58 protein-coding genes (1 of these 58 running past the window's edge) are annotated in these 54,281 nt (G+C 66.7%); 36 read left to right on the top strand and 22 right to left on the bottom strand.

All coding sequences use genetic code 11. From position 1 onward, the window contains the following. Nucleotides 1-802 carry the 3' portion of an ABC transporter substrate-binding protein gene (locus tag NU688_RS14050; RefSeq protein ID WP_257861281.1) on the top strand. The gene continues 170 nt to the left of window position 1, outside the view, so 802 of the gene's 972 nt are visible here — the last part of the coding sequence; its start codon lies off the left edge, out of view; the stop codon is at nt 800-802. Between the two features lie 6 nt (nt 803-808). On the opposite strand, the gene NU688_RS14045 is transcribed toward NU688_RS14050, so the two are convergent. Next, nucleotides 809-1,813 carry a helix-turn-helix transcriptional regulator gene (locus tag NU688_RS14045; RefSeq protein WP_308340305.1) on the bottom strand — a complete coding sequence of 335 codons (1,005 nt, stop codon included), beginning with the start codon at nt 1,811-1,813 and terminating at the stop codon, nt 809-811. 246 nt (nt 1,814-2,059) lie between these two features. Here NU688_RS14045 and NU688_RS14040 point away from each other — a divergent pair, with 246 nt between their 5' ends. After that, complete coding sequence (locus NU688_RS14040; RefSeq protein WP_257861278.1) at nt 2,060-2,527, top strand: response regulator transcription factor; 468 nt, start codon at nt 2,060-2,062, stop codon at nt 2,525-2,527. A gap of 15 nt (nt 2,528-2,542) precedes the next feature. Here NU688_RS14040 and NU688_RS14035 read toward each other — a convergent pair whose 3' ends face one another. Then, nucleotides 2,543-4,024 carry a PLP-dependent aminotransferase family protein gene (locus tag NU688_RS14035; protein ID WP_257861276.1) on the bottom strand — a complete coding sequence of 494 codons (1,482 nt, stop codon included), beginning with the start codon at nt 4,022-4,024 and terminating at the stop codon, nt 2,543-2,545. 129 nt (nt 4,025-4,153) lie between these two features. On the opposite strand from NU688_RS14035, the gene NU688_RS14030 reads away from it, so the two are divergent. Beyond that, a complete protein-coding gene (locus NU688_RS14030) occupies nt 4,154-4,873 on the top strand; it encodes a GNAT family N-acetyltransferase (RefSeq protein ID WP_257861275.1) in 720 nt (239 codons plus the stop codon). 120 nt (nt 4,874-4,993) lie between these two features. After that, entirely contained in the window at nt 4,994-6,553 is a 1,560-nt protein-coding gene (locus tag NU688_RS14025; RefSeq protein WP_257861274.1) for a M20/M25/M40 family metallo-hydrolase, read from the top strand. Nucleotides 6,554-6,569: 16 nt separating this feature from the next. Here the strand turns inward: NU688_RS14025 and NU688_RS14020 are convergent, their stop codons facing one another. After that, on the bottom strand, nt 6,570-7,421 hold the full coding sequence (locus NU688_RS14020) for a symmetrical bis(5'-nucleosyl)-tetraphosphatase (protein ID WP_257861273.1): 852 nt from the start codon (nt 7,419-7,421) through the stop codon (nt 6,570-6,572). Between the two features lie 23 nt (nt 7,422-7,444). Between NU688_RS14020 and NU688_RS14015 the strand changes: the two genes are divergently transcribed. From NU688_RS14015 to NU688_RS13995, 5 genes are read left to right on the top strand one after another with little or no spacing between them, the layout of a single operon-like run. Then, the gene (locus tag NU688_RS14015) at nt 7,445-8,755 is read left to right on the top strand and encodes a hemolysin family protein (RefSeq protein WP_257861272.1); all 1,311 of its coding nucleotides are present in this window, start codon (nt 7,445-7,447) and stop codon (nt 8,753-8,755) included. Between the two features lie 12 nt (nt 8,756-8,767). After that, complete coding sequence (locus NU688_RS14010; protein ID WP_257861271.1) at nt 8,768-9,745, top strand: protein kinase family protein; 978 nt, start codon at nt 8,768-8,770, stop codon at nt 9,743-9,745. Nucleotides 9,746-9,771: 26 nt separating this feature from the next. Continuing rightward, nucleotides 9,772-10,740 (top strand): VWA domain-containing protein, encoded by a 969-nt coding sequence (locus tag NU688_RS14005; RefSeq protein WP_257861270.1) that lies wholly within the window; start codon nt 9,772-9,774, stop codon nt 10,738-10,740. Between the two features lie 15 nt (nt 10,741-10,755). Beyond that, entirely contained in the window at nt 10,756-12,090 is a 1,335-nt protein-coding gene (locus NU688_RS14000) for an adenylosuccinate synthetase (RefSeq protein WP_257861269.1), read from the top strand. An 8-nt stretch (nt 12,091-12,098) separates the two neighbouring features. Next, the gene (locus NU688_RS13995) at nt 12,099-12,524 is read left to right on the top strand and encodes a hypothetical protein (protein WP_257861268.1); all 426 of its coding nucleotides are present in this window, start codon (nt 12,099-12,101) and stop codon (nt 12,522-12,524) included. A 16-nt stretch (nt 12,525-12,540) separates the two neighbouring features. Here NU688_RS13995 and NU688_RS13990 read toward each other — a convergent pair whose 3' ends face one another. Further along, nucleotides 12,541-12,891 carry a hypothetical protein gene (locus tag NU688_RS13990; RefSeq protein WP_257861266.1) on the bottom strand — a complete coding sequence of 117 codons (351 nt, stop codon included), beginning with the start codon at nt 12,889-12,891 and terminating at the stop codon, nt 12,541-12,543. A 7-nt stretch (nt 12,892-12,898) separates the two neighbouring features. Continuing rightward, the gene (locus NU688_RS13985) at nt 12,899-13,825 is read right to left on the bottom strand and encodes a protein NO VEIN domain-containing protein (RefSeq protein ID WP_257861265.1); all 927 of its coding nucleotides are present in this window, start codon (nt 13,823-13,825) and stop codon (nt 12,899-12,901) included. Between the two features lie 155 nt (nt 13,826-13,980). On the opposite strand from NU688_RS13985, the gene NU688_RS13980 reads away from it, so the two are divergent. The 4 genes from NU688_RS13980 to NU688_RS13965 all read left to right on the top strand — a co-directional run bounded on the left by NU688_RS13980 (nt 13,981) and on the right by NU688_RS13965 (nt 15,929). Further along, the gene (locus NU688_RS13980; protein ID WP_257861264.1) at nt 13,981-14,415 is read left to right on the top strand and encodes an ester cyclase; all 435 of its coding nucleotides are present in this window, start codon (nt 13,981-13,983) and stop codon (nt 14,413-14,415) included. Continuing rightward, nucleotides 14,412-14,807: a DUF1801 domain-containing protein gene (locus NU688_RS13975; protein ID WP_257861263.1), complete on the top strand. Its 396-nt coding sequence runs from the start codon at nt 14,412-14,414 to the stop codon at nt 14,805-14,807. The genes NU688_RS13980 and NU688_RS13975 overlap by 4 nt, the downstream gene beginning before the upstream one ends. Before the next feature lie 18 nt (nt 14,808-14,825). After that, complete coding sequence (locus NU688_RS13970) at nt 14,826-15,371, top strand: hypothetical protein (protein ID WP_257861262.1); 546 nt, start codon at nt 14,826-14,828, stop codon at nt 15,369-15,371. A gap of 63 nt (nt 15,372-15,434) precedes the next feature. Further along, complete coding sequence (locus NU688_RS13965) at nt 15,435-15,929, top strand: protein tyrosine phosphatase (protein WP_257861261.1); 495 nt, start codon at nt 15,435-15,437, stop codon at nt 15,927-15,929. A gap of 12 nt (nt 15,930-15,941) precedes the next feature. Here the strand turns inward: NU688_RS13965 and NU688_RS13960 are convergent, their stop codons facing one another. After that, the gene (locus NU688_RS13960; RefSeq protein WP_257861260.1) at nt 15,942-16,385 is read right to left on the bottom strand and encodes a GFA family protein; all 444 of its coding nucleotides are present in this window, start codon (nt 16,383-16,385) and stop codon (nt 15,942-15,944) included. A gap of 197 nt (nt 16,386-16,582) precedes the next feature. Here NU688_RS13960 and NU688_RS13955 point away from each other — a divergent pair, with 197 nt between their 5' ends. Continuing rightward, nucleotides 16,583-16,768, top strand: coding sequence for a hypothetical protein (locus NU688_RS13955; protein WP_257861259.1), 186 nt, complete (start codon nt 16,583-16,585; stop codon nt 16,766-16,768). A 52-nt stretch (nt 16,769-16,820) separates the two neighbouring features. On the opposite strand, the gene NU688_RS13950 is transcribed toward NU688_RS13955, so the two are convergent. Both NU688_RS13950 and NU688_RS13945 read right to left on the bottom strand, forming a co-directional pair. Then, nucleotides 16,821-17,495, bottom strand: coding sequence for a hypothetical protein (locus tag NU688_RS13950; protein ID WP_257861258.1), 675 nt, complete (start codon nt 17,493-17,495; stop codon nt 16,821-16,823). After that, on the bottom strand, nt 17,492-17,752 hold the full coding sequence (locus NU688_RS13945) for a helix-turn-helix transcriptional regulator (RefSeq protein WP_257861257.1): 261 nt from the start codon (nt 17,750-17,752) through the stop codon (nt 17,492-17,494). The genes NU688_RS13950 and NU688_RS13945 overlap by 4 nt, the downstream gene beginning before the upstream one ends. A 125-nt stretch (nt 17,753-17,877) precedes the next feature. Here NU688_RS13945 and NU688_RS13940 point away from each other — a divergent pair, with 125 nt between their 5' ends. From NU688_RS13940 to NU688_RS13930, 3 genes are all read left to right on the top strand, one after another. Next, a complete protein-coding gene (locus NU688_RS13940; RefSeq protein ID WP_257861256.1) occupies nt 17,878-18,033 on the top strand; it encodes a hypothetical protein in 156 nt (51 codons plus the stop codon). After that, complete coding sequence (locus NU688_RS13935; RefSeq protein WP_257861255.1) at nt 18,030-18,485, top strand: GNAT family N-acetyltransferase; 456 nt, start codon at nt 18,030-18,032, stop codon at nt 18,483-18,485. The genes NU688_RS13940 and NU688_RS13935 overlap by 4 nt, the downstream gene beginning before the upstream one ends. Nucleotides 18,486-18,778: 293 nt before the next feature. Further along, nucleotides 18,779-19,975 carry an MFS transporter gene (locus NU688_RS13930; RefSeq protein WP_257861254.1) on the top strand — a complete coding sequence of 399 codons (1,197 nt, stop codon included), beginning with the start codon at nt 18,779-18,781 and terminating at the stop codon, nt 19,973-19,975. A gap of 8 nt (nt 19,976-19,983) precedes the next feature. On the opposite strand, the gene NU688_RS13925 is transcribed toward NU688_RS13930, so the two are convergent. After that, nucleotides 19,984-20,775 carry an alpha/beta hydrolase gene (locus NU688_RS13925; RefSeq protein WP_257861253.1) on the bottom strand — a complete coding sequence of 264 codons (792 nt, stop codon included), beginning with the start codon at nt 20,773-20,775 and terminating at the stop codon, nt 19,984-19,986. Between the two features lie 282 nt (nt 20,776-21,057). Between NU688_RS13925 and NU688_RS13920 the strand changes: the two genes are divergently transcribed. From NU688_RS13920 to NU688_RS13910, 3 genes are all read left to right on the top strand, one after another. Beyond that, on the top strand, nt 21,058-21,846 hold the full coding sequence (locus tag NU688_RS13920; protein ID WP_257861252.1) for an alpha/beta hydrolase: 789 nt from the start codon (nt 21,058-21,060) through the stop codon (nt 21,844-21,846). Between the two features lie 296 nt (nt 21,847-22,142). Continuing rightward, nucleotides 22,143-23,843 (top strand): tannase/feruloyl esterase family alpha/beta hydrolase, encoded by a 1,701-nt coding sequence (locus NU688_RS13915; protein ID WP_257861251.1) that lies wholly within the window; start codon nt 22,143-22,145, stop codon nt 23,841-23,843. Beyond that, nucleotides 23,840-25,000, top strand: a complete 1,161-nt coding sequence (locus tag NU688_RS13910; RefSeq protein WP_257861250.1) for an ABC transporter substrate-binding protein — start codon at nt 23,840-23,842, stop codon at nt 24,998-25,000. Before NU688_RS13915 ends, NU688_RS13910 begins: the two co-directional genes overlap by 4 nt. A gap of 34 nt (nt 25,001-25,034) precedes the next feature. Here the strand turns inward: NU688_RS13910 and NU688_RS13905 are convergent, their stop codons facing one another. Continuing rightward, a complete protein-coding gene (locus tag NU688_RS13905; RefSeq protein ID WP_257861249.1) occupies nt 25,035-25,937 on the bottom strand; it encodes an AraC family transcriptional regulator in 903 nt (300 codons plus the stop codon). Between the two features lie 196 nt (nt 25,938-26,133). Here NU688_RS13905 and NU688_RS13900 point away from each other — a divergent pair, with 196 nt between their 5' ends. From NU688_RS13900 to NU688_RS13890, 3 genes are all read left to right on the top strand, one after another. After that, entirely contained in the window at nt 26,134-28,023 is a 1,890-nt protein-coding gene (locus NU688_RS13900) for a tannase/feruloyl esterase family alpha/beta hydrolase (RefSeq protein WP_257861248.1), read from the top strand. A 213-nt stretch (nt 28,024-28,236) separates the two neighbouring features. Further along, nucleotides 28,237-29,841 (top strand): phospholipase D family protein, encoded by a 1,605-nt coding sequence (locus NU688_RS13895; RefSeq protein WP_257861247.1) that lies wholly within the window; start codon nt 28,237-28,239, stop codon nt 29,839-29,841. An 87-nt stretch (nt 29,842-29,928) separates the two neighbouring features. Then, nucleotides 29,929-31,482: a serine hydrolase gene (locus tag NU688_RS13890; protein WP_257861246.1), complete on the top strand. Its 1,554-nt coding sequence runs from the start codon at nt 29,929-29,931 to the stop codon at nt 31,480-31,482. Between the two features lie 28 nt (nt 31,483-31,510). Here NU688_RS13890 and NU688_RS13885 read toward each other — a convergent pair whose 3' ends face one another. Next, the gene (locus NU688_RS13885; protein ID WP_257861245.1) at nt 31,511-32,365 is read right to left on the bottom strand and encodes a class I SAM-dependent methyltransferase; all 855 of its coding nucleotides are present in this window, start codon (nt 32,363-32,365) and stop codon (nt 31,511-31,513) included. An 80-nt stretch (nt 32,366-32,445) separates the two neighbouring features. Between NU688_RS13885 and NU688_RS13880 the strand changes: the two genes are divergently transcribed. The 3 genes from NU688_RS13880 (at nt 32,446) to NU688_RS13870 (ending at nt 34,181) form a co-directional block, all read left to right on the top strand. After that, on the top strand, nt 32,446-32,886 hold the full coding sequence (locus tag NU688_RS13880) for a helix-turn-helix domain-containing protein (protein WP_257861244.1): 441 nt from the start codon (nt 32,446-32,448) through the stop codon (nt 32,884-32,886). Between the two features lie 101 nt (nt 32,887-32,987). Beyond that, nucleotides 32,988-33,827, top strand: a complete 840-nt coding sequence (locus tag NU688_RS13875) for an alpha/beta hydrolase (protein WP_257861243.1) — start codon at nt 32,988-32,990, stop codon at nt 33,825-33,827. Between the two features lie 18 nt (nt 33,828-33,845). After that, the gene (locus tag NU688_RS13870; protein ID WP_257861242.1) at nt 33,846-34,181 is read left to right on the top strand and encodes a hypothetical protein; all 336 of its coding nucleotides are present in this window, start codon (nt 33,846-33,848) and stop codon (nt 34,179-34,181) included. On the opposite strand, the gene NU688_RS13865 is transcribed toward NU688_RS13870, so the two are convergent. From NU688_RS13865 to NU688_RS13850, 4 genes are read right to left on the bottom strand one after another with little or no spacing between them, the layout of a single operon-like run. After that, entirely contained in the window at nt 34,178-34,768 is a 591-nt protein-coding gene (locus NU688_RS13865) for a hypothetical protein (protein WP_257861241.1), read from the bottom strand. The genes NU688_RS13870 and NU688_RS13865 overlap by 4 nt on opposite strands. Before the next feature lie 18 nt (nt 34,769-34,786). Continuing rightward, entirely contained in the window at nt 34,787-35,593 is an 807-nt protein-coding gene (locus tag NU688_RS13860; protein ID WP_257861240.1) for a DUF899 domain-containing protein, read from the bottom strand. 41 nt (nt 35,594-35,634) lie between these two features. Next, nucleotides 35,635-36,306, bottom strand: coding sequence for a hypothetical protein (locus NU688_RS13855; RefSeq protein WP_257861238.1), 672 nt, complete (start codon nt 36,304-36,306; stop codon nt 35,635-35,637). Between the two features lie 50 nt (nt 36,307-36,356). Then, entirely contained in the window at nt 36,357-37,577 is a 1,221-nt protein-coding gene (locus tag NU688_RS13850) for a helix-turn-helix domain-containing protein (protein WP_257861236.1), read from the bottom strand. A gap of 119 nt (nt 37,578-37,696) precedes the next feature. On the opposite strand from NU688_RS13850, the gene NU688_RS13845 reads away from it, so the two are divergent. Further along, on the top strand, nt 37,697-38,035 hold the full coding sequence (locus NU688_RS13845) for a hypothetical protein (RefSeq protein ID WP_257861234.1): 339 nt from the start codon (nt 37,697-37,699) through the stop codon (nt 38,033-38,035). 54 nt (nt 38,036-38,089) lie between these two features. Next, a complete protein-coding gene (locus NU688_RS13840) occupies nt 38,090-38,488 on the top strand; it encodes a nuclear transport factor 2 family protein (RefSeq protein WP_257861232.1) in 399 nt (132 codons plus the stop codon). Between the two features lie 6 nt (nt 38,489-38,494). Here NU688_RS13840 and NU688_RS13835 read toward each other — a convergent pair whose 3' ends face one another. The 3 genes from NU688_RS13835 to NU688_RS13825 form a co-directional block, all read right to left on the bottom strand. Further along, nucleotides 38,495-38,968, bottom strand: a complete 474-nt coding sequence (locus NU688_RS13835; RefSeq protein WP_257861230.1) for a GNAT family N-acetyltransferase — start codon at nt 38,966-38,968, stop codon at nt 38,495-38,497. 45 nt (nt 38,969-39,013) lie between these two features. Continuing rightward, nucleotides 39,014-40,426, bottom strand: a complete 1,413-nt coding sequence (locus NU688_RS13830; protein ID WP_257861856.1) for an FAD-binding oxidoreductase — start codon at nt 40,424-40,426, stop codon at nt 39,014-39,016. A 138-nt stretch (nt 40,427-40,564) separates the two neighbouring features. Next, entirely contained in the window at nt 40,565-40,972 is a 408-nt protein-coding gene (locus NU688_RS13825; protein WP_257861229.1) for a nuclear transport factor 2 family protein, read from the bottom strand. A gap of 158 nt (nt 40,973-41,130) precedes the next feature. Here NU688_RS13825 and NU688_RS13820 point away from each other — a divergent pair, with 158 nt between their 5' ends. The 4 genes from NU688_RS13820 to NU688_RS13805 all read left to right on the top strand — a co-directional run bounded on the left by NU688_RS13820 (nt 41,131) and on the right by NU688_RS13805 (nt 46,353). After that, nucleotides 41,131-42,669, top strand: coding sequence for a PLP-dependent aminotransferase family protein (locus NU688_RS13820; protein ID WP_257861227.1), 1,539 nt, complete (start codon nt 41,131-41,133; stop codon nt 42,667-42,669). 983 nt (nt 42,670-43,652) lie between these two features. Beyond that, nucleotides 43,653-44,663, top strand: a complete 1,011-nt coding sequence (gene tauA, locus NU688_RS13815) for a taurine ABC transporter substrate-binding protein (RefSeq protein WP_257861226.1) — start codon at nt 43,653-43,655, stop codon at nt 44,661-44,663. Between the two features lie 15 nt (nt 44,664-44,678). After that, the gene (locus NU688_RS13810) at nt 44,679-45,467 is read left to right on the top strand and encodes a taurine ABC transporter ATP-binding protein (RefSeq protein ID WP_257861225.1); all 789 of its coding nucleotides are present in this window, start codon (nt 44,679-44,681) and stop codon (nt 45,465-45,467) included. A 37-nt stretch (nt 45,468-45,504) separates the two neighbouring features. Beyond that, nucleotides 45,505-46,353, top strand: a complete 849-nt coding sequence (locus NU688_RS13805) for an ABC transporter permease subunit (protein WP_257861855.1) — start codon at nt 45,505-45,507, stop codon at nt 46,351-46,353. Here the strand turns inward: NU688_RS13805 and NU688_RS13800 are convergent. Next, on the bottom strand, nt 46,271-47,287 hold the full coding sequence (locus NU688_RS13800) for a LysR family transcriptional regulator (protein ID WP_257861224.1): 1,017 nt from the start codon (nt 47,285-47,287) through the stop codon (nt 46,271-46,273). The two genes, NU688_RS13805 and NU688_RS13800, sit on opposite strands and share 83 nt — an antisense overlap. A gap of 137 nt (nt 47,288-47,424) precedes the next feature. Between NU688_RS13800 and NU688_RS13795 the strand changes: the two genes are divergently transcribed. The 3 genes from NU688_RS13795 to NU688_RS13785 all read left to right on the top strand — a co-directional run bounded on the left by NU688_RS13795 (nt 47,425) and on the right by NU688_RS13785 (nt 50,725). Then, a complete protein-coding gene (locus tag NU688_RS13795) occupies nt 47,425-47,931 on the top strand; it encodes a (2Fe-2S)-binding protein (RefSeq protein WP_257861223.1) in 507 nt (168 codons plus the stop codon). Between the two features lie 4 nt (nt 47,932-47,935). Continuing rightward, on the top strand, nt 47,936-50,137 hold the full coding sequence (locus tag NU688_RS13790) for a xanthine dehydrogenase family protein molybdopterin-binding subunit (protein ID WP_257861222.1): 2,202 nt from the start codon (nt 47,936-47,938) through the stop codon (nt 50,135-50,137). A gap of 285 nt (nt 50,138-50,422) precedes the next feature. Continuing rightward, nucleotides 50,423-50,725, top strand: coding sequence for a hypothetical protein (locus tag NU688_RS13785; RefSeq protein WP_257861221.1), 303 nt, complete (start codon nt 50,423-50,425; stop codon nt 50,723-50,725). A 150-nt stretch (nt 50,726-50,875) separates the two neighbouring features. Here the strand turns inward: NU688_RS13785 and NU688_RS13780 are convergent, their stop codons facing one another. Continuing rightward, nucleotides 50,876-51,373, bottom strand: coding sequence for a hypothetical protein (locus NU688_RS13780; protein ID WP_257861220.1), 498 nt, complete (start codon nt 51,371-51,373; stop codon nt 50,876-50,878). 118 nt (nt 51,374-51,491) lie between these two features. Here NU688_RS13780 and NU688_RS13775 point away from each other — a divergent pair, with 118 nt between their 5' ends. Next, the gene (locus NU688_RS13775) at nt 51,492-51,752 is read left to right on the top strand and encodes a hypothetical protein (protein WP_257861219.1); all 261 of its coding nucleotides are present in this window, start codon (nt 51,492-51,494) and stop codon (nt 51,750-51,752) included. Nucleotides 51,753-51,787: 35 nt separating this feature from the next. On the opposite strand, the gene NU688_RS13770 is transcribed toward NU688_RS13775, so the two are convergent. Together NU688_RS13770 and NU688_RS13765 are read right to left on the bottom strand one after the other, a co-directional pair. Then, a complete protein-coding gene (locus tag NU688_RS13770; protein WP_257861217.1) occupies nt 51,788-52,096 on the bottom strand; it encodes a hypothetical protein in 309 nt (102 codons plus the stop codon). Beyond that, nucleotides 52,097-54,281, bottom strand: a 2,185-nt coding sequence (locus NU688_RS13765) for an RHS repeat-associated core domain-containing protein (RefSeq protein ID WP_257861216.1), incomplete at its 5' end; no start/stop codon positions are given. It abuts the gene before it with no gap.

The following is a 54,281-nucleotide window of genomic DNA, read 5'->3' as shown; positions in this document are numbered from 1 at the left end:
CGGGCTCGAAGGATTGAGCTACGACATCCAGTGGTCCGAATTCCCCGCCGCCGCGCCGCTGGCCGAGGCGCTGAACGCGGCAGCGGTCGATTCGGGCCCCATCGGCGATGCGCCGCTGATCTTCGCGCTGGCCGCGGGCACGCGCGTCAAGGCCATCGGCGCGAACCGCTCCGACTCCTACGGCACGGCAGTGCTGGTGCGGCCCGATTCCACGCTCAAGACCGCGGCCGACCTCAAGGGCAAGAGCATCGCCACCAACCGCGGCTCCATCGGCCACTACGTGACGCTCAAGGCGATCACCGCGGCGGGCCTGAAGCCGGAAGACGTGAACATCCGTTTCCTCGCGCCGGCCGATGCCAAGCTCGCGCTCACACAGGGCTCGGTCGATGCGTGGGCCACTTGGGAGCCCTACACCGCGCTGGCCGAGGTGAGCAATCACGCGCGCGTGCTGGTGAGCGGACGCGGGCTGCTGCCGGGGCTGAGCTACCTCGCGGCGACCGATGCGGCCATCGCCGCCAAGCGGCCGGTGCTGCAGGACTTCCTGCAGCGCGTGGTGAAGGCGCAGCTCTGGTCGTACCGCAATGTCGATGCCTACTCGGCCGCGCTGGCCCGCATCATCGGCATCCCGCCCGAAGCGGCGAAGCTGCAGTTCGAGCGCCGCCAGCAGAAGTGGGTGGCCATCGATGCGAAGGTCATCGCCGACCAGCAGGGCACGGCGGATTTCTACCGGCAGGTGGGGCTCATCAAGCAGCCGCTCGATGTGAAGGCGACGTTCGACACCGGCTTCGGCACCGCTGGCTGAACAGGGTCAGGTCGGCAACACCTGCCAGGAGGCTGGGCGCTCGGCCCGGTACGTCTGCGACTGCGCGCGGAACTCCTGCGGCGCCATGCCGTAGGCGCGGCGGAAGGCGCGGGTGAAGTCCGACGCGCTCTTGAAGCCGACCGCATAGGCCACGTCCGTCACCATCATGTGCGGGTAGCGGGCAAGCTCGTCGGCCGCCTGGCGCAGCCGCAGGTGGCGGATGTAGGCGCCGAGGCCGCCTTCGTGCTGGAACATGCGGTAGATGGTCGGGCGCGACAGGTGCAGGGCGTTGAGCACGCCCTCGGGCGTCAGTTCGGCGCGGTGCAGGTTGGCCTGGATGTGGCGCCGCACCCGGCCGAAGAGCGCGGCCCGCGCCGCCGAGCGCGCATTGCCGCTCAACCCGGCCTGCTTGCCGAAGGCGGCGACGACCAGATGCGCGGCGTTGCGCACGGCGCTGTCGGCCGCGGCGGGGGTCATGCTGGGGATGTTGGCGCCCAGCGCCGCCACATGTTCGAGCGCCAGCCGCGTGAGCGGCGTCGCGTCCTGGATCGTGCGGCCGTGGATGGCTTCGGGGTCGGGAAAGACCTCCTGCACCAGCGCGGCCGGCACGAAGAAGGTGAGCACCCGGCAGCTGCTGCGCCGCATGCGCACCGGCTGGTTCATGTCCAGCGCGAGGATCTTCGTGGTGGCGTTGGTGGAAGGGGCTGCGCGACGCGGCGAGGCGCGCAGCGCGATGTCATCGACGCCGCCCTCGGCGAACACGTGGAACACGTAGTCGCGCACGCTGTCCGTCGAGATGCGGGCCAACGAGCGCTCGAGCAGCATTGCGTCGGAGCGGCAGTCGGTAAAGAGGAGGCCGTCGACCTTGTAGCGATCGATCTCTGCCCGGAAAGGCTGTTCGACATCAGCCTTCGAGGGCAGCACGTCGATCACGTGGCCGACGCGCTCGCGCCAGGCCAGCAACTGCCGGTGTTGCGGCTCGCCATGCACGCTGAAGTGGCTGCGTGCCACGCCGCCTTGCGCTGGGGGAACCGGGGCCTGGGGGGCCCCCTGGAGGGCGCGAAGGTTCATTGGAGAGGGGAAATCCGCAAGGTCGCCGCGCCAACGAATGGACGAAAACGTGAAAAAAAGTACACAACCGGAGGAATTCTCTCAATAACTGAGACGGACGGTCAAGCCGGGCGGACCGGTGCCACCACGCTTGTCTTCGCCCGGCCGCATGGCCGAACGAACCCGATTTCTTGAGCGAGCAGACCCATGTCCACAGGAAAAGCCGATCCCGCCGCCGCAACCGCCGGTGCCGTCGGTCATCTCTTCAACGAGGCGAACGAGGACGAGCTGGCCGTCCTGATGTTCTCCATGGAGCGCAGCGAGTCGCCCGGCGCCACGCGCATCGCGCGCCACATGCTGGCGCTGATCGCCGCGGCCGCGAAAGCCCGGCCGCCATCGGCCATCGCGACGAAGCCGCGCACCGGCGCCGCGCCATCCGCCGGCCAGGCGGCATCGGGCGGGGCGCTGTCGCCGCGCGAATTGCAGGTGCTGCAGATGGTGTCGCAGGGGTGGACCAACCGCCGGATCGCCGAGGCGCTCAGCCGGTCGGCCAACACCATCGACACGCAGATCAAGAGCATCTATCGCAAGCTGGACGTCAACTCGCGAACCCAGGCGGTCCGCAAGGCGATGGAAGCGGGGCTGCTGAGCTGGGATGCCAGCCGCCCGCAGTAGCTCGTCACGAAGGCTTCAGGGGCCTTGGCGTTCCGCAGCGCGCGCCAGCTGCGACAGGCGCTTGACCAGCGGCTCGAAGAGCTCCGCCGACGTGTTGCCGTAGCCCAGCACCAGCCCGTTGTCCGCCGGCAGCGGCTGCAGCGCGAAGCTCGACAGGGCCACGGGCGCCAGGTGGTGGCGCAGTGCCTCGGCGGCGATCCGGCGGTCGTCGAAGCGGGGCGGCAGGCGCACGGTGAGGTGCAGCCCGCAGTAGCCGCCATCGATCGCGTGCGGCACTTTCAGGTGCCGGGTCAGCGCCAGCCGCAACGCCTGCTGCCGGTCGCGATACAGCCGCCGCATCCGGCCCAGATGCCGGCCGAATTGCCCGCTCTCGATGAAGTCGGCCATCGCCAGCTGCTCGTGGCGATGCCCGCCGCGCAGCATTTCCTCGAGCGGGGCCTGCACGCCGGCCAGAAGCGCTTCGGGCAGCACCAGGAAACCCAGCCGCAGCGACGGGAACATCGTCTTGCTGAAGGTGCCGATGTAGAGCACGGGCGCGTCGGGCACCAGCCCCTGCATCGCGCCGATGGGCTCGCCCGTGTGGCGGAACTCGCTGTCGTAGTCGTCTTCGATGATCCATGCGCCGTGCCGGCGGGCCTCGGCGATCAGCGCGAGCCGGCGCGCGATGCTCAGCACCGCGCCAGCCGGGTACTGGTGCGAGGGCGTCGTGTAGATGAGGCGGGGCGGGTGCTTCTGCCAGTCTTCCGCGCTCGCGTGGAGGCCTTCCGCATCGACGCGGATCGGCACCATGTGCATGTCGCCCGCGCGCATGGCCGACTTTGCGCCGCGGTAGCCCGGGTCTTCGATCCAGCCCGTTTCGCCGGGGTTCGAGAGCAGCCGCACGCACAGCGAAATGGCTTCCTGCGCACCCTCGGCAATGACGACCTGCCGTGGCTCGCAGCGCACGCCGCGCGCAATGGCCAGGTGCCGCGCGATGGCCGCACGAAGCCGGGGCTCGCCCAGCGGATCGCCGTAGCCGAGCGTGGCCGGGCTCGCGGTGCGGATGGCGCGATCGAGTGCGCGGCGCCAGGCGGCCATGGGAAAGTGCGACAGCGCGGGCACGCCGGGGCGAAAGGTGGCGTCCGGCTCGGTGAAGGCGGTGCGTGGCTGGATGTCGGCGAGGCGGTGCGCGGTGGCCGGCGAGCCCGTGGTCTTGCGGGAGCGCTTGGTTGTCGTCGCTGCCGGAGACGACAGCTCGGTCACCCGTGTGCCCTGGCGGTCGGGCTGCACGTAGCCTTCGGCGGCCAGGTGCTCGTAGGCGGCGGTGACGGTGTTGCGCGAGATCGCGAGCGCCTCGGCCAGCGCGCGCGAGCCGGGCAGCCGGCTGCCTGGAGCGAGGCCGCCGTCGAGGATGGCGCGCTTCAGGCGCTCGTGCAGCTGGCGCTGCATCGAGCCGGCCTCGCGGTCCCTGGCGAGCGGGGACTCGATCAATGCGGCGAGATCTGGCGGGTTGGGCATGAAAGAGGTCGTGGCGGTCGTGGCACTACGAAATGAATACCTCGTGGTACTTTTCATGGCGCCACGGCGGGCGTACTTTACCGTTCTCCGGTACCGCCGCTTCTTTGCTCCTGAAAGACTCTTCATCCCATGCCAGCCCGCCACAACGAATTCGGTCAATCCCTCGGCTCCCTCATGCCCGAATGGAGCGCCCGCCCGCTGCCGCCGCGCGCGCCCGTCGAAGGCCGCTACTGCACGCTCGAGCCGGCGAACGCCGCGAAGCACGCCGACGACTTGCACGCCGCCTACGCGCAGGCCCCCGATACTCGCGACTGGACCTACCTGGGCGCCGAGCGACCCGCCGACCTGAATGCCATGCGCACCCACATCGAGCGCCTTGCGCAAACCACCGACCCGCTGCACTTCGCCGTCATCGACAGGCAGAGCGGCCGGGCCATCGGCACGCTGTCGCTGATGCGCATCGACGCCGCCAACGGCGTGGTCGAGGTCGGCCATGTCAATTTCTCGCCGCTGCTGAAACACACGCCCATGTCCACCGAAGCCCAGTACCTGCTGATGAAGCTGGCCTTCGACGTGCTGGGCTACCGGCGCTACGAATGGAAGTGCGACAGCTTCAACGAGCCCTCGAAGCGCGCGGCAGCCCGCCTGGGCTTCCAGGCCGAGGGCGTGTTCCGGCAGTACAGCATCTACAAGGGCCGCAGCCGCGACGCGGCGTGGTTCTCCATCATCGACAGCGAGTGGCCCGTGCTGCGAACGGCGTTCGAGCGCTGGCTCGCGCCGGAGAACTTCGATGCGCAGGGCAGGCAGCGCATGGCGCTGGACAAGTTCCGGCTGCCGCGCGCGGACTGAGAAGGTGTGAACGAATCCGGGGGAGGCGGGAAGGCCAGGTAGTTCCGGAAAATAACGATTGTTGAAAGCCCGGCAGCTTTCTATGCTGGATGGACACCCGCTCTCTTTCGCTGTCCACCCATGCCTATTTCCACCTCAACCACTCACTCCCATCGCCACCTGATGGCGCTGCTGCCCGCAGCCTTCCTCCTCCTGGGCCACGGCCTTGCGCCAGCCGCCGAACTCTCGCCAGCCCTCGCAGAGCGCCATGCCCAGGCCACCTACCGCGAATACTTCGAGCTGCTGTCCCTGCCCAACGACGCCACCGTGGCGGAAGACATCCGCAAGAACGTCGACTGGCTGGAGCAGGCTTTCCGCAAGCGCGGCTTCACGACGCAGCAGTTGCCCAACAACGGCAAGCCGATGCTCTACGCCGAGTTCCCGGGGAGCGATCCCTCGCGAAAGACGGTGCTTTTCTATATGCACCTGGACGGCCAGCCGGTGATTCCCGCGCAGTGGGCGCAAAAGAGCCCGTGGACGCCCGTGCTCAAGCGCAGGACGGACAAGGGCGACTGGGAAGAGATCGATTCCGCCCCGCTCTTCAGCGGCCCGCTCGACCCCGAGTGGCGCGTGTTCGGCCGGGCCTCGGCGGACGACAAGGGTCCGATCATGATGTTGCTGGCGGCCATCGATGCGCTCAAGGCCGGCGGCGGCCAGCCGGCGGTCAACGTCAAGGTGATCCTGGACAGCGAGGAAGAAAAAGGCTCGCCATCGATCAGCAAGGTCATGCAGGCGCACCGCGAGTTGCTGCGCAGCGACGCCATCGTGATCCACGACGGCCCGATGCATGCGACCAACCGGCCCACGCTGGTGTTCGGCAACCGCGGCGCGGCCGATGCGCGGCTCACCGTGTACGGCGCCAAGGTGCCGCTGCACAGCGGACACTACGGCAACTACGCCCCCAACCCGGCCCAGCGGCTGGCCAACCTGCTGGCCTCGATGAAGGACGACACGGGGCGGGTGACCGTTCCCGGCTACTACGACCGCGTGAAGATCGGCGAGGCCGACCGCAAGATCATGGCCGCCGTGCCGGACGACGAGGCCGCGCTCAAGCGCCGGCTGGGCATCGCGCAAACCGACAAGGTCGGAGCCAACTACCAGGAGGCGATGCAGTACCCCTCGCTGAACGTGCGCGGCATGGCTTCGGCAGCCGTGGGCGACAAGGTGGCGAACATCGTCCCCGACAAGGCCGAGGCCGAGATGGACCTGCGCACCACGCCCGACTCCGATGCACCGTACCTCGGCAAACTGATCGAGGCGCACATTGCCAAGCAGGGCTACCACCTCGTGAAGGGCGCGCCAACGGACGAGGAGCGTGCCCGCTACGACAAGATCGCGAGCTTCACCTACCGCAGCGAGGGCGCCGACGCGGCGGGCTCGCCGATCAACTCACCCATCGGGCAATGGGCCTACAAGGCTCTGACCGACACCTTCGGCACCACGCCCGCGCCGGTGCGCATCCGCATGATGGGCGGCACCGTGCCGACGGCGGAGATCGTGCGTGTGTTGCAGGTGCCCTTCGCGATCATTCCGCTGGTCAATGCCGACAACAACCAGCATGCGGCGAACGAGAACCTGCGCATGGGCAACTACGTGACGGGCGTGCAGACGGTGTACGCGCTGATGACGCACGGGTTCTGAGCGGACGGCGCGCCCGTCAGGCCGACTTGCCGGGCTTCTGCGCCGCTTCGCACTTCACCTGGATCAACTCTCGCTCGCCCAGCGTCGCACCGATGCGCACTGCGCTCAGGCACCCGCCCCAGACGCAGCCCGTGTCGGTCGAGAGCAGGTCGGGCCGCGAGAGCCAGCCGAGCGTGGACCAGTGGCCAAAAGCGACGGTGGCCGCGGCGGTCTTGCGGCCCGGCATGTCGAACCACGGCAAGAGGCCTTCGGGCGCGGGGATCGCGCCGTCCTTGGTCTCGAAGTCCATCACGCTCTCGGGCGTGCAGTAGCGAAGGCGCGTGAGCGCGTTGACGATGACGCGCAGGCGCGCGCTGCCGGTGAGCGTGTCGCTCCATTGCGTCGGCTCGTCGCCGTACATGGTGAGCAGGAAGTCGCCGAGCGCCGGGCCGCGCAGCACCGATTCGACCTCCGACGCCAGCGCGAGCGTGTCGCCGACCGTCCACTGCGGCAGCACGCCGGCGTGGACCATCAGCAGGTCGCCGCCACCGATCTGCATATGCAGCGCCATGTGCTGGTTGCGCACCCAGTCGAGCATCGCTTCGCTATCGGGCGCAGCCAAAAGGTCGGCCAGCGTGTCCTTGCGGCCGGCCTTGCGCGCGCCGTGCGCCACGCCCAGGAGGTGCAGGTCGTGGTTGCCCAGAAGGCTCCGCGCCGAGGCGCCGTAGCCCTGCACGCGGCGCAGCACGGCCGCTGAATCCGGCCCCCGGTTGACCAGGTCGCCGAGCAGCACGAGGGTGTCGCGGCTGGGGGAGAAATCGATCTCGCGGAGCAGCCGCCCGAGGGCAGGGTCGCAGCCCTGAACGTCGCCGATACAGTAAAGTGCCATTCCCTCATTCTCTCCCCCTGTTCATGGATGTCTTGCTGCTGGCCTTGCTGACCACCCTCAATGCGGTGTTCGCAATGTCCGAAATGGCCCTTTCAACCAGCCGGCGCGCACGCCTCGCAGCCCTGGCCGAAACGGGGGACACCGGCGCGGCCGCCGCGCTCAAGTTGATGGAATCGCCAACGCAATTCCTCTCGACCGTGCAGATCGGCATCACCTCCATCGGCATGCTGAGCGGCATCGTCGGCGAGGCCGCCTTCGCCGCGCCGCTCGCGGTGTGGATGGAGCACATGGGCATGGGCGCAGGCCCCGCCAGCATCGCCTCTACCGCGGTGGTGGTGACCTGCATCACCTTCTTCACGATCATCTTCGGCGAACTGGTGCCCAAGCGCATCGGCCAGCTCTACCCCGAGCCGGTGGCGCGCTGGGTGTCGCGTCCGATGCGGGGTCTCGCCAAGGGCGCCAAGCCCTTCGTGTGGCTGCTGGCCGGCGCCACGGCCACCATGCTCAAGGTGCTGCGCATCGATGCCAATGCCGCACGTTCGGTGACCGAAGAAGAAATCTCGGCCAGCCTCGAAGAAGGCGTGGACGCCGGCGTGATCGAGCAGCACGAGCACCAGATGGTGCGCAACGTGTTTCACCTCGATGACAGGCGCCTCTCGTCGCTGATGATCCCGCGCGCCGACATCGAATGGCTCGACGCCTCCAACACCGTGTCGCAAGCCTTGCAGAAGGTGGCGGACGCGGCAGCGCTCAACCTCGTGCACTCGTGGTATCCGGTCTGCCGCAACTCGCTGGACGACGTGGTCGGCGTGATCAGCGTGGCGCATCTGCTGCGCCTGGGTTCCGCCCACAAGGGTGTGCTCGGCCAGGAGGCCACGCCCGCCGTGTTCGTGCCCGAGACCCTCACCGGCATGGAACTGCTCGAGCAGTTCCGCGCCCGCGCCGGCCGGCTGGTGTTCGTGGTCGACGAATACGGCGTGGTGCAGGGCCTCATGACACCGCGCGACCTGCTCGAAGCCATCACCGGCGAACTGCAGCCCGGCATGCAGACCGACGCCTGGGCGCGCGAGCGGCCCGATGGCGTGTGGGAGCTCGATGGCCTGATGCCCGTGTCGGAGCTGCGTGCGCGCCTGGGCATCCGCGAACTGCCCGATGAAGAGCGCGGCCGCTACAACACGGTGGCCGGCCTCCTGATGTCGGTGTCGGGCCGCCTGCCCGCGGTGAGCGAGCGCATCGAGTGCGCGGGATGGATCTTCGAGATCGTGGCGCTCGAAGGCCGGCGCATCGATCGCGTGCTGGCCTCGCCCGACCCCGCGGCGCCGCGCGAAGAATAAGCAGGAACGGGCATGCTGTCGCTGCTCGCACTGAGCTGCCCGCAATGCTCCGCGCCGTTGCCACGCGCCGCACGCTGGCGCACCGTCAACTGCAGCTACTGCGGCGCGACCATCACGCGCGGCGAGGAAACGGTGGAGCGCGAGAGCTTCCGTGCGGCCTTGCGGCGTGCCAATGCGGACGTTGCAGGCGGGCGCATCGTGCAATGGCGCGGCGCGCGCTACCGCGTGTTGGCGCCGCTGGGTGTCGGCGAGCACAGCGAGGTGCTGTTCGCCGAACGGCTCGGTGCGGTACCCGAACGCGTCACCTTGAAGCTGGCGCGCGAGGCGTCGGACAACGATGTGCTGCTGCGCGAGGGCGCGGTGCTGCAGGCGCTGCAAGACCTGTCTGTTCCGGGCGCTGTCTACTTCACGCGCCGGCTGCCGCAGCCACTGGGCACGGGCGTCGCCGAAGGCCTGGCTGACGGCAAGCGCCAGGTGCTGGTGCTGCGCCACCCGACCGGTTTCTGGGGCAGCCTGCAGGACGTGCAGCAGGCCAACCCGCAAGGCATCGATGCGCGCCACGCCGTGTGGATCTGGCGCCGAATGCTCGAGGTGCTGGCCTTCGTGCATGGCGCCGGCTGGGCGCACCGCGATCTTTCGCCCGCGCATGCGCTGGTGCATCCGCGCGACCACGGCGTGCTGCTCATCGGCTGGTCGCAGGCGCGGCAGGCCTCGGGTTCCGCGCACGCCGCCGCTGCGGCGCGCGATCTCGCGCAGGCCGCGTGGACCGTGCGCGCAGTGCTGCACGGCGGCGCTGCGGGCGACCCTGGCTTCGGTGCGCACACACCCGCGCCACTGGTCACGCTGCTGCGCCAGTGCAGCGAAGACACCGCCTTCTGCGAACGCCTCGGCGCGCAGGGCATCGAACAGGCGCTCTCGGCCGCATCGCGCGAATCCTTCGGCGCGCCGCAGTTCGTTCACTTCGATCCCGCGCCGCGCCTCGGCGGCTGACTGACAGACATTCCAAGGAGCACCCCATGGGTTACGGAAACTACTCGCACGCCGCCCACACGGCGCTGATCGCCGACCGCGCCGCCAAGCCAGGCGCCGAGGTGTTCACGCAGACCGCGACGCACGCGCTCATGAACCCGCACGGCCTCAAGGTGCGTGAGTCGCGCGACAACGCCGACCACCCCAACTCGCTGGGCATCGTGTTCGCGCTCGACGTCACCGGCTCGATGGGCGATATCCCGCAGACCCTCGCGCGCCGCGAGCTGCCCACCTTCATGAAGTTGCTGACCGACTGCGGCGTGGCCGACCCCCAGCTCATGTTCATGGCCATCGGCGACGCCACCTCCGACCGCGCACCGCTGCAGGTCGGCCAGTTCGAATCGACCGCCAACCTCATGGATCAGTGGCTTACCTGGAGTTATCTCGAAGGCGGCGGTGGTGGCAGCGGTGAAGAGAGCTACGAGCTGGCCTTCTACGTGATGGCGCAGCACACCGACATGGACTGCTGGGTAAAGCGCAAAAAGCGCGGCTACCTGTTCGTGACCGGCGACGAGCTGCCGTACCCCGCCGTCTCGCGCCACCAGATCGAAGGCCTCATCGGCGAGAAGCTCGACGAGGACATTCCCATCGAGGAAGTCATCGCCGCCGCGGCCGAGACCACGAACCTGTTCTTCCTGATCCCCGACGCCCAGCGTCGCCGCCGCTGCGAGCCGCGCTGGCGGGAACTGCTGGGCGATCACGTCATCTGCATGGACTCGCCCGACGATGCCTGCGCCGTGGCTGCCGGCATCGTCGCGCTCACCGAGAAGGCCGTGCCCAACCTCGACGGCCTCGCCAGGGTGATGGGCGCGACCGGCATGGCCAAGGAGCGCGTGGGCGGCGTGCTGCACGCGCTCGATGCGTACGCCGCGCTGCTCGACCCGACCGCGCCGCGCCGCGCACCGCCGTCTCCCAGCGGACCGCGGTCGTCGTGGTGGAAGCGGCTCTTCGGCTGAACGGCTGAACACCGTGTGACGACCGCCGCGGCCACGCGCTACGTCTCGCTGCTGGGCCTGGGCTTCGGGGACTGCGGCAAGGGCCTCTTCACCGACCACCTGTGCGGCGCGTTGCAGGCGCACACGGTGGTGCGTTTCAACGGCGGCGCACAGGCCGGCCACAACGTGGTGCTGGCCGATGGGCGGCATCACACCTTCTCGCAGTTCGGCGCCGGCAGTTTTCATGCGGGCGTGGCGACGGTGCTCGCGAGCCCGGTGGTGGTGCATCCGACGGCGCTGCGTGTCGAGGAAGAGGCGCTGCGCCGCGTGGGCGTGTCCGATGCCTTCGCGCGCTTGCAGATCGATGCGCGCTGCCGCGTGACGACGCCGTTCCATCAGGCCGCGGGCCGGCTGCGTGAATGGGCGAGGGGAACAGCGGCACACGGCAGCTGCGGTGTGGGCGTCGGCGAGACGGTGCGGCAGGCGCTGGCTGCGCCCGTCGATGCATTGCGCTACGGCGACCTCATGCATCGTGCGCGCACGCTCGAAAAGCTGGAGGCTTCGCGCGTGGCACTGCGCCGCGAGTTCGCGGACATGGCGCCATTGCACCCCGAGGCCGCGCAGGAGCTGGCATTGCTAGCCGACGCCTCGCTCGCCCAGCGCTGGTTCGACGCTGCGGCGCCATGTGTCCGCCTGTCGCCCCCTGCACGCGCCGACGCCATCGGTGCAAGGCTCGCGCGTCCCGGCACCGTGCTGTTCGAAGGCGCGCAGGGCGTGCTGCTCGATGAGTGGCACGGCTTTCATCCGCACACGACGTGGAGCACCATCTCAACGGCCGCAGTCGAGGCCGTGCTGCACGACGCGGGCGTCGATGCGCATGTGCAGCACTTCGGCGTGTTGCGCAGCTACCTCACGCGTCATGGCCCGGGCCCATTGCCCACGCACGATCCCGCACTCGACGCGCGATTCGCCGAACCGCACAACGCCGACGAAGGCTGGCAGGGCGCGTTCCGTCGCGGCCATCCCGATGCGTTGCTGCTGCGCTATGCGCTCGCGGCGGTCGGGCCGCTCGACGGGTTGGTGGCGAGTCACCTCGATGCCGTCGAGGGCGCGGGCCTTCGCTGGTGCACGGGCTACCGCACGGCCGATGGTGCCGAAGTTGGATCACTGCCGTTCAGCGACGAACCGGACCTCGGGCATCAGCACGCATTGACCCAGCTGCTGCAAGGCGCACAGCCCCTCTACGAACCGCACCCCATCGGCACCGCGCGAGCGTGGGCGGAGCGCGTCGAAACCTTCACCGGCCTGCCGGTACGCTTCGGCGCCTTCGGTCCGACGCGCGACACCGTGCGTGCGCGAGAGCACATCTGAAAGACCGTGTGACGCCCAACATCTTCCTGATCGTCGGCGCAGCACTCAGCGCCATTGCCGCGCTGCTGCACATCTGCGTCATCTTCGGTGGGCCCGCGTGGTATCGCTTCTTCGGCGCAGGCGAGCGCATGGCCGTGGGCGCGGCGGCCGGGCATTGGTATCCGCCGATCGTCACGTTGCTGATCGCCGGCGTGCTGGGCGTCTGGGCCGCATACGCACTCTCCGGTGCGGGAGTGCTGCAACCGCTGCCGTTGCTGGCATTCGTGCTGCCCGCCATCACTGCTGTCTACCTGCTGCGGGGGCTTGTTGCCGTGGTGCTGTTCGTGTTCGACCGGCAGCGGCTGAGCGCCTTCTGGGTGTGGAGCTCGGCCATCTGCTTTGTGTTCGGCCTTGTCCATCTGGTCGGGCTCGTTCAGGTCTGGGAGACGCTCTGAACGAGGCGCCGACGGGTCAACGCGACAGCAGCGCCCGCAGCCAGCGCAGAAGCGGCCAGCCGGCAACGACCAGGACAGTCGAGACCAGCAGTGCTTCGGTGGTGAGAGAGCGCTCTACCATCTGCACCAGGTCCGGTTGACTCTGCTGGTATTCGAGAAAGTAACCGCCTGGCGTGGAGGCGGAGGCGATGAGCCCGATGAAATCCGCACCCGCCTGAAGCACGCGATGCAGACCGAGCACGGCAAGGAAGGCGAAGGTCACATAGGCCCAGGGCTTCTGCAACTTGCCCCACCAGAATGCAGAGGTGATGCCGACCAGCAGCACGCACACGGCGAACGGCAGCACCAGCGAGAGAAGGAACGACACGATCGCGTCAGCCTTGTGCTTCGAACCCAGGCGTCTGGCTCATCTCCGAAGGCTTGTAGATCTTGTGCTGCGCAATCGCGCTGCCTGCGTCGGAAACCACCAGCAGCCGCCAGAGCGGCTCGCGCACCGAGCAGGCCTGCTCCTCGCTCGTGAGCTGGAACTTGGGCGATCCGGTGGAGGTGCCCTTCACCACGACGCGCAGAAGCGTCGCGCCCTTCGCGTTCGACGCCTCGATGCTGTAGCCGATGTTCTTGCTGGTGAGGTCCTCGGCGTTGTAGCCGTAGCCCTTGAAGTGGCGCATGACGTAGTCCATGGCAGCGGCCTGGACCTCTTCGCGCGAAACGGGGGCGGGTGGGGCGTCGGCCTCCGGCTCGGCCTCGGCCACGACCGGCACGCTGCCCCGTGCCGCGGCGGCCTTCACTTCCGCCTCGTCGGGCGTCCAGCCGCGCGGGCCGCGAACCAGCACCGCGATCTGCTCCTCGGGCTCCCAGCTGGCGACGTGCCATTCGGCATCGTCGCGCACGCGCGTGGAGACCTTCGCGGCCTTGTTGCTCTCCAGCTCGGCGATGGCGACCCGGTTGGTCTGCAGCACGGCCCGGAAGCCCTGGCCGGCGTCGAAGGTGCGCTTGAGCAAGGCCAGGCGGTCTTTCGCGCGCTGGACCTGGAAGGGGCTGCGTGTGCCGCCGCCGGCGCGAAGCTGCGTATCCAGCGACTCGAGGCAGAACCAGCGGTTGCCGGTGCCCACGCTCACATACTCCGCCCAGATGGTCGCGATGACGTTGTCGCCGGTCGCCAGCCAGGCCTGGTCGAACGGCTTTTCCCGCGCGTCGAACACCCCCATCTTGGCGACGATCTCGACCGGCGTGAGCCGGGGTCCTGAGAGTCGCATCTCATCGATGACGGTGAGTACGTGGGGGTCGACTTCCTTGTCCATGCGGGTGGTTTTGTGGCGTGTTTGGGGGGTGGGAGTATGCCGCATCGGGTGCCGCACGCCGGCCGCCGCACTTGTCGGGGGCGCCGCGATCGGCCATTCTTGCGCTGTGCGGAGCCAGCCCTGCATCGCACACTCGTTCGAAGAAAGGAATCGGCATGACAGGGACGGATCTCCCCAGCATCTATCGAAGCTACATCGCCTGCCTGAATGCGCGGGACTGGCCGGGTCTTGGCAGGTTCGTTCACACCGAGGCTCGCTACAACGGCCGACGCATCGGCCTGTCCGGCTACCGCGAGATGCTGGAGAAAGACTGCGACGAGATCCCCGATCTGCACTTCGACATCCGGCTGCTCATTGCCGAGCCGCCGCATATCGCCAGCCGGCTGCAGTTCGACTGCTCGCCGAAGGGCGTCTTTCTCGGGCTGCCCGTGAATGGCCGAAGAATCTCTTTCAGCGAGAACGTGTTCTACGAATTCCTGGATGAAAGAATTGCGAACGTCTGGTCTGTCATCGACAAGGCGGCCATCGAAGCTCAGCTCATGAACGACAGCAAAGGTGCGGCACCGGAACAAGCGAAGCGATTCCCATGAAGATGGTCCTGACCTCCGCAGCCACGCCGGACGAATACATCGCATGCCTGGGCGGCTGGCAGCGAGACTACGCCGCCGCCCTGCGACGCGCCGTCCGCGAGGCCGTGCCCGAACTGGAAGAGCGCCTCAAATGGGGGCACATCGTCGGCTTCCACACCGGACCGGTGCTCCTGATACGGGCGGAACCCGAGCGCGTGCTCTTCGGGTTCTGGCGCGGCCAGCGGATGCGGCACATCGAGCCGCGCCTGAAGCCCGGCGGCCAGTACGAGATGGCGACACTCGCGCTTCGGCAGGACACGCCGCTGCTTCAAGCGACTGTCTCGCGTCTCGCGACGGAGGCTGTTGAACTCAATCGCCTGCTTGGCGACCCCACGGCCAAGCCAACGGCCTGAACACACGAAGGAAGAAACATGGGATTTGCCATTTCATGGCTGGCCGTGAAGGCCGACCGGCGCCAAGAAGCGCTGGCTCACTGCGGGCTGCGCGCCACCGGCGTTCGCGAAGAGTTGCCCGAGTCCGACTTCTGCGGCGTGGACCTTCCCTCGGGCTGGTTCCTGGTGTTCATCAACTCGGCGGACTCCGCCCTGCATTCGGATGCGAGCCTGCGCAAGCTTTCCTTGCGTGGTGAAGTCTTCGCGTGCGAGATCGAGGAGCACGTGATGGTCAGCGCCGTCAGCTGCTGGCGAAACGGATCATTGGCCTGGTCGGCGGTGCACGATGCCGAGCGCGGCCTGCTGGACCTCGAGGAGACGGGAACGCTGCCGGAGGAACTCCCGTCCATCCGGGCGCGGGCCCTCGCGCAGCACGAAGCCGATGCGGACGGCGAGGTCGACTACATGTTCGAAGTGCCGGTGGAACTCGCCCAGGCCGCGGTCGGATTCCGGTACGACCAGGACATCAAAGGCGCCGGAGATGAGCCCTTCGAGGTGCTGTCAGCCTCAGGGAAGGGCGGTTGACGGCATCGGGCCGACGGGCATCGTCCCGTGCGATCGACACATCTTCGTTTTAGACTGGAACTCATGGCAAGAGGCATCGTGGTTACCTTCGTCTCGCGACGCAATTCCCTTCGCAGCAGATTGGCGCACGCCAGCCTCGCACACCTGGGCGGGAGCCGGTTCACGGTGCTCTCGTGCGGCCAGCCCGGAAAGATCGCTGGCGGCATCCATCCCGCGGCCGTCGCCGCGCTCGACAACGCAGGCATTCCGCAGCTGGACGCGCCGCCGCGCAGTTGGAACGACCTGACCGCATCGGGCGCACCCCGCGCGGAGTTCGTCATCACCCTGGACGAGTCAACGTCGCTCGCCCAACCACGCTGGCCGGGTCAGCCCGATGCGGCGCTGTGGGCCTTTCCGGATATTGCGGAGATCGAGAATCCCGAAGACGCCGTGCGCGCAGCCATCCAGATGATGTTCGTGCTGCGCCGGCGCCTGGAGCTGTTCGTGAGCCTGCCGCTTCAAGGTGCCGACCGCGCGGCGATCCGGTCGGACCTGCGCGACCTGGCGCACATGCGGTAGGCCCGGGCGACCTCACATCGGCGGCATCCTGTCGAACTTCAGCAATGCCGGGTCCAGGAAATCCCATGCGTGTCCGCGCACGCCGTACGTGACCGCCTGCGGTCGATAACGGCCAGGGTCGTCGAGGCTCGCGGCATGCACGGTGAACACGTCGGGCATCGCGGCGAAGGTCAGGTACACGGGCGATCCGCAGTGCGGACAGAACGCGCGGGTCTTCACGTTGCCGCTGTCGCCGACCATGTCCCACAGCGTCGCTTCGCCGCTGTACTTCACGCCGCCGCGGGGGAAGGTGAGGTACGAACCGTGGCCGGTGCCGCTCTTGCGCTGGCAGTCGCGGCATTGGCAGTCGTTCTGGAAGACCGGTTCGCCAGAGATTTCGAAGCGGATCGCGCCGCATGCGCAACCGCCGGTGTAAGGCTGGTCGATCTCTGCTGTTCTTTCGACGATGTCGGTCATGGAGCGCTCCGTTCAGTTGGTTCGAGAAAAACGCACGCGTGCCGCGTGGCGTGATGACCAATCTATTCGAGCGGACGCACGGCGAGGGAGTAACAAGATCGTCGCGAATCGCGCGGAGTGGGACCGTGCGAGCGGCATGCGATCTCGACGAGGTTCCCGATGGGTATCATCGCGCTCCAAATCAAGGGAGCGCATGCATGGGGAACAAGGTTCAGGGCGTGATCGCCGTCGTGTGGGGTGGATGGGCGATGACCCGCTGGATGAATCTCCCGCAGGCCGCAGCGGGCGCTGAGGCCGGCTACTCGGCCGGAAAATCCGCAGGCATGCTGGTCTTCGCCGCCGTGTTGCTGGCGTTCGGGGCCTACAAGCTGTTCAAGCGCTAGTTCGCGCAATCGGTCGCCCTGCGGGGTGACCTTCATCGGCGATGGACTGGCCTCAGGGCAGGAAGCCCTTGTTCTCCATCGGATCGGCGCCCTGCGCCTGCGGGTCGCCCGTCACGCGCCACGAGCCATCGGCCTGAAGGCCCGTCGCGCCGATCGTCCGATGTTCGCCGTCCAGCATCGCCACCATGAAGGGAAAGGCTGCGCGGATGTCGGGCCGGGCGGTCCATGCGGGGGCATCGGCGACGCGGTAGGCGTAGTGCAGCAACCCGCTGCGTTTGCCCATCGCTTCATGCTGCATCGTCGTGACCTGCCTGCGGCCGAAACACAGCTGCGGGTTCGGCGGGGCTTCGGGCCGCAAGCGATACAGGCGCGCATCGCCGCCGGTCTCCTGGACGAGATCGATCCGCACGCGAGGGCGTTCGCCACCCGGATTCGGCAGCGGCACGCGGCGCACGATGCCTGCGCTTACCAGCGCGTCGACGGGCGGTGTCGCGAGGCTGTCCGCGCTGAACTCGATCGGCCAGGTTCCCGAGAGAAGCGGCGCGCAGACCCGGACGGCATCGATCTGCTGCCGCAGGCTGGCAAGCGCGGCCGGCGATTGCGCCGGGGTGTCCGCGGGGCAGCCGGCAAGGAGCGACAGCGTTGCTGCAGCTGTCATGGTGCGCAACATCGTCTGCACTGTCCGCCCTTGCTGCCGCGAGCCGACACGTCTCTCGATGGTCGTCATTCGGTGCTCCCTGGTTCGATCGTCTTCGTCGCGATGCCGTAGAGCGCGAGCATGCCCAGCACATGCCCGATGGCAACGCCAGGCTCACCCGATTCGATTCGCGCGATTGTCTGGACGTGCACGCCCAGTCGCGTGGCGGCCGTGGCCTGGCCTTCACCGGCACGTGTGCGCGCCAGCTTGGCCTGCGCCCCCATGTGCCTGATCGCCTGGAGGGCGTCGCTGTCGATGTCTGCCGAGATGCGTTTGCCTTGAGCCATGGCGGGATTGTCGCCGCGCGGTCCAGCCATGTCTCCAGCCTCGCCGGACTCCGGCCCGCGCCTGTGCAAGCGCGCGAAGCCTGGCGTCAGAATAGCCACGGTCAGGTGACGAAGGAGGATTCAGCATGGCGGTGATTGCGGAGGATCTGCGGATGGCGGCGTTGCAGGGGCTTGGCGTGTCCGTGCCTCTGCTGCCGGGCCGCCTGCCCGAGGAATTCGAACGCGTCGCCAGGCTCAAGCAAGAGCTCTGGGCTGTGCGGTTCGACCTGGGTGAGCCATGAAAATTCGTCAGATTGCCCCATCAGAACTCGAAGAGCTTCTGGCTCTCTATCGACATCTTCACGAGGTCGACGACCCGCTCCCGGACCCGGCCACCGTCGATGCGGTCTGGCAGGAACTGTCGGGCAATCGGCGTTGCAGATGCCTCGGTGTCTATGTGCAGGACAAGCTCGTCTCCAGCTGCACGCTCACCGTCATCCCCAATCTCACGCGCGGCTGCAAGCCCTATGGCGTGATCGAAAACGTCGTGACCCACGCCGACCACCGGGGGCAGGGCCACGGCAAGGCCGTCCTTGCCGCCGCGCTTTCAATCGCCTGGTCGCAGGGCTGCTACAAGGTCATGCTGTTGACCGGCAGGAAGGATGAAGCGACCTTCCAGTTCTACGAGGCAGCCGGCTTCGATCGGCACGAGAAGCAGGCGTTCATCGCCAAGCGCCCTGTGCTCGGGGAATGAGCGCGTGCAGAACGCGGAGCCTGGTCGGGAGCGGGCAGCGTTCGGTGAATTCGGGGCTGCGCGTGGATGAGGCAGAATTTGAGCCAGAGCGCACACCCGCTCGTTGGAGCAGCATCCAGCCTGCTCGCATTCATGTCGCCCGGCTTCATAAGGACTGGCGACGCATTGACTCCTGTTGGACCCGACACGAGTAGATCAGAGGCCGTGCAACAGCACGCCCCGGTGATTCGATCTTTCTCTCTGGGCGCCATCGAAGCGATTTCGACAGCGCCGTGTCAAGGAGTTCAACAGCAATGCATTCGCAGGCCAATCCACGTCTTCCAGTCCTGATCGCCCTTTCCGCCATCGCGGTTCTTCCGGTCAACATGTTCGTGCCTTCGCTGCCGGGCATCGCCAAGGACCTCGGTGCGGACTTTGCGCTCGTCAACGTCGCCATCGCCGGATATGCCATCGCCACAGCCTTCACGCACCTGATCGCGGGTGCGCTGTCGGACAGGTTCGGGCGCAAGCCGATCGCGCTGATCGCTCTCGCCGTCTTCACGGTGGCATCCATCGGCTGCAGCCTGGCGAACGACATCGGCATGTTCTTGCTGTGCCGGCTGTTCCAAGGCCCCGTCATCGCCGGATACGCGGTTTCTCTTGCGGCAATTCGAGACACCAGCGACGAGCGCATGGCGGCAAGCCGGATCGGCTACGTGTCTTCGGCATGGGCCGTCGCGCCGATGGTGGGGCCGGCCATCGGCGGAATACTCGATTCATCTTTCGGGTGGCGCGCAAACTTCATTGCGTTTGCAGTCCTTGGGGTTGTGGGCCTGTGCCTGGTGACCTTCTGCATGAAGGAGACGAACATCCATCGCACGAAGTCGGTCGCACTCCAGCTCAGGGGTTACGGTGAATTGATCCGTTCGGCGCGGTTCTGGGCGTATGCGCTCTGCATGGCATTCGCCATCGGGACGCTGTATGCGTTTCTCGGCGGTGCGCCCCTGGTGGTCGCGCGGTCGGGCGGGACATCGAGCACGGCGCTTGGCTTCTACATGGGGATGGTCCCCGCGGGCTTCATCGTCGGGAGCTATGTGGTCGGACACGCAAGTTCCCGCCACACGCCGATCAGCTTCATCCTTGCGGGACGGGTTCTGACTTGCCTGGGATTGGTGACCGGACTGGTTCTGGCCATGTGCGGCATGACGCACCCGTTCGCGTTTTTTGGCCCCTGCGTGTGCGTGGGGCTGGGCAACGGATTGACCATGCCCGCGGCCAACGCACGAGTCCTGTCCATACGCCCAGGACTTGCGGGCACGGCGTCGGGTCTGGCGGCTGCGTTGACCGTGATCGGCGCCGGGATCATCGCTTTTCTCTCGGGGCTGGTTGTCGATGCTTCGAACGCGCACTTTGCGGTGCTGGGCGTGATGCTGGCGTCCTCGGTGTTGTCGTTCCTTGCCGCAATCGCCATCTTCTCCATAGAAAGTGCGAAGAGCGGGACGAGTTCCTGAGCTCGCGCCTACTTGGCAAGAATCCAACCTGCGATCCGCGGAACGACTTCGCGATCCAGCCCATTGAAGCCGTGATACGCCATGGCCTCGCACGGGTCGCCCTTGTTCTCCCCGCCCTTGAAGCTCAACAGTTCTTTCCTCGGCGAGTTGTCGAGCTTCTCCATGAGCGCGGGCACGTTGGCAAATGCGCAATGTGCACAACCGTGCTGCTCGTGATGCACGACGAGCACCGGGACCCGGATCTTTCCTAGCGGCATGGCCGGAACAGGCCGGCCGGCATCGTCGGTGAGGATGGTCGAACTCAGCACGATGCCGTCCGGGCCTTCGAGGCCGGAAAGCTCGGTGGCGACGTAGGCCGACGACTGCGTCCCGCGGCTGGTGCCCGCGAGCCACACCGGCACCTTGGCTTGTTCGCGCATCCACGCGATGACCGCTTTCATGTCGGCCGCATGCTCGGGCTTCTGGCGAAACCCGGTGAGAAAGGGTGGGCTCTGCCGGTCGGACGGCGCGTCGATCACCGCGACCATCAAGCCCTGGTCCGCAAACAACTGCCGCGTGCGCACGAGGAAGTTTCCGGCGCCCCACTTGAACGACCCATTGGGAAAGATCTGCAGCCCTCCGTGCCCGCCCGCGATCAGGATCACCGCGGCCTTGGTCGTCGGCGGCGACAGCACGAGCATGCGTTGCGTCACTCCGGGACGGGTGGGAATGTCGACCACCTTCTGCGTGATCTGCGCCTGGACTTGCGAAACCAGCGCGATCAGAAAGCCCGCGATCCAGCATCCGGCAGCGTTGCGCATCGACGATCTCCTGGGTGGAAAAGTCTTCGGGCCCTGTGGTCTCAGGAGCGGATGTTATCGCTGGTATCGCCGTCATCCGCCGTCCCGTCTTGCGTGATCGAGGGCCCACGCATCCGTCAAGCGCAGGGTCTCAAAAAACAGCTTTAAAAATAAATAGTTGACACTTAAACAATTGAGTTTTAAATTCACATCACCGCGAAAGTTCTGTGTGCGGCTTTCAGTGGCATCCCTTCCAAGCACTCGTTCAATCAACGCGCCCAAGGGCGCATTCAGGAGTCGCAAATGTCCATGCTCAAGATCGCAAAGCTCTTCACCGCCATCTTCGGTGCCGCAGTCGTCGCAACCGGTGCAGCCAGCGCTGCCGCCGCCGCGCCGGCCAAGCCCGGCATCGTTCTCGTGCACGGTGGTTTCGTCGACGGCTCCGGCTGGGAAGGCGTCTACAAGATCCTGTCGAAGGACGGGTACGACGTCACCATCGTCCAGAACCCCACCATCTCGCTGGCCGACGATGTCGCGGTCACGAAGCGCGCAATCGCCGCGCAGAAGAAGCCGGTCGTCCTGGTCGGCCACTCCTATGGCGGCGTGGTGGTCACCGAGGCGGGCAACGACGACAAGGTGGCAGGCCTCGTCTACATCGCCGCGTTCGCACCCGACAAGGGCGAGTCGGTCGATTCGCTGATCAAGAACCCGCCGCCCGGCGCGCCGGTGCCCCCGATCCTTCCGCCGCAGGATGGCTTCCTGATGCTCGACAAGACGAAGTTCGCCGCATCCTTCGCCGCCGATGTGAAGCCCGAAACGGCCGCCTTCATGGCGAACTCGCAGGTGCCGTGGGGCGTTGCCGCCCTGGGTGGCGCGGTGAGCGAACCCGCATGGAAGTCGAAGCCGAGCTGGTACCTCGTGGCCACCGACGACAAGATGATCCCGCCGCCCGCGCAGCGCAACATGTCCAAGCGCGCAGGTGCCGTCGTCACCGAAACGCCGGGCAGCCACGCCGTCTACGTTTCGAATACCAAGGCGGTTGCCGCCTTGATCAAGAAGGCCGCGGAGAAGGTGGCCGTCGCAGCCCAGTGATCGGGTACGGCACCGCGCAGTGCCGTGTGAAGCCACCGGGGAGCGCGGCTACAGGCGCTCCCCGGATCCCTCGACTTCCAGTCCCCAGACCCCAAGACACCGTCATGCGCCAGCCGGTGCGAATGTAAACCTTAGGGGTTAGTCCCGAGCCTTCGCCGCTTGCCTGCGTTCGCGCTCCTGCGTTAGTCTCGCGCTGCTTTAAACCGACCGGTCGGTCGGTCGATCATCCGAGCGATGAAGCAACCAAGCGAGATTTGCCGGACACCCGGCGCACGACTCAAACACTGGAAAAAAGCATGCGCGACGAAAAACGTGTTCCCCGAGCCCTGCTGTCAAAGGGCTTGCTGCTGGCTGCGGGCCTGGCCCTGCAGGCCTGCGGAGGCGGCGGCGGGGGAGGCAGTGGCTTTCTGCCTATCGTTCCTGCGCCCGCACCTGCCCCGGCGCCCCCCGCACCGCCGCCTTCCGGGCCCACGGCCGAACAGCTCAAGAGCACCTGCAACACGCTCAAGGGACAGGTCATCGAAGGCGTGACCGTCACGGGCACCGTGCGCTTCGAGGCCAAGGCGCCGATCTACCCGTCGGGCTTCTGCCAGGTGCTGGGCACACGCGCACCCTTCCTCGACATCGAGATCGACGTGCCCGACAACTGGACCGGCCGCTACTGGCAACAGGGCGGCGGCGGTTTCGACGGGCGCATCGCCTCGGTGGTGACCACCGATGCGGGCGGCGCGGTGACTGCGGTGAGCCCCGTGCTCGCCGTGAAGGGCGCGGTGTACGCGGCATCCAACGGCGGCAACCGGGCGAGCGTTCCCGCACAGGCCGCGCCGGGCGTGTGGGTGAGCGGTACGCCCGAAGGCCAGCAGTCGGCCATCGACTACGCCTACGCCGCCGGCGGCACCACGGTGCGTTTCGGCAAGGCCGTCGCCAAGGCCTTCTTCGGCAAGGCGCCGAGCCACAGTTACTTCAGCGGCTGCTCCAACGGCGGACGCAACGCCTACATCGCCGCGCAGCGCTGGCCCCAGGAGTTCGACGGCATCGTCGCCGGCTGCGAGACCATGGACATGGGCGGGGCCGTCACAGGCCTGATGAACACAGCCGCCAAGGCGGCCACGCCGGCCGAGATCAGCCCGCCGCAGTACACCGCCGCCTACGCGGCCGCAGTGGCAGCCTGCGACGCCAGCGACGGCGCGACCGACGGCTACCTCGCCAACCCCGGCGCATGCACCCTCCCTGCCGCCTCGCTGCAATGCGGCCAGCCCGGCGCGAATGCCGACCCTGCCCTGTGCCTGTCGGCCGCGCAGGTTCCCACGCTCGCGGGCCTGCTCAGCGACCTGACGCTGGCCACCGGCGCCACCGCGTACAGCAAGTACAACTGGACCAACTTCGCGCCTTCGTCACCCATTCCCGGCGTGCCCGCGCTGGGCGTCACGAGCTATGGCGGCCTGGGTGGCGGCTTCGCGTTCCTGGCGACGAACGATCCACTGTGGTTCGGTGCACCGCCCCCGGGCACGGCGCCCGCTCCCAACCTGGCAAGCTTCGACGTCAACCGCCACTACTACATCTTCAGCAGCGGCCTTCAGCGACTGGGCGCCGACCACGACAGGAACGCCATCGCGGCCTACGTGGCGTCGGGCCGCAAGCTCCTCTCCTGGCACGACGCAGGGGATCCACTGATGTCGGCGAACGACCACGTTCGCAACTTCACCACCATGTCCGCCGCCGCCAAGGCCTTCGGCCTGGCCGATCCGCGAACCAACGCCCGCATGTTCATCGTTCCCGCCCCGACCCACGGGGCGGGCGGCAACCTGAACGAGGTCGACTGGCTCAGCGCCGTCGTCGACTGGGTGGAGAGCAGCAAGGCGCCGGACCAGCTGACCTACAACTTCATGGCCGGTGCCACGGCCCGGACGATGCCGGTCTGCGAGGCGCCGAGGTACCCGCGCTACAACGGGACGGGCGACGTCAACGCCGCGGCCAGCTTCACCTGCACACCGTGAGGACTGGCGCTACGGCGACGCGGCGTCGCGCCTTGCGGATCTTGGGCGCGGGTGCGGCGGCGCTGGTTGCGGCGCCGTGGGCGTCGCCGGCGCCACGCGCCGAGGCGGACGCGGAGATCCTGATCGGCCAGTCGTGCCAGCTGAGCGGCCCGCTCGCCCCGCTGACGCGCGAGCTCCAGGAAGGCGCGGCGTGGTGCTTCGAGCAGGTCAATGCCAGGGGCGGCGTGCACGGGCGGCAGGTCCGGGTCGTCGCGCTGGACGATGCCTACGACCCCCAGCGCACGGCAGACAACGTGCGGCAGCTGATCGAGAAGCAGGGTGTCTTCGCGCTCTTCAATCTCGCGGGCACGCCGACCACGCTGGCTGCGCTCCCGGTATTGCGGGAGCGCAAGGTGCCGCTGATCGCGCCCTTCACGGGAACCGACGCCCTGCGCAGCGGTTTCGACAGATATGTCTTCAACGTGCGCGCGGGCTATGCGGACGAGATCGAGAAGATCGTGCAGCACCTCGCCGTCCTGGGCATCGATCGCGTGGGCGTGGCCTACATGAACAACTCGTTCGGCAAGGGAGGGCTCGATGCCGTCAAGAGCGCTGCCGCCAGGCGCGACGTGGTGCTGGCGGCGACGGCGCCGTTGGAAATCGACGGCAGCGGGCTGCGAGTGGCGGCGCAAGACCTCGCGCGTGCCAGGCCGCCGGTGATCATCCTGGCCACAGCAGGCAAGCTCACGAGCGACTTCATCGCGGCCTATCAGTCGTCCGGCGCCAGCGCGCAGTTCTATGCCTTGTCCGTGGTCAGCTCGCAGCAACTGATCCAGGCGCTCGGCGATCGCAGCAAGGGCGTCGCCATCGCCCAGGTGATGCCCTATCCGTGGGGCAGCGGTACGAAGCTTGCGCGCGAGTTGTCCGAGCTGGCGAGCCGCAAGGGCGTGGAAGTTGGCTACAACCACATGGAGGGTTTCGTGTCCGCCAAGGTGCTCGTCGAAGGATTGCAGCAGGCCGGCCCATCCCCGACGCGCGAGAGCCTCGTGCGAGGTCTCGAAGGGCTTCGCGAACTCGACCTCGGCGGCTACGTGGTGCGTTTCTCCGAGCGCAACCACAACGGATCGAATCATGTCGAACTGACGATCGTCGGGGCCTCGAAACGGGTCTTGCGCTGATCGGCAATTCGCGGGCAGTGTCGGCCAGGGCGAATCAACGGGGCAGAGCACCGCCAGCCTTGCGCCGGAACTCTCCCGGCGTGATGCCGTAGGTGTCCCGGAACAGACGCGTGAAGTGGCTCTGGCTCGCAAACCCCGCTTGCGCCACCACGTCCACCAACGCGGCGTTCGACGAACGCATCAGCCCGCGTGCGACCTCGAGTTGCCTGTGAACGATGAACTGGTGCGGCGAGGTCCCCGTGGACTTTCGGAAGATGCGGACGAACTGCGACTTGCTCATGCCCACGCTTGTCGATAGCGCCGTGAGCGTCAGCTCGCTCATCGGCTTTTCCGCGATGAGTTCGTTCAGCCGCGACCATTGCCATTCCGTCAATGTCCCGCGTTCCCGCACCGGCGCCTGCCCGCGGCTTCGGATCAGGTGGGCCAGCACGCCACAGCTCAGCGACTCGGCGTAGAGCGGTCCGTTGGGGCAGCCGAGCCGGACCTCCCGCAGCATCGCCCGCAGCACGGCGGCCAGGGAAGGATCGTGGAACTCGACGGCCTGCCGGAGATTCATGAGCAGGTCTTCCTGCGCCAAGCCCTGATGTTCGAGTGCGGTCAGATCGAGCGGGAGCAGCAGCCGGTGGGCATCACGGCAGTCGACCTGGTTCACCTGGACGCGCGTTTCCGCGTTGAACAGCGTGAGGGCGCCGGCGCCCGCATTGAGGTCGTGCCCGCGACCGCCCACGGTCATGCGCGATGTGACGGCGCCGGATTCGATCATCGACAGCGTTGGCGCGATCGTGGTGAAGCTGCTTGTCCAGGCGCCCTCCGGAGTGCCGACCCATGCGAAGGGCAGGCCGTTCCAGGCAGCGGTCAACGACGGCGCAAGAAGACTCGCGTTCTCGCGATTGCGCGCTGCATCGTCCAGTGCAGTCCGGCTCAGCTTGAAGACCATATCTCCTCCAGAACGTCGGCGAGCCGACACGGCAACTGCGCCACTTTAGTGTTTTCGATGAGGGTCGTTTGTTCAAAAGTGAGTCGAAACGGCAAGACCGGATTCCGCTTGCCCATTGAAATCGACCCGCGGCGCCAGATCGCGCCGAGCGGCCGCGCAATGTCTGCCCGCCGAAAAACAACTCGGAGAAAACACAATGACCCGTGAGCGGTATCGTCGTTGCAATCGATGGCATTTCCTGGCGGCCGGACTCCTGCTTGCAGGGTTGACGGCGTGTGGAGGAAGTGGGGATGGCGGTTCGGCACCCGGCCTGGTCTTGCCTCCCGTGCCGCCGCCGACCGACACATCCGGCGCGCAAGGCCTCGCATGCGACGACGCGATGAAGACCGGCTTCGCGCCGGACGCGAACACTTCTGTCTTGCTGGCGAGGTCCTTCAAGAAGGGTGATGCGCTCCTGCTCTCCGGCGCCGCAACGCCGGCAACGCCCATCGCGCAAAGCGACTTGTGCCTGGTGAAGCTGATCGTGGGGCCGGGGCACGCTGGACCTTCGGACGCACCTTCCACCACAGCCGGGATCGGGATCGAAATATGGCTGCCTGCCAAGGTCGCCTGGAACAGGAAGATCCATTTGATCGGCGGCACCGGTTGGGCGGGTGGAACCCAGACCTCCACGAGCGCGATCTCGTTCAGTCCGCTCGCCAGCCCCTGGGATGTGGCTGGCGTGGAAGGCGCTGTATCCGCGACCACCGATACGGGGCACACCTTGTCGAACGGGGACTTCCTGATGAATCCCGATGGCACCGTGAACACGGCGGGATGGTCCGATTTCTCGGAACGCGGCATCCATGAAATGACGCTCAAGGCCAAGGCGCTGGCCCGGGCGTACTACGGCGCGGACGCGAAATACACCTACTGGCACGGCAGTTCGACCGGAGGACGCCAGGGGCTCAAGCAGGCGCAGGCGTACCCAGGGGATTTCGACGGAATCATTGCCAGCTCGCCAGCCATAAACTGGACGAGGTTCAACACCGCCACGCTCTATGGCCAATTGATCACGCAGCGCGATCTTGGCGGTGTCGCCATGAGCATCGCGCAAGTCAATGCGGTATCTGCCGCGGCGCTCGGTGCATGCGATCTGGTTGGCGGAAAACATCTGGGCTACCTGATCGATCCTTCTCAGTGCGCCTACGACCCGCAGCAGGATCCGCAGGTGCTTTGCACCGGCAGCGGGGGCAGCAATACAGACCCGGCGACCTGCGTTTCGAGCGCGCAGGCACAGAGCATCGTCAAGGTCTGGTACGGACCCACGCGCGATGGCTCGGTGCCCGCGCCGGCGGCGGACACGGGATACGCGGTCGGTCTCGCGGGGGCGCGCCTGTGGTACGGCTATCCGCGCGGTGCGCCGCTGGCGACTTCACCATTCGGCGGCGGTGCAATCCTGGGGCCGGTGAGTCCACAGACCCTGGCCACGGACACGATTGCGCTCATCCGGCAGGACCCCACGCTCGCGACCCCGAGTTTTCTCAATGCCACGGGAAACGGCGTTGATGGCTGGAAGAACCTCAGCTATGCCGACCTCGGCAGCATCTTCGATCGCGGCATCGCGCTTCAATCCGAGTTCGGCAACATCAACACGGACAACCCGGATCTGACAGCGTTCCAGGCGCGTGGCGGGAAGCTCATCACCTTTGTCGGACAGTCGGACGATCTGATTCCCCATCAGGGGCTGCTTCAGTACTACACGGCCGTGGCGAATCAGCTCAATGCGTCGTTGAAGTCTCCGCCTGCCGACGTATTCGCGGCGGCGAATTCTTTCTACAAGCTCTATCTCGTTCCCGGAATGGGCCACTACGGAACGAACGGGACCGTCAACGCCGACGCGAATCCGCCGGTCCCGAGCGAGGCGCTCAAGTACGCGATGCTGACCGACTGGGTGGAAAAGGGCATCGAGCCCGGGCGCGTCGATGTGACGAGCGCAGCGACGAGCACCGCACCCGGCAAAGGCCAGCCGTTCTGTGTCTATCCACTCAAGGCGACATACCAATCGGGTGATGCTTTCGCGGCTGCCAGCTACGCATGCCGGTGACGCGCTGCGGGACGCAACGCCGGCCGCCCGGGCAGACCGGGTGGTCAGCGTTCCGGAAGTTTTCTGGACGACACTGTCGGCTCGCTCCCGTTCTGAGAACGGGCAGAACGCCTTGACCGCGCCGCAGGAAACAAAAGTATGGGGATCCGAATGCTTCCGGGGCTTCTCGCATCTGCCGGCAGGACAGCTGTGCCGCGAATCTCCGCGCGATCGGTGCTTCGACCGGTCCTGGCGCTGGGCCTCGCCGTCGCGCTCGCGGCCTGTTCCAGCCTGCCTCCGCAGATCGCCACACCGCCGACCACCGCCATCGGCGACTACGCGCAGACGCCTCTCGGCGCCATCACGCAGAAAGTGCTGCCCACCGACGGCCGCTCGGGCTTTCGCCTGCAGCCCTACGGCCCCAATTCGTTCGCCACCCGCATTGCGCTGACGAAACTCGCCACCCGCAGCCTCGACGTGCAGTACTACCTGCTGCAAGGCGACAACACCGGCCGCGCGCTGATGCGCGCGCTGCGAGATGCCGCCGCACGCGGCGTTCGCGTGCGCCTCCTGGTCGACGATCTCTACACCTCCGGCGAGGACGACCTGCTGCTTGGCTTGGCCAGCTACCCCAACGTCGAGGTTCGCCTGTTCAATCCGTTCCCCGGTGGACGCAGCAGCCTGGCCACCCGCTTCATCAGTTCGGGCTTCGAGTTCCGCCGCGTCAACCGGCGCATGCACAACAAGCTCTTCGTGGCCGACAACGTCGCGGCCGTGGCCGGTGGCCGCAACATGGCCGACGAGTACGTGATGAATGCCGAAGGCAGCAACTTCATCGACATGGACACTTTCGTGGCCGGGCCGGTGGTGCGCGACCTGTCCGCCGAGTTCGACCACTACTGGAACAGCGAGGTCGTGTACCCGCTGGAGCGCATCGCGCGCAGCACGCTGAACCGCGCGCAGCTGCAGGACCACTTCGAGCGCCGGACCGCGGCGGCGAAGCCGCCTGAGGCGGCCGAGATTCCGCTGGATGGCAAGCCGCTCCATCCGAGCCCGGGCGATCCGCCCCTGGTGCCGCTCGAACTCGTGCCCATGCTCAATCTTCCGTTCGAGCTGGCGAACGGCCAACTGAGTCCGCTGCTGTGGGCCAACGCGCGGGTGCTGTTCGATCCGCTGACGAAGACACAGGGGCTCAACGAGCGCGAAGGCTCGATCAAGGGCACCGTCACCGAAGGCGTCATCCGGTGGCTCATGACGGCCGACAAGAACATCAAGATGGTGTCGCCGTACTTCGTGCCGAGCGACGAGGCCGTGGCGAACCTCGTGCGGGCGCGCAAGGCCGGCCTCGGCGTGGAGCTGGTGACCAACTCGCTCGCATCGACCGACGAGCCCTGGGTCTACGTGGGCTACTGGCCGCACATCAAGGAGCTGCTGGCCGCGGGCGTCGCCATCTACGAGATCAGCCCCTCGCTGAGCGTGAAGCGGCGCAAGCTCGGCGTCTTCGGGCACCGCACCGGCGCGCTGCACATGAAGAACGCGATCCTCGACCACAAGGAGGTGTTCCTCGGCTCGATGAACCTCGACCCGCGCTCCGCGAGGCTCAACACCGAGCTGGGCATCATCATCCAGAGCGAGGAAATGGCGCGGCAGCTGGAGAGTTTTGCGGATGCGGGCAGCGCCTACACGCTGCGCCTGGGTGCCGATGGGCAGAGCGTCGAGTGGGTGGAGCAAGACGATGACGGCAAGCAGACGGTGTACGACGTGCCGCCGGAAACCACGGCCTGGCAACGCCTGCGGCTGCGCCTCTTGGCGCCGTTCATTCCCGAGCAGGAGCTCTAGAAGGTTCCGAGCGGCCAGGGCCCAAGGCCGGGCAAGTAGTGCGGAGGCGTCGATATGATCGGCGCAAGCAACCGCGGAGACCAGGCAATGCGCGCACACGGAAAGACAGTTTCTTCACTGGCTCACCTCGCAACCGCCTTGCTGCTCGCAGCCCTGCCGCTCAAGGCCGCGCTGGCCGATGAGCCCACCGCATGGCCCACCGCAGATTGGGCTACGAGCACTCCGGAAGCACAGGGCATGGACTCGGCAGCGCTCGCCAGGCTGATCGAACGCGGCGAGGCGAACAGCCTGGACAGCATTCTCATCACGCGCCACGGCCGGCTGGTCGCCGAGGCCTACTACGCGCCGTACCGCGCGGGCCTCAAGCACACGGTCAACTCCGTCACCAAGGCCGTCGTCGGCACGCTCACCGGCATGGCCATCCAGGATGGTTTGCTGGCCTCGCGCGACCAGCTCATGTTCGAGTTCTTTTCCGATCGCACGGTGGCCAACGCCGATGCTGCCAAGAAGTCGATCACCCTCGGCCACTTGCTCGACCAGACCTCGGGCCTTGACTGGAAAGAGAAGCTCGACGCCAGCGTGCCCGAAAGCATGATCCAGATGCGCCGAAGCCGCGACTGGCAGGGCTTCGTGCTCGACCGCCCGATGGCGCAGGCGCCCGGCAGCGGCTTCAACTACAACAGCGGCAACTCGCACCTGCTGTCGGCCATCGTCGCGAAGAAAACCGGCGGCAGCACACTGGCCTATGCGCAGAAGCGCCTGTTCGAGCCGCTGGGCATCGGCGACGTGCGCTGGATCAAGGACCCGCAGGGCATCGAAGCGGGTGGCTTCGGCCTCTACCTGCAGCCGCGCGACATGGCGAAGATCGGCTACCTCTACCTGCGCAAGGGCCAGTGGGCGGGCCGGCAGCTGCTGCCCGCCGAATGGGTGGAGCAGGTGTTCAAGGCTTCCGTCGACATGGGCTTCGGCGCGAAGCCGGCCTACAGCTACGCCAACGGCTGGTGGACCATTCCGGAGAAGCGCGCCTACATCGCGACGGGCTACAACCGGCAACTGATCATCGTGCTGCCCGAGGTCGATGTGGTCGCCGTGACCACGAGCCGAAGCAACTTCCGGATGGAGCCGCTCATCGACATGATCACCGCCGCCGCACGTTCGGCCACGCCGTTGCCTGCGGACAGCGCGGCACAGGCGCAACTGGCCGATCGCATCCGCGATGCAGCCGTCGAGAAGCCGAGCGCGGTCACGCCCGCACCCGAGCTCGCGGCAGCAGTCTCCGGCAAGGTCTGGCAGTTCGATCGCAACCTGCTGGGCATCAAGAGCCTGATGCTCGACCTGAAGGCCGCGACGCCGGGCTACGAGATCGTGTTCGACAGCAAGTACCCCGATGCGACCGCACAGCCGCTCGCGGGGCCGATCGGGATCGACGGACTTTTCCGCATCAACGACAAGGCCGCCAACGCGCCCGTCGCAGTCAAGGGCAACTGGCTCGATGCGCAGAGCTTTCGCATCGTCTCGCGCGAGCTGGGCGAAGACATGGTGGCGATGTACACCTTGCGCTTCGACGGACAGCGGGTGAACGTGGCCTTCGAGAACAACCGCGGCTTCAAGGCGCAGATGCAGGGCAGGGCGGCGGAGTAGCCGCGCGTGCGTTGTGTAGGCGGTCGCCTCAGGCCTGGTCAGGCGCCTTCGCACCGATCATCCAGCAGGCGGCCGTGAAGCGCACTTCGTCGCCATGCACGAACGGATCGAAGGCGGCACGCACGGTGCCGATGACCTGCCGGCGCGTCGCTTCGTCCATGTCCTCGAGAACCTGGCCGACAGCGCCGAGCCGCGTGAAATAGCCGACGAGATTCTTCTCGGGATAGGTGCAGCTCACATCGATCGGCTGGATGTCGATCTCGCCCCATCCGCTCTCCTGCAGGATGGAAGCGACCCGGTGCTGGTCCGCAAAGGCGAACTGCCCCGGCGCGCCCGGCTGGCGCACCGGCATGTTGGGCAGCAGCGGCGCCGCGGCGCGCTCGGCGGTGGTCATGTAGGGGTTCTCCGCGGCGCTTCGCCATGCGATGACCTGCAGCCGTGCATTGGCGCTCGATGCACGGCGCAGGTTCGCGAAGGCGGCCACGGGGTCGTCGAAGAACATGACGCCGAAGCGCGAAATCACGAGATCGAAACTCGCGGGCTCGAAGGCGTGGGTCTGCACATCGGCGCCGATGAAGCGGGCCGTCGAGCCTTCCCGTTCGGCGCGTTCGCGAGCGACCGCGACCATCGGCTCCGAGATGTCGACGCCGAGGCAGTTGCCCTGCGCGCCGGCTGCCCGTGCAGCGGCCAACGTGGTGCTGCCCGTGCCGCAGCCGACGTCGAGCACCCGCCGCGCGGACGTGGCGCGCACTGCGTCGACGAGCAGGTCTTCGAACGAACTGAACATCAGGTCGAGCGTCGCCTGTCCGTCGATCCAGGCGCGGCCTGCGCGCCCGTTCCAGAGTGCGCTCTGTTCGGTGGGATTCGCTTGTATGGCATTCATGGTGTCTGTTCCTTTGCATGCCCCGGGGAAAAGAGGCGAAGACTAGACTGTGCAACTTCAAGTCGACTTGAGGTCAAGCAGTGCGACATCTGGACATTGCCGAGGTGGCGCAGCAATCGGGCATTCCGGCCTCGACGCTGCGGTTCTACGACGAGAAGGGGCTGATCGTCTCGACCGGCCGGCGCGGGCTGCGCCGCCTGTTCGACCCCGGCGTGCTGGAGCGGCTGGCGCTCATCACTGTAGGCTGCTCCGCCGGTTTTTCGCTCGATGAAATCGCCCGCATGTTCGCACCGGAAGGCTCGCCACGCATCGACCGGCAGATGCTCTCCGCCAAGGCCGATGAGCTCGACCGCACCATCCACAAGCTGAGCGCCATGCGCGATGGCCTGCGCCACGCGGCTGTGTGCCCCGCGCCGAGCCACATGGAGTGCCCCACGTTTCGCCGCATCCTGAAGGCGGCCGGCTCGGGTGCCATCGGCGGGCGAAGGAAGAGGAAAACGCCTCACCCGCCGGGTAATTAATTCCTGACACAACCGTACCCGGGAACGAGGCGAAACTAGGGCGCTACTCAAGTACACAAACAAGGCCCCGCGCCCCTGCCTCGTCGCTCAGGAAAAAAATCTTGCTCTCCAAAGCCAAAGTCGCCCGCATCGCTCTCTCCGCTTCGGCCGCCGCCATCGGCAGCCTCGCCGCCTACTGGACCCTCCTTGCCACGCGGCAGGGACACATCCTCTTCAACGCCCGCAAGCACCCCGTCGTCCAGCTGTCGGACGACTTTTCCACCTACTCGCACACGGTGCCGGGCGGCATGGTCCGCGGGTATGTGTACCACCCGCAGGGCGAGGCGGCGGTGCAGGACCTGTTCATCTATTTCGCGGGTCGCAGCGAAGACGTTCGCGCCACCGCGCAGACGCTGCACTGGCTGCCGGAAGGTTTCGGCTTCGCGGCGATCAATTACCGCGGCGTGGCCGACTCGCAAGGGCACCCTTCGGAAATCGCCTCCGTCGAAGACGGCGCGCAGTTCGCAAAGCATCTGCGTCGAGCCTTTCCGAACGCGCGCCTGCATGTCGTCGGCCGCAGCCTAGGCACGGGCGTGGCGATCCAGCTCGTCGCGCGGCAGCCGTTCGAAAGCCTGCAGCTGGTGACGCCCTACGACTCGATGCTGGAGGTCGCGAAGAAGCGCTTCCCGCTCGTGCCGCTGTCGCTGCTGCTGCGCAACCGCTTCGACTCGCTCACGCACTGTGCGGAGGTGGCCGCGAAGACCCAGGTGCTGCTGGCAGAGCGCGACGATGTGGTGCTGCCGGAGCGCTCCGAAAAACTCATCGCGGCATGGCCGACGCCGGTGTCGGTGGCGACCGTTCCCGGGTCGGACCACTACAACATCATGGGTCTCGAAGAGACGTGGCTGCGGCTGATCGACTTTGCGTTGACGGCGATATTGCCGGAGCCGAAGGCGGCGTAAACAGGTGCACGTCGCGTCATGACCAGCACCACCACGAGCGAAGGAAAGAAGTCCTTCGTCATCAGATATCTGGGGCCATTGGTGCCGCTGGGTTTTGCGGCCGTTGGCGTGTGGATCCTCTTGTCCGGCGCATACACCTACCGCCCGGGGCGGACCAGTTCGACCGTCACGCTCCTGCCACCCGACTCCCACCTCGCGGGTCTTTTCTTCATTTCCCTCGGTGTGCTGATCGCGGCGTTCGGTGTCTCCGGCCGGAGGGAGCGATGGTTCTTCTGGGGTGGGCTGTCGGGGGCGCTGCTGTCCTTGGTCGTGGAGGGCACGCGGCAGATCTTGCGGATGGCCGTGTACGGTTAGCGGCAGCCCCGTGTCTTGCCCCCGAGGCTTCGGAGCAGATCGGCGCACGCATCGGAGCCACGGCAAACCCCGCTGGCGATCAAGCCCGTAACGGCGAGCATCGCAGCCGTGTGAACACCCACCGCCGCGAACGCCAGCATCAATGAATTGGATGCGGCGATCTGCTTGCCGGCTCCGTCTCCCATGCACAGCGGAATCAACGCCGGCACCAGCATCAACCCCGCTCCATGCGCGGTGGACATCATGAAAGACCAGAGCGCGAGCCCGGCATGCCCTGCCGGCGCACGCGCAGCCTTGGGCGTACGGCCCCACAGGTGAAGCACCGCGACCGCAACGAACAGTCCACCCGCCAGCACCTGCATCGCCGTGCGATCCATCGCCAGGCCGAACGCCACCGCGCCAGCCACCAGTGCAATCGATGCCGCATGCCCGACCGCGATCGGCATCAACGCCCGCAGCGCCTCTGCCCGATCCCCTGAGCGCACGCCCCAAGCGGCGGCCAGCATCCAGCCGGTGGCGGGGTTCAGCCCGTGAAGGGCGCCGACCCCCGCGACGGCGAGCCATGGCCAGAGGTCTGCGGCTGCCACGACATCATCTCCACGCGTTCAGTGGTTGCCGTGGTCGTCACCGTGGCAGCACGAACCCGCCGCCGGCTTTGCCGCAACCGGCTGCGGCTCGTACCGGTCGTGATGCCGCACCCAGTCCATCGCATACACCGGGTTGTGCTCGTCGCGCCCCTTGGGCGTGAGGTCGAGCAGGTTGTATGTGCCCATCATCACTTCGACGCCGCGCTCGTAGGTCGAGTAGGTGTGGAACACCTCGCCCGCATCGTCCCTGTAGAACACGCTGACGCCGGGCGCCTCCTGCGCGGGGAAGGGCCGCACGCTGTAGTTGTAGTAGACCTCGCCCTTGCCCTCGGCCCACTCCTGCGGCTTGAAGCTCACGCCGAAGTCGTAGTTGAAGTCGCTGTCGTGCGCCGACACCCACTTGAACTGCCAGCCCATGCGTTCGCGAAAGCGCTCGATCTCGGCCAGCGGCGCGCGCGAGACGACCAGCATCGTCACGTCGCGGTGTTCCAGGTGCACCTTCATGCCCGCGATGTGGTCGGCCATGTACGAGCAGCTCGGGCAGCCTTGCTCCCATTCCGGGCCGAGCATGAAGTGCTGCACCATCAGTTGGCGGCGACCTTCGAAGAGGTCGGCGAGCTTGCGTGGGCCCTCGGGCGTGTCGAAGGTGTAGTTCTTCTCGACGCGTGTCCACGGCAAGGCGCGGCGCTCGCGGGCGATCTGGTCGCGCAGGTGCGTCAGTTCCTTCTCGCGCGCCAGCAGCGCCTTGCGCCGGGCCAGCCATCGGTCCTTCGACACGACGGGATGGTTCTTCAGGCTGTTCGTTTCTGCAACGGCGGTGTTCATGGTGTGTTCTCCTTGCGTCGGTGGACCGCTCAGGCCTGTGTTCAGGCCCTGGCGGATCTCGGACGGCGCACGGCGCGGACTTTTCCGGTGCCGCCGCCACCGCAATAGAAGAGATCGGCCCCATCGGATTCGAGCCCGCTGATGTTCACGCCGCGCGGCATTTCCAGCCGCTCGAGCACGGCGCCGCTCACGGGGTCGATGTGGCGCAGTTCGCTCTCGTCGGCTTCCCAGGTGGCGTGCCACAGCTCGCCGTCGACCCAGGTCACGCCGGTCACGAAGCGGTTCGATTCGATGGTGCGCAGCACCGCGCCGGTGGCGGGGTCGATCTGGTGGATCTTGCGGTCGCGGTACTGGCCCACCCAGAGGCTGCCCTCGGCCCAGGTGAGGCCCGAGTCGGCGCCGTGGCCGGGCGCGGGAATCGACTTCAGCACGTCGCCGGTGGCGGGGTCGATCTTGTCGATGCGCTCCTCGGCGATCTGGTAGAGGTGCTTGCCGTCGAAGGCGGTGCCGGCGTCGGCGGCGCGGTCCAGTGTGCGGGTCTGTTCGCCGCTCTCGGGGTCGAAGGCGATCAGGCGGGCACCGGTGGCGGCCCAGACGCGCTGGCCGTCGTGCGTCACGCCGCCGACCTTGTCGACGCCTTCGAAGGGACCGTACTCGCGCACGACCTCGGCCACGCGCGGGGTGGGCTGGGGGCTGTCTTTCTTGCTGCTCATCGTTGACTCCTTGTGGGGAGGCACCGCGGATCGGCGCCTTGGAGACAACTTTATGCAATCGGCAGCGAAGAGGGGAGTAACAAGATCGTCGTGAATCCCGCGAGCGGCGGCGCGAGCCAGCGCTGCGCCCGCGCCCGTCCGATGGCGCGCACGCGCCCCTCGGCCTCCAGTTCGGCGAGCGCGCGCTGCACGGTGCGCTGGCTGGCGTCCAGGGCGAGCGCGAGGGCCGATGTCGACCACGCCGCACCGTCGGACAGCAGCGCCACCAGCGAGGCCTGTTCACCATCGATGGGCGGCACCAGCAGCACCACCTCGCGCCCGTCGTGCGGCTTGAGGGCGAAGCCGCGCACGGTGGCCTCGATGGCGGCCTGCGATGCGACGAGCGCGCGCAGGCGACCGATCTCGACGCGCAAACGCGCGCGCAGCGTTTCGTCGGGGTGGCGGGTGTTGAAGGCGTAGGCGATCAGCGCTTCGCGCTCGACATCGCCGGGCCAGGCCTCCGCGAGCGCGCGCGCCAGCGCGAACAGCACCGGCCGGCGCGAGAGTGGCCGCCATGCATCGCCGGCGCCCACGCCGCGACGGCAGGCGTCCACCACCAGCGCGTCCGAGGCCAGCAGCGCCGCGACCTCGTCCAGGCGCAGCGCCTGCTCGCCACCGGGAAAGAGCCGGCGTGCGGCGGGGCGGTCGAGCGCGGCCAGTGCTTCCGCCACCTCGGCGGCGAGCGCGGGCACGCGGGCGCGCCCGGCCGCTTCGTGGGCACGGGCGAGCGAGGCACGCGCGGGGCCGACGCGCAGCGAGCGCAACGCCAGCTCGGCCGCGGTGAGTTCGGCCACTGCCGTCAGCGGCGGCGGCAGCGCCTGCCCATCGAGCAGCGCCAGCGCAGCGGCAGCCTCGTCGAGGCGGCCGAGCAGCAGCAGCCGGCGCGCCGCGATGAGCCGCGCCTGCCGCGCGTTGGCGAAATCGTCATGCGCTTCCAGCGTGGCCGCGGCCGCCGCAAGTGCGCGTGGCGTGCCCCCGAGGTCGCGCATCGCCATCGCCACTTCGGCCTCGGCGACGACGCAGCGCGCACGCGCCAGCTCTTCGTGCGCGCCGAAGGCACGCGCGGCGCGGCGCAGCAGTTCGCGTGCGCGCGGATGTTCGCCAAGCTGCGCCATCGCGATGCCGCGCAGGGCCAGTGCGGGCGGATCGTCGCGCAGCGCGATGCGCTTGAGCGCGCCGAGCGCGTCCCCGGCGGCGAGGGCGCGTGCGGAGGCGGCGATCAGCGAGTCCATGGCGCCGAGGCTACACCGCCGGCGGTCGCCGTCGATCGACAGGTCTGGCCCCGGTGTCCGGCGGACAGGCTTCCTCCCGTCCTACACGCGCCGCGCGGCACGGTCCCCAGGATCGGCGCATGAACAAACTGATCCTTGTGGGTGCGAGCGTGGCCGCGTGGTGTTCGTTCGCCGCCGCGGAAGAGGTGAAGGTGCCCATCGACAACAGCGAGAAGGGCACCGTCTACGTGGCGCCCAACGTCAACTCGACCGAAACCTCGGCCTACACCAAGGGCGCAACCGTCGGCGTGCAGCGGCCCGACGGCAGCGGCACGTACATCGGCACCGACACTTCCATGCCGCGGCCCACCTACTCGCTCGGCGGGAGCACGGGCGGAAGCATGTCGTTCAACGGCGGCGTGACCTCCGACGGCAAGGCCAACAACGGGGTGAAGGCCGGCGTCACCATCAAGTACTGAGCGATCCGGTCCGGCGGATAGACTCCCTCGCACCATTGCATGAGGAGACCCTTGATGTCGATCGACACCCTCGCCACCTGGCACCGGCTCGTGAAAGAGCGTGACGTGAAAGGGCTCGATGCCCTGCTGGACGACGACGCCGTCTTCCTCTCGCCCGTGGTGCACAAGCCGCAGCTGGGCAAGGCCATCACCGCGAAGTACCTGGGCGCGGCCTTCCATGTCTTCTTCAACGAAACCTTCCGCTACGTGCGCGAGCTCAAGGGCGAGCGCGATGCGGTGCTCGAATTCGAGGTCGAGATCGACGGCATCTCCGTCAACGGCGTCGACATGATCAAGTGGAACGACGCAGGGCAAATCACCGAGTTCAAGGTGATGCTGCGGCCCCTGAAGGCCGTGAACCTGATCCACGAGAAGATGGGCGCGATGCTGCAGGCCGCGTCGTCCCTGTCCTAGCCTTCTTCAGACCATCGTGCCGTACACAATGAACCCGTCGTGCGTGGCCACCTTGTCGTAGAGCGTGCGCCCGGCCGTGTTGGTCACATGCGTCTGCCAGTACACGCGGTGAGCGCCCACGCGCTGCACATGCGCGTACACACCTTCGATCAATTGCCTGCCCACGCCCTGGCCGCGTTCCGATGACAGCGTGAACAGGTCCGACAGGTAGCAGTTCGGCTCGATGCGCGTCATGCTGCGGTGAAAGAGGTAGTGCGTGAGCCCCACCAGCCGGCCGTCGCGCTCCGCGACAAGCGCATGCACAGGCTCATACGCATCGAAGAAGCGCTGCCACGTGACCTGCGTGATCTCGTCGGGCAGCGCAGTCGGGCCCTCGCGGCCATAGAAGGCGTTGTAGCCGTCCCAGAGCGGCTTCCAGCCCGCGTAGTCGCCGGGCACCGGTGGGCGGATGAGGAGAGAGGAAGAAGAGGTCGTCGTCATGCACCGGATTGCAACACGACCCGGCCCCTGCCTTCAATCGGCTTGCTACTTCTCGTCGCGCAGCCAGTACCACTTGTAGAGCGCGCGCTGCCCGATGCGCCGAAACGGCGCGAACGCGCGCGACTCCACCAGCCCCATCACGTTCGGGAACGGCAGCGGCGAGTGATAGATCGGCAGCTCGAACACGTCCTGCCCCGCGTCCTTGCCCGCCACGCGTTCGGCCAGCCGCTTGCCCGCCCATGTCGAGAACGACACGCCGTTGCCGCCGTAGCCCACCGCGTACCAGATCTTCTTGCCCGCATCGGGCTGCGTGATGCGCGGCATCATGTCGTGGCTCATGTCGACCCAGCCCCACCACGAGTAGTCGATGCGGATGTCGGTGAGCGGCGGAAACTTGCGGGCGATCGCGTCGGTCAGCAGCTTCAGGTGCACCGGGTCTTCGGCATCCGCGCCACTCACCGCGCTGCGGCTGCCGATCTGCAGCCGGTTGCCCTTGAGCAGCCGGTAATAGAAGCGCAGCGTGCGCGTGTCCGTCAGGAAGGTGTGCGACTTGAAGTTGGTCGCGGCCAGCTCCGCATCGCTCAGCGGCCGCGTCACCACCGAGTTCGAGAGGATCGGCATGATCCGGTTCTTCAGCATCGGGCTCAGCGCCTGCCCCGTGTAGCCGCCGGTGCACACCGCCACGCGGCGAGCGCGCACCGTGCCGGCGGGGGTGCGCAGGTGGTGCACGCCGTCGATGGTGTGCCAGCCCTGTACCGGGCTCGAGGTGTGCACCGTCACGCCCAGCGCGCGCGCCCGGCGCATCAGCCCGAAGGTGAACTTCAGCGGATGGATGCCCACGCCCTCGGCCTCGAACATCGCGCCCTTGGCCTCGCGCTCGTCGCAGTAGTCGCGCCGCAGTTCCTCGGTGCCCATCATGCGGGTGGCGTAGCCGAAGGTCTCGCGCATCAGGCGAGCCTCGGCTTCGAGGCCAACCAGCTTCTCGGGCCGGTGCGCCAGGTAGAGATGGCCGCCGTCGAAGGCATCGCAATCGATCTGCGTCGTGAGGTGGCGGAAATTCTCGAAGCCTCTGCGGATCTCGGCATCGAGCTTCTTCGCGGTGTCCAGGCCCCAGCGTTCGATCCACTGCGAGCGTTTGAGTCGCCCGCTCGCGTTCTGGCCCTGTCCGCCGCTGCGGCTGGAGCATCCCCACGCCGCCTGGTTGGCTTCGAGCACCGTGGCGCGGATGCCGTGCTCCTCTGCGAGGTAGAGCGCGGTCGCCATGCCCGTGGCGCCCGAGCCGATGATGGCCACGTCCACGTCGATGTCGTTCAGCAAGGGCCCGTCGTCTTCGGGCGGCGTGCCGGCGCTGGCCACCCACCAGGTGGGCGCGTAGGCGCGGCCGGCGCCGGGGTCGGCCGCGAGCAGCGGGTCGTATTGCGGGTCGTAGGGGCGGAACGGGTCTTGCGGTGGTTGCATGGGGGCGGCGCCGTCGATGGTCGCGGCGCTGGCGTCACTGGTGAATCGGGTGGTCCCTGCTGCGATGGTCATGAGAGGGCTCCAGGTGAGGAAGGTGGGCCGTTGCCCGCCTTCGTGCTTGCTCGGTTGCTTGTTGCGCTACGTCGCCGCCGGCAGGTTCGGCCGGGCCTTGCGGAACACGTTCTTCAGGTGGATCTTTCCGTCCCTGAAGGTGAAGACGTCGATGCCGTCGGTCTCGATGCGGCTGCCGTCGGCGGCGGTGCCGGTGAAGGTCCATTGCGAGGTGCCGAAATCGCCGTGCACGAAGTGCCGGCCATTGATCCAGTGCGCATCGGGCACCGCCTGCCAGGCACCCGCGAAAGCCTTGCGCACGGCCTCCGTGCCCACGTGGCGGGTGCCGCAGGCATCGGGGCCTGCAGCGGTCTGGAAGATGCAGTCCGGCGTCATGAAGCCCATCAGCGCATCGATGTCGTGGCGGTTCCAGGCGTCGCTGAAGGCGGCGAGGGTGTCAGTGGTCACTGAAGAGGAAGAAGGCTGGGCGGTCACGCGGGGAACTCCGGACGGAAGTAAGTGAATGGCGCAAGCCTAGGCAGCCGGGTGGCGGCGCGATAGGTCCAGATGGGGGGATTCGACCGAGCCAGAGCGCCACTGCAGCACCACCAGGGCACCACGAAGGGGGTGCCTGTCCTAAACTGCGGCGCACCATGCCCCCGAACCCGCGATCCACCCAGTGGGCGCAGCTTTTTGCGCTGCCCGACCAACCTGCGTTGCCATTGCAGGCGCGCCTGCGAACCGCGGTGGTGCAGGCGATCCTCGAAGAGCACCTCGCGCCCGGTGCGCCGCTGCCCTCGTCGCGCGAACTGGCAGCCCTGCTCGGGCTGAGCCGCAACACCGTGACCTCGGCGTACCTGCAACTGATCGACGAAGGCTTCCTGGAGGCGCGCCCGCGCAGCGGCGTGTTCGTGGCGCACAACGCGCGCCCGCTCTCCGCCGTGCATGCCGAGCCGCTGGTCGGCCGCAGCGGCCAGGCGAGCCAGCCGCCCGACTGGTCGGGCCGCGTGCTGCGCTCGCTGGTCGACAAGCCCACGCTGTCGAAGCCGGACCGGTGGCGTGACTACCCGTACCCTTTTGTCTACGGCAACTACGACCCGCAACTGTTTCCGACCGAAGACTTTCGCGAGTGCTGTGCGCGCAGCCTGGCCCGCTCGCAGCTGCCGCACTGGACGCCCGACTTCGAGACCGACGATGTGCCCGACCTCATCGAGCAGATCCGCACCCGCCTGCTGCCCAGGCGTGGCGTGTTCGCGCTGAAGGAAGAGATCCTCGTCACCATGGGCGCGCAGCACGCGTACTACCTGCTGGCCGAGGCGCTGTTCGATGAGCAGACGCGCGTGGGACTCGAAGAACCCGGCCATCCGCATGCGCGCAACAGCTTCTCGCTGCGGCAGCCGAAATGGGTGGAGGTCGATGTCGATGAAGACGGCCTCGTGGTCGATGCGCTGCCCGCCGCCGACTACATGTTCGTCACGCCCTCGCACCAGAGTCCGACCACCGCCACGCTGAGCCTGGAGCGTCGGCAGTGGCTGCTGCGCAAGGCCGAGCTGCAGGACTTCGTGATCATCGAGGACGACTACGAGGCGGAGAACCTGTACGAAGGTACGCCGATGCCTGCCTTGAAGAGTCTCGACAAGACGGGGCGGGTGATCTACGTGGGGTCGGTGTCGAAGAGTTTGTCGCCGGTGCTGCGGTTGGGGTTCATCGTGGCGCCTCGGGCGTTGATCAAGGAACTGCGGGTGATCCGGCATGCGATGGTGCGGCATCCGAGTGCGTTTCTGCAGCATGCGTATGCCTTGTTTCTTTCGCTGGGGCATCACGAGTCGCATGCGAGGCGGGTGAACCATGCGATGCAGGAGCGGCTGGCGATTGCGGCGCAGGCGCTGCGGGATCATTTGCCGGATTTTGAGTTTCGGCTGCCTTCGGGGGGGGCTTCGATCTGGGTTCAGGCGCCTACCTGGGTGGATGCGACGGAGTTGTCTCTCATGGCTCGGAGCCATGGGGTGCTGATCGAAGCAGGGGACGTGTTCTTTGCACGGCCGCCGTATCCGTGTCCTTTCTTTCGGCTGCGGTTGTCTTCCATTGCGGCCTCGCAGATTCCGGCTGGTATCCGGGCTCTTGGGATGGCTGTGGAAGAGTTGGCTTTGGCGCGGGGCGAGAAGAGAGCGGCTGGGCTTCGTACGCATTGATCTGATTTGTTTTCCGAGGCCGGGTCTCGCCCCGGCAGGCGACCTACTTTTCTTTGCTTCGCCAAAGAAAGGTAGGCAAAAGAAAGGCGACCCCACTGTCTGCGACCCTCCGCTTCGCTGCGGGCAACCTGCGGTGCTCGCGTTTCGCGGGGTCTCGCAGAACTCGCTTCGCTCAAACAGCTGCGAGCCCTGATCCGCGAAACGCTGCGCTCCTCGGCGCAGCCAGAGGGGCTTGGGAACCGAACGGGCCATCGCTTTGCTCGGCTTGCAGTCGGGCCTTTGCTTCGCTCGGCCACCGTGCCCCCACCCCAGCCCTCCCCCGGGAGGGGAGGGAGAAAGACAAGACGTGCGACACCGGGCCTGATGCATTGCTCCTTCCCCTTCCGGGGGAAGGCTGGGATGGGGGCACGACGGCGCTCGCTACATGGCAGCGCCTCAACGAGCGCCGCGTGCCCCCACCCCAACCCTCTCCCCAAGGGGAGAGGGAGCAATCCAAGCCGAGCGAAGCGAAGGCCCGTGAACTGGCCGAGCGCAGCGAAGGCGTGTTGGTCCCCAAAGCCCTTCTGTATGCGCCGAGGAGCGGAGCGTTTCGCGGATCAGGGCTCGCCCTTGTTTGAGCGAAGCGAGTTTGGGCGAGACCCCGCGGAACGTGAGCACCGCAGGTTGCCCGTAGCGAAGCGGAGGGTCGCAGACAGCAGGGTCGCCTTTTCTTTGCTTACGTTCTTTTGGCGAAGCAAAAGAAAGTAAGTCGGCCGCCGGGCCGAGACCCGGCCTCGGAAAGAAAAAGAAAGCACATCCCCAATCAAACCCCAGGCCCCGCGGCGAGGGCGACGGGGAGGCCGACACGCCCCGTCTGAGTGCCATATGCACCAGAACAAGGGTATTCACGGACAAGCTGGCTCTATCCCCACCGCGTCGCTGGTACTTCCTGGCTGCAGTCGTTAAGTGCAAAGTTGCTCCGATTCATCCAACGGAGAAACCCGATGACCCCGTCCCGCCGTCTCCCCCTCCAACTCGCCATCCTGGCCTCCGTCCTCACGCTGTGCGGCACCTCCTTCGCACAGCAAACCAAGGAACTCACCTTCGCCCACCAGGACATGCTGGTCCCCCTGCGCCTGATCATGGAATCCGGCGAGGTCGAGAAAGCCACCGGCTACAAGATCAACTGGCGCATGTTCTCCGGCGGCGGCGACGTCATCCGCGCGATGGCTTCAGGCGACGTGCAGATGGGCGAGACCGGCTCCAGCCCGCTCACCGCGGCAGCCAGCCAGGGCCAGGACATCAAGCTCTTCTGGATCTCGGCCGACATCGCCAACGCCGAGGCGCTCATCGCCCGCAACGCGTCGGGCATCAACAGCATGAAGGACCTGGCCGGCAAGAAGGTGGCGACGCCTTTCGTGTCGACCGCGCACTACCAGCTCATGGCCGGCATGAAGATGGACGGCGTGGACCCCAAGAGCGTCAACGTGATGAACATGCGCCCGCCCGAGATCGCCGCCGCCTGGGAGCGCGGCGACATCGACGCCACCTTCATCTGGGACCCGGTGCTCTCCAAGATCAAGGGCACGGGCAAGACCATCGCCACCTCGGGCAGCATCGGCAAGCGCGGCGCGCCGACCTTCGAGGGCATCGTTGTCAACGCCAAGTGGGCCGCGGCCAACGAGCCTTTCATGATCGCGTTCGTCAAAGCCCTGAACCGCGCCAACGAGGAATACAAGGCCACCGGCAAGAGCTGGACGCCCGATTCGCCACAGACCAAAGCGATGGCCAAGTGGACCAAAGCCGACCCGAAGGACGTGGGCGCGGCCATGGCGCTCTACACCTTCCCGACCATGGCCGAGCAGGTCTCGCCCGCGTGGCTGGGCGGCGGCGCGGCCAAGGCGATGGCGGGCACGGCGGCTTTCCTCAAAGAGCAGGGCCGCGTGCAGGAAGTGAAGCCCGACTACGGCGCGTTCGTGACCACCGTGTACGTCGACAAGGCGATGGGCAAGTAAGCCAGCAGTAACCAGATGCCCACGCTCGACATCCGCGACCTCACGGTCAACTACGCCGTCAAGGGCGGCACGCTGCAGGCGCTGGCGCCCGTCAACCTCACGATGCACGACGGCGATTTCGTCGTCGCGCTCGGTGCTTCGGGCTGCGGCAAGACGACGCTGCTCAACAGCATCGCGGGCTTCCTTCCGCCATCGACCGGCGAGATTCTTCTGGACGGCAAACCCGTCGTCGGCCCCGGTGCCGACCGCGGCGTGGTGTTCCAGAAGCACGCGCTCATGCCCTGGCTCAACGTGCGCGACAACGTGGCACTCGGCCTGCGCCTGGCCGGCATGGGCAAGACCGAGCGCGACCGCATCGCCGAAGACAAGCTCGCGCTCGTTGGCCTGCAGCAGTACGCAGACCGCGCGGTCTACGAACTCTCGGGCGGCATGCAGCAGCGCGTGGGCATTGCGCGCGCGCTGGCCAGCGACCCGGCCGTGCTGCTGATGGACGAGCCCATGGGGGCGCTCGATGCGTTCACGCGTGAACAGGTGCAGGAGATCCTGCTCAAGGCCTGGTCCAAGTCGAACAAGATGGTGTTCTTCATCACGCACTCGGTGGAAGAGGCGCTGTTCCTCGCGACGAGGCTGATCGTGATGAGCCCGAGCCCGGGGCGCATCTCGCACGTCTACGACAACGTGCCGTTCTCGCGCCAGTACCTCTCGCACGGCGATTCGCGCAAGGTGAAGTCCGAGCCCGAATTCATCCGCATGCGCGAGGAGGTCCTGTCGATCATTCATCATCGCGAGGCTGCCCATGCCTGAGGTCACCATCGCATCGCCCGTTGCTGCTGTTGTTGCCATGACGCCGCCTTCGAAACCCGCCGCACCGCCGCCACCCGCGCCCGGCGCCAAGCTCAAGACCAGCGCCTTCAAGGTGCCGGGCGAGGGCTCCAGCGTGGTCATCAGCGTGGTCACCGTGATGTCGCTGTTCGCGCTGTGGTTCCTCGTGACCAACATGGGTTGGGTCAAGCCGCTCTTCCTGCCGACGCCGCAGGCCGTGTTCCAGCAGTTCTACGAATACCTCACGGGCCAGGCCAACGACAAGCCGCTGTGGCAGCACTTCCTGGCGAGCATGTTCCGCGTGTTCTCGGCCTTCTTCCTTGCGTGCGCCACTGCCATTCCGGTCGGCATCGCGATGGGCATGAGCCGCTTCTGGCGCGGCATCTTCGATCCGCCGCTGGAGTTCTACCGGCCGCTGCCGCCGCTCGCGTACCTGCCGCTCATCATCATCTGGTTCGGCATTGACGAGCTGCCGAAGGTGTTGCTGATCTTCTTGAGCTGCTTCGCGCCGCTGGCACTGGCCGCGCGCTCGGGCATGCGCAGCGCGTCACAGGAGCAGATCAACGCCGCGTACTCGATGGGCGCGAGCTACATGCAGGTGATCCGCCACGTCATATTGCCCTCGGCGCTGCCCGACATCCTCGTGGGCATGCGCATCGCCATCGGCTTCGGCTGGACCACGCTGGTGGCCGCCGAGATGGTCGCGGCCAGCATGGGGCTCGGTCAGATGGTGCTGAACGCGTCGAACTTCCTGCGCACCGACATCGTCATCATGGGCATCATCGTCATTGGCGTGGTGGCTTATCTGTTCGACCTGCTGATGCGGTGGCTCGAGCGACGTCTCGTGCCATGGAAAGGGCGCATGTAGCCGGCGATACCGGCGACGCGGGCGGCAGCGCCGGCATCGTGGGCGGGTCGCCCAGCGGCATCATCGACTTCTCCAGGAAGTCGAGCATCGCGCGCATCGCCGCGCTGTTGTGGCGGCGCTGCGAGTACGCGGCATACAGCCAGTGGTCGCGCGGCATGTGCTCGCGCAGCACCGGCACCAGCGCGCCGCGCTCCAGGTGCGATTGCGCCAGCGGCTCCGGCACATAGGCCACGCCCACGCCGCGCAGCGCAAGCTCGATGAGCGCGATCGCATCGTTCGCTTCCATGCGGCTGTGCACCGCCACTTCGTGCGCGCGGCCGTCGGTCACGAAGGGCAGGTGCGTGGTCTGCATCAGCGCATAGCTCAGCACGTCGTGCCGGCCCATGTCCTCGGGCACCTGCGGAATGCCGCGCCTCGCCCAGTAGGCGGGCGATGCGCACACCACCATGTCGTACTGCACCAGCCGGCGCACGATGAGGTTCATGTCGTCGATGCGCCCGCCCGTCAGATGAATGTCGATGCCTTCCTCGATCAGGTCGATGGCGCGGTTGGTGAACACCAGGCTCACATACACATCGGGGTAGAGGTTGATGAACTCGGCGATCACATCCGACATCCAGCCCGCGATCATGCCGCTGGGGGCGCTCATGCGCAGCCGCCCGCGCGGATGCGAGCCGTGGCCCTGCAGGTCGTTGAGCGTGTTCTCGGCCATCGCCACCAGCTCGGTGCTGCGGTCCAGCAGCACCTGCCCGGCATCGGTGAGGCTCAGCGCGCGCGTGGAGCGGTTGAGCAGCCGCACGCCGCTGCGCGTTTCGAGTTCGGCCACATAGCGGCTGACCGTGGCCTTGGACATGCCGAGCGAGTCGGCAGCGCGGGAGAAGCTGCGACGAAACGCAACCTCGCGAAATGTTTTGATGAGATCGAGACCGTCCATGGATGCGCCCATTGTTCCAGCATCGGGGTTGGGGCTGTCAGCCGTAGGGGCATCCAGCAGGCTTTCTGCGGCAGGCAGATAATCCGCGCGGCGTGGCCGTCCCCCGCGGCCCGCCAGTCCCTTCGAGGAGACTCACGATGATCAGGATCAGGATCAGGATCAGGATCAGCGTCAACGGCCAGGCCCGCGAGGCCGACGTCGAGCCCAAGATGCCATTGCTCTGGGTGCTGCGCGACGTGCTCGACGTCAAGGGCCCGAAATACGGCTGCGGCATCGGCCTGTGCGGGGCCTGCTCGGTGCACGTGAATGGCGAATTGGTACGTTCGTGTTCATTCCCGGCCTCGGCGGCCGATGGCAAGAGCGTCACCACCATCGAAGGCCTCGCGGTGCGCGGCCAGCCGCACCCGGTGCAGGCCGCGTGGATCGAACACCAGGTGCCCCAGTGCGGCTACTGTCAAAGCGGGCAGATGATGGCCGCCGTCGCGCTGCTCAAGCAGAAGCCCAACCCCACCGATGCCGACATCGACGAGGCGATGACCAACATCTGCCGATGCGGCACCTACGCGCGCATACGGCCCGCGATCCATGCGGCCGCCGCGTCGATGCGAACGGCCGAATCGTCCGCCACACCGGCGAAGGGATAAGGCCATGACTGCATTCCTTCGCACATCGCGCCGCGAGTTCATCAAGACATCGGCCGCCGTGGCCGGCGTGGGTGGGGGCCTGACCTTCGGCTTCTTCCTGCCCACCGGACTCGCGCAGGCACAAGGCACTGCAGCTTTTGTGGCTACCGCACTGGCCGGCCACGAGGTCAACGCATGGGTCGTCGTGCGGCCCGACGAGACCATCGTCATCCGCTACGCGCGTTCCGAGATGGGGCAGGGCAGCATGACCTCCGCGCCCATGCTCGTGGCCGAGGAACTCGACTGCGACTGGCGCCGCGTGAAGGTCGAGTACGCCACCGCCAACCAGAACCTGCGGCGCAACCGCGTCTGGGGCGACATGGCCACCGTCGGCAGCCGCACCATCCGCCAGTCGCAGGACTACCTGCGCAAGGCCGGCGCCGGCGCGCGCGAGATGCTCGTGGCCGCCGCGGCGCAGCAGTGGAAAGTGCCCGCGGCCGAATGCACCACATCGCTCGGCACCGTCACGCATGCGCCCAGCGGCCGCAGCATCAGCTACGGCAAGGTGGCCACCGCCGCATCGAAGCTCGAAGCGCCGAAGGAGCCCAATCTCAAGGACCCGAAGGACTGGAAGCTCGTCGGCACCTCGGTGCGCCGGGTGGACATTCCCGCCACCGCCATGGGCGCGCAGCGCTACGGCATCGACGTGCAACTGCCCGGCATGCGCTACGCCGCCATCGCGCAGTGCCCCGTGTTCGGCGGCAAGGTAAAGAGCTTCGACGCCGCACGCATCCAGGGCCGGCGCGGCATCGTGAAGGTGCAGGCCTTCGACGAGTTCGTGGCCGTCATCGCCGACAACTGGTGGCGCGCGAAAGAGGCGCTGAAGGAGCTGCCCATCGAATGGGACTTCGGCGCGAATGCGGGCATGTCGAGCGCATCGATTCTGGACAACCTGCGCGCTGGCATCGCCGCGACCGATGCGGTGGTGGCGCGGCGCGAGGGCGATGGCGACCAGGCGTTCGCAAAGGCCGCCAAGGCCAAGCTCATCGAGGCCGAATACTTCACCCCCTACCTCGCGCATGCCACGCTCGAACCCCAGGTCTGCACCGCGTTGCTGAAGAACGGCAAGCTCGAAGTCTGGACCTCGACCCAGAGCGCCGACAGCTCGCTCACCGCCGCCGCCGCGGCCGCCGGCATCGCGCCCGAGAACGTCGAGCTGCATGCGATGCAGGTCGGCGGCGGCTTCGGCCGGCGCGGCGCTTCGCAGGATTTCGTGCGCTTCGGCGTGCAGGTGGCCAAGGCGATGGAGGGCACGCCGGTCAAGACGCTGTGGACGCGCGAAGAAGACACGCAGCACGACTTCTACCGCCCCATCAGCCTCATCAAGCTCAAGGCCGCGCTCGATGCCACGTCGGGGCAGCCGGTGGCGCTGCAGGCTCGCGTGTCGGCGCCTTCGATCATGGCGACCCTGTTGAAGATGCCGCTGCGCAACGGCGTCGACCCACAGGCGCTGGCCGCGATCGTCGACATGCCGCACAGGATTCCCAACCTGCAGATCGAGTACTCGAAACGCGACCTGAACGTGCCCGTCGGCTTCTGGCGCACCGTGGGGCATTCGCAGAACCCGTTCGTGCGCGAGTGCTTCATCGACGAACTCGCGCACGCGGCCGGCGCCGACCCCGTGGCCTACCGCCGCACGCTGCTGGCCGGCGCGCCGAAGGACCTGGCCATTCTCGAAGCGGTGGCGAAGGCGGCCGACTGGGGCAAGCCGCTGCCCCAGGGCGTGTTCCGCGGCGTGGCCGAGACCGAGGGCTACGGCAGCTACACCGCGGTGGTGGCGGAGCTGTCGGTCAGCCCGCAGGGCGAGGTCGCGATCCAGCGGCTGGTGCTGGGCATCGACTGCGGGCACGCGGTGAACCCCGACAACATCTCGGCGCAGATGCAAGGCAGCGCGGTGTTTGCGCTGACGGCGATGTTCATGGGCGAAGTGACGCTGAAAGACGGGCGCGTGGAGCAGTCGAACTTTCACGACTATCCGATGCTGCGGTTGTCGCAAATGCCCAAGGTGGAAGTGGTGCTTGCGCCGACGGGTGGGTTTTGGGGTGGGGTGGGCGAGCCCGGGCAGGCGTCGATCGTGCCGGCGGTTTGCAATGCGATCTTTGCGGCTACGGGGAAGAGGATTCGGGGGTTGCCGTTGAAGAATCAGGGGTTGTCGTTGAAGGCGTAGGTCTGGGGCGGTGCGAATGTTCGCGTGGCTATACTGCCGCCGTCGCGTCTAAAAAGGCGTGACCGGGATTGGACTCCCGAAGCATCTCTGCGACGAAAGCCGCAGTCACCCCGCAGGGTCTGCGGCTTTGTCGTTCGTGCCTCCAAGTTTTGGCGGCTCGACGGGCGGGCGCAAGCCCGGCCGGTTCTCGCAAGAGGTGCCCGGTAGTCCAACCCGTCGAGCTGCCGCCTCCGTTTGGACTCGGAAGCGGCGGTTTCAGCAAACCGCACCTCTTGGAGGCCATACATGGCTCACGCTCCCTCGTTCCCCGAATCTTCTGAAACCCTCAGCGCCGGATTGCTCGCGCTGCGGGCTTGCGATGACATTGAAAGTCTTCACGTTGTGCAGCGCGCATATGCGTGTCTCGAAAAGCTCATCGGGCCGCAGCACACGAGCGATATGGAAGAGGTCTGTCCGAGTCGGACCGAACTCAGCGCGTTGGTTGGGCTGGTCAATGAGGAGTTGCGGCGGCGGATCGAGATTGCCGATGCCACGATGCAGGTACTGCGCGTTGTCCTGATTGGAGGCGGTGCGAAGACTGCCTCTTGAGCGCGATCACGCATCAACTCTCGCCCGAGGAGTGAGCGGCTTTGAGGTCACGGACTGTGACCTCAAAGTCCGACAGCAGCTGCCGGCGCATGGCGCCATGTGTTCGCCGAGAGCCAGCATGAGAATTGGGCCCGACTTCTGGCCCCTGACTCAAGATGCTTTCAAGTCCTCGGCATACCCCGACAGAATTTTCTCGTCCAGGAAGTCAAGCCGCACCTTGAGGCGGGCCGCGTTTTCTGACGTCGGCTCTACGTTCACCGGAATCAGATGGTCTGTAGCTGCTCCACGCTCAGCTGCCTCAACCCACTCTTGCATCGCCCCTATATAGGCGTCGAGTGCCGTTGCTGGATTCGGGCAGTCTTCACCTGTGATGTAAGCAGGCGGAATATCTCCAGTTAGTACCCAGACCCAGTCTTCTCTCGCTTTTTGCGTCACAACGAACTTGAACAGGAAGACGCCAACGATGCCCGGGTAAGCAAAACCAATGCGATCTTCGATGATCGAATCGCACCAGACGAAGGATGTCAAGAACGCCCGAGCTTCTTGGTGAAGTGCTTTGATGGATTGGGCGTCAAGGTCAAAAGCACCGGCATTTGCGAAGTACTTGTTCCACTCGAAAGTCTTCGAAAGATCTGGCTTCAGGTTCATGGTTGGCTTCTAGAGGAACGAGAGTCTGACCCTGATTTTTTCCGAAGACGATGCCAAGCAGAAGGCAGAGGACTTCGTTTCACGCGCGTACGGTCGAGGCCATCCCGAGTTTGCAGCGATGGTCGAGAAGCAGACCAAGGTCGAGATGGAAACCGAGTGGTCGATCAGGCAGAGCATCGATGCGACCACAAAGCTCCAGACATTGCAGATGGAACGCGAGGACGACCGTCACCGGCAGTTGATCGACAGCATCGACAACGTTGCGCAGACGGTCGAGGAATCCAGTGCTTTCGCACGAGGCAAGAAGCTGGTCGAGCGCCATCCGTTCCTGACGGGGCTACTTGGCCCGTCGATCATCCGGAAGCTGTTTGGCCGGTGATGAACAAGGCCCAGCGGGGAGGCTGGGTCGCCAATCTAATCAGACGAACGGATTGGCCAGCCAACCGATTCAATATCACCAGTTACAACAAGATCGTGGACGACCTTTCTTATCACTGCCTGCGAGATCTCCTGCACCACGATCATGTTCTTCGCCCAGACGTACAGTCCGTTTGCGCATTCCCCGGTCTTCCCCCAACGAGCCATAAGCGTCACTAGGTTAGAGACAGTGAAGAAGGTCACGCTGTAAGCGCGGCCATCTGCAAGCTCGATGCGTACGTCAACGTTGTCATCTGTGGTCGGCTCATTAAGACCGGTGGGGAAGTGCAGAGAGAAATCCATCATTTACTTTCTTCCGAAGGCTTTGAGCACTTCGTTGATAACGGACTGCTGGTTGTCTTTATTTGACTTTCCCAGAATCTCAGTTCCGTTCGGTGTTTCCCGAAAATAGACACGGCTTCCGTCTATTCCACGAGCTTCCGATAGACCATCACCAATGGGCTTGCTACCCATTCCAGGATTGGTATTGCCTTGTCGAATCTGCTCTAGAAGTCGATCAATACCATCTTGATTGGATTTTCCGGCCTTCTCAGCTTCTCTCACCAGTCGAGGAGATTCTTTGATTCTCGACGTGACTGGCGGACAATTTGGTGTGGTGGCTCTTCCGCCGCCCCCGCCTCCAACCCCAGAGCCACCGCCTCCATCAAGTGGCTCAAGGTCAGTCGGCTTGCGGCCGATTCTTGGAGCTAGCCCATCAGGATCAACGTAGCTCAGCGGGTTTCCATCTACATAGCCAAATCGATTCCACCCACCGTCGAGCCCAATAGGGTCACTCTGTGTGTATCGCCCAATGGTCGGAATGTAGGTCCTGAACCCGTTGTAGAACAGTCCCGATTCCTCATCCGCATACTGCCCTGGATACCTCAGGTTGAACTTCACCTCCGAGACCCCCGTCGTGCCCGGATTCGGCGTCACCTCCAGATTCGCAAACCGGTTCTTCGCCAGCGTCGGCTTGTCTTCCCCGAACGCGCTGTAGCTCCACTGCCAGACCGCTTGTCCATCCGAGTTCGTGAGCTTGCGCGGCGTGTTCAGGTGATCGCTGTGCACCGCATACGTGGCGCCGTCGATCACTGCCGCAATCGGCATCGGCCCGTTGGCCGTGGGCAGGTAGATGTACTGCGCCTGGCCCGCGCTCTGCGTGCCGCCGCTGCCCACCTCCGCGATGAGCGTGCCTTGCTCGTCGTAGACATACGCATAGCCCAACTGCTCGGCCTGCGTGGTCGAGGGGCTCCACAGCTTGGTGAAGAACGCGATCAGGCTCTGCATGAAGCCCGGGTCGGCCTCGTCGCCCTGGCTGGGCGGGTACAGCGGCTCGGTCTTGAAGACGCGCTGGCCCAGTGCGTTGTGCGCGTAGCGCGTGGTCGGGCTGGTGTCGGTGGCGCCGGTGGTGGAGGCCGCGAGGCGCCCTTCGGCGTCGTAGGTGTAGCTGCGCAGGCCATCGCCGAGCAGGTCGCCGTTGGCGTTGTAGCCGTAGGTGACGCTGGTGTTGCTCGCGCCGTTGATGCTCTGAGTGAATCCCGAGAGGCGATTGCTCGTGGCGCCCACCGTGTAGGTGCGGCTGGTGCTCAGGCTGCCGAGCATGCGCGTGCTGCTCGAGCGGTTGCCGTTGGCGTCGTAGCCGAAGCCGGCGGTGTTGCCGGTGGCGTTGAAGCCGGTGATGCGGCCCACCGCGTTGTAGCCGACGGTCCAGGTGACATTGCCGCTGCCGATGGTGTTGTGCGTGGGATCGGCGTCGCCGGGCTGGTAGAGGTTCTGCGTGAGGCTGGTGATGCGGCCGGCGGCGTCGTAGACGTAGCTGCTGAACTCGGTGGTGGTCAGGCGGCCCGCGGTGTCGTAGACGCGGTAAGCCGCAAGGCCCGGGCTCGGGGTGAAGGCCCAGGTCCAGGCGATGGGTTGGCCCAGCGGGTTCCAGGCGACGTTGGTGACGAGCGGCGTGCCGTTCAGGCTCAGGCCCGTGAGGCGGCCGGTGCTGTCGTACAGGTGCGTGAGCGTCGGGCCGGCGGGATAGATGATCGCCGCCAGCGTGCCGCTGGCGTTGTACTCGTACTTGACCTGCTGCACGCTGCCTGTACTTGCGCCTGTCGCCAGGGTCTGCTTCTTCAAGGTCACGCGGCCGAAGGCATCGCGGGTGTACTCGGTGGTGCCGCTGCGGTCGATGATCTCCGACAGATACCCCTTGCTGTTGGCCGTGAGGTCGTAGCGCAGCGTGGTGGTCTTGCCGTCGGCGAAGACGAGGCTGGTGGGGCGGCCCAATGCATCGCGCGTGATCGTCGTCGCCTGGCCGAGCGCATCGGTGATCTGGCTGGGGAGGCCGAGGTTGTCGTACTGGGTGCTGGCGGTGCCGATGTCGGTGCTGGCTTCGGCAGTGGCGTTGCCTTGGGCGTCGCGGGCGTAGGTGGTGGCGATGCCCTTGAAATCCTTGGCTTCGGTGACGGCGTCGAGGGCGTTGTACTTCAGCGTGGCGGTTGCG

The sequence above is a fragment of the Variovorax sp. ZS18.2.2 genome (assembly GCF_024701975.1).
Taxonomy (GTDB): Bacteria; Pseudomonadota; Gammaproteobacteria; order Burkholderiales; family Burkholderiaceae_C; genus Variovorax.
Note: the sequence above shows the minus strand (reverse complement) of the source record. Positions and strands in the feature narration are given on the sequence as shown.

What these genes read in the sequence shown, in the direction of transcription:
- NU688_RS14040 (WP_257861278.1), top strand. Translation starts at nt 2,060, where the DNA reads ATGTCCACAGGAAAAGCCGATCCCGCCGCCGCAACCGCCGGTGCCGTC.
- NU688_RS14035 (WP_257861276.1), bottom strand. Translation starts at nt 4,024, where the DNA reads ATGCCCAACCCGCCAGATCTCGCCGCATTGATCGAGTCCCCGCTCGCC.
- NU688_RS14030 (WP_257861275.1), top strand. Translation starts at nt 4,154, where the DNA reads ATGCCAGCCCGCCACAACGAATTCGGTCAATCCCTCGGCTCCCTCATG.
- NU688_RS14025 (WP_257861274.1), top strand. Translation starts at nt 4,994, where the DNA reads ATGCCTATTTCCACCTCAACCACTCACTCCCATCGCCACCTGATGGCG.
- NU688_RS14020 (WP_257861273.1), bottom strand. Translation starts at nt 7,421, where the DNA reads ATGGCACTTTACTGTATCGGCGACGTTCAGGGCTGCGACCCTGCCCTC.
- NU688_RS14015 (WP_257861272.1), top strand. Translation starts at nt 7,445, where the DNA reads ATGGATGTCTTGCTGCTGGCCTTGCTGACCACCCTCAATGCGGTGTTC.
- NU688_RS14010 (WP_257861271.1), top strand. Translation starts at nt 8,768, where the DNA reads ATGCTGTCGCTGCTCGCACTGAGCTGCCCGCAATGCTCCGCGCCGTTG.
- NU688_RS14005 (WP_257861270.1), top strand. Translation starts at nt 9,772, where the DNA reads ATGGGTTACGGAAACTACTCGCACGCCGCCCACACGGCGCTGATCGCC.
- NU688_RS13985 (WP_257861265.1), bottom strand. Translation starts at nt 13,825, where the DNA reads ATGGACAAGGAAGTCGACCCCCACGTACTCACCGTCATCGATGAGATG.
- NU688_RS13980 (WP_257861264.1), top strand. Translation starts at nt 13,981, where the DNA reads ATGACAGGGACGGATCTCCCCAGCATCTATCGAAGCTACATCGCCTGC.
- NU688_RS13975 (WP_257861263.1), top strand. Translation starts at nt 14,412, where the DNA reads ATGAAGATGGTCCTGACCTCCGCAGCCACGCCGGACGAATACATCGCA.
- NU688_RS13970 (WP_257861262.1), top strand. Translation starts at nt 14,826, where the DNA reads ATGGGATTTGCCATTTCATGGCTGGCCGTGAAGGCCGACCGGCGCCAA.
- NU688_RS13965 (WP_257861261.1), top strand. Translation starts at nt 15,435, where the DNA reads ATGGCAAGAGGCATCGTGGTTACCTTCGTCTCGCGACGCAATTCCCTT.
- NU688_RS13960 (WP_257861260.1), bottom strand. Translation starts at nt 16,385, where the DNA reads ATGACCGACATCGTCGAAAGAACAGCAGAGATCGACCAGCCTTACACC.
- NU688_RS13955 (WP_257861259.1), top strand. Translation starts at nt 16,583, where the DNA reads ATGGGGAACAAGGTTCAGGGCGTGATCGCCGTCGTGTGGGGTGGATGG.
- NU688_RS13950 (WP_257861258.1), bottom strand. Translation starts at nt 17,495, where the DNA reads ATGACGACCATCGAGAGACGTGTCGGCTCGCGGCAGCAAGGGCGGACA.
- NU688_RS13945 (WP_257861257.1), bottom strand. Translation starts at nt 17,752, where the DNA reads ATGGCTCAAGGCAAACGCATCTCGGCAGACATCGACAGCGACGCCCTC.
- NU688_RS13940 (WP_257861256.1), top strand. Translation starts at nt 17,878, where the DNA reads ATGGCGGTGATTGCGGAGGATCTGCGGATGGCGGCGTTGCAGGGGCTT.
- NU688_RS13935 (WP_257861255.1), top strand. Translation starts at nt 18,030, where the DNA reads ATGAAAATTCGTCAGATTGCCCCATCAGAACTCGAAGAGCTTCTGGCT.
- NU688_RS13930 (WP_257861254.1), top strand. Translation starts at nt 18,779, where the DNA reads ATGCATTCGCAGGCCAATCCACGTCTTCCAGTCCTGATCGCCCTTTCC.
- NU688_RS13925 (WP_257861253.1), bottom strand. Translation starts at nt 20,775, where the DNA reads ATGCGCAACGCTGCCGGATGCTGGATCGCGGGCTTTCTGATCGCGCTG.
- NU688_RS13920 (WP_257861252.1), top strand. Translation starts at nt 21,058, where the DNA reads ATGTCCATGCTCAAGATCGCAAAGCTCTTCACCGCCATCTTCGGTGCC.
- NU688_RS13915 (WP_257861251.1), top strand. Translation starts at nt 22,143, where the DNA reads ATGCGCGACGAAAAACGTGTTCCCCGAGCCCTGCTGTCAAAGGGCTTG.
- NU688_RS13905 (WP_257861249.1), bottom strand. Translation starts at nt 25,937, where the DNA reads ATGGTCTTCAAGCTGAGCCGGACTGCACTGGACGATGCAGCGCGCAAT.
- NU688_RS13900 (WP_257861248.1), top strand. Translation starts at nt 26,134, where the DNA reads ATGACCCGTGAGCGGTATCGTCGTTGCAATCGATGGCATTTCCTGGCG.
- NU688_RS13890 (WP_257861246.1), top strand. Translation starts at nt 29,929, where the DNA reads ATGCGCGCACACGGAAAGACAGTTTCTTCACTGGCTCACCTCGCAACC.
- NU688_RS13885 (WP_257861245.1), bottom strand. Translation starts at nt 32,365, where the DNA reads ATGAATGCCATACAAGCGAATCCCACCGAACAGAGCGCACTCTGGAAC.
- NU688_RS13870 (WP_257861242.1), top strand. Translation starts at nt 33,846, where the DNA reads ATGACCAGCACCACCACGAGCGAAGGAAAGAAGTCCTTCGTCATCAGA.
- NU688_RS13860 (WP_257861240.1), bottom strand. Translation starts at nt 35,593, where the DNA reads ATGAACACCGCCGTTGCAGAAACGAACAGCCTGAAGAACCATCCCGTC.
- NU688_RS13855 (WP_257861238.1), bottom strand. Translation starts at nt 36,306, where the DNA reads ATGAGCAGCAAGAAAGACAGCCCCCAGCCCACCCCGCGCGTGGCCGAG.
- NU688_RS13850 (WP_257861236.1), bottom strand. Translation starts at nt 37,577, where the DNA reads ATGGACTCGCTGATCGCCGCCTCCGCACGCGCCCTCGCCGCCGGGGAC.
- NU688_RS13845 (WP_257861234.1), top strand. Translation starts at nt 37,697, where the DNA reads ATGAACAAACTGATCCTTGTGGGTGCGAGCGTGGCCGCGTGGTGTTCG.
- NU688_RS13840 (WP_257861232.1), top strand. Translation starts at nt 38,090, where the DNA reads ATGTCGATCGACACCCTCGCCACCTGGCACCGGCTCGTGAAAGAGCGT.
- NU688_RS13835 (WP_257861230.1), bottom strand. Translation starts at nt 38,968, where the DNA reads ATGACGACGACCTCTTCTTCCTCTCTCCTCATCCGCCCACCGGTGCCC.
- NU688_RS13830 (WP_257861856.1), bottom strand. Translation starts at nt 40,426, where the DNA reads ATGCAACCACCGCAAGACCCGTTCCGCCCCTACGACCCGCAATACGAC.
- NU688_RS13820 (WP_257861227.1), top strand. Translation starts at nt 41,131, where the DNA reads ATGCCCCCGAACCCGCGATCCACCCAGTGGGCGCAGCTTTTTGCGCTG.
- tauA (WP_257861226.1), top strand. Translation starts at nt 43,653, where the DNA reads ATGACCCCGTCCCGCCGTCTCCCCCTCCAACTCGCCATCCTGGCCTCC.
- NU688_RS13810 (WP_257861225.1), top strand. Translation starts at nt 44,679, where the DNA reads ATGCCCACGCTCGACATCCGCGACCTCACGGTCAACTACGCCGTCAAG.
- NU688_RS13805 (WP_257861855.1), top strand. Translation starts at nt 45,505, where the DNA reads ATGACGCCGCCTTCGAAACCCGCCGCACCGCCGCCACCCGCGCCCGGC.
- NU688_RS13800 (WP_257861224.1), bottom strand. Translation starts at nt 47,287, where the DNA reads ATGGACGGTCTCGATCTCATCAAAACATTTCGCGAGGTTGCGTTTCGT.
- NU688_RS13795 (WP_257861223.1), top strand. Translation starts at nt 47,425, where the DNA reads ATGATCAGGATCAGGATCAGGATCAGGATCAGCGTCAACGGCCAGGCC.
- NU688_RS13790 (WP_257861222.1), top strand. Translation starts at nt 47,936, where the DNA reads ATGACTGCATTCCTTCGCACATCGCGCCGCGAGTTCATCAAGACATCG.
- NU688_RS13785 (WP_257861221.1), top strand. Translation starts at nt 50,423, where the DNA reads ATGGCTCACGCTCCCTCGTTCCCCGAATCTTCTGAAACCCTCAGCGCC.
- NU688_RS13780 (WP_257861220.1), bottom strand. Translation starts at nt 51,373, where the DNA reads ATGAACCTGAAGCCAGATCTTTCGAAGACTTTCGAGTGGAACAAGTAC.
- NU688_RS13775 (WP_257861219.1), top strand. Translation starts at nt 51,492, where the DNA reads ATGGTCGAGAAGCAGACCAAGGTCGAGATGGAAACCGAGTGGTCGATC.
- NU688_RS13770 (WP_257861217.1), bottom strand. Translation starts at nt 52,096, where the DNA reads ATGATGGATTTCTCTCTGCACTTCCCCACCGGTCTTAATGAGCCGACC.